At 60.9% G+C, this 41,767-nt stretch carries 38 protein-coding genes, 2 tRNA genes and 2 rRNA genes (1 of these 42 only partly in view); 26 read left to right on the plus strand and 16 right to left on the minus strand.

The window, feature by feature from the left end; translation table 11 throughout:
- From fliM to BI343_RS04520, 14 genes are all read left to right on the plus strand, one after another.
- A protein-coding gene (gene fliM / locus BI343_RS04455) for a flagellar motor switch protein FliM (protein ID WP_043628507.1) crosses the window boundary here: on the plus strand, nt 1–80 show its 3' end. The gene continues 925 nt to the left of window position 1, outside the view; the window shows 80 of its 1,005 coding nt (coding positions 926–1,005); its start codon lies beyond the left edge, outside the window; its stop codon occupies nt 78–80.
- A complete protein-coding gene (fliN, locus tag BI343_RS04460; RefSeq protein WP_071108814.1) occupies nt 77–523 on the plus strand; it encodes a flagellar motor switch protein FliN in 447 nt (148 codons plus the stop codon). The genes fliM and fliN overlap by 4 nt, the downstream gene beginning before the upstream one ends.
- 5 nt (nt 524–528) lie before the next feature.
- Nucleotides 529–978 carry a flagellar biosynthetic protein FliO gene (fliO, locus tag BI343_RS04465; protein ID WP_071108815.1) on the plus strand — a complete coding sequence of 150 codons (450 nt, stop codon included), beginning with the start codon at nt 529–531 and terminating at the stop codon, nt 976–978.
- Nucleotides 975–1,727 carry a flagellar type III secretion system pore protein FliP gene (fliP, locus tag BI343_RS04470; protein WP_043628511.1) on the plus strand — a complete coding sequence of 251 codons (753 nt, stop codon included), beginning with the start codon at nt 975–977 and terminating at the stop codon, nt 1,725–1,727. Before fliO ends, fliP begins: the two co-directional genes overlap by 4 nt.
- Before the next feature lie 2 nt (nt 1,728–1,729).
- Nucleotides 1,730–2,224, plus strand: a complete 495-nt coding sequence (locus tag BI343_RS04475; protein ID WP_169828978.1) for a GNAT family N-acetyltransferase — start codon at nt 1,730–1,732, stop codon at nt 2,222–2,224.
- Nucleotides 2,221–2,490 (plus strand): flagellar biosynthesis protein FliQ, encoded by a 270-nt coding sequence (gene fliQ, locus BI343_RS04480; protein ID WP_043628515.1) that lies wholly within the window; start codon nt 2,221–2,223, stop codon nt 2,488–2,490. The genes BI343_RS04475 and fliQ overlap by 4 nt, the downstream gene beginning before the upstream one ends.
- Complete coding sequence (fliR, locus tag BI343_RS04485) at nt 2,490–3,266, plus strand: flagellar biosynthetic protein FliR (protein WP_071108817.1); 777 nt, start codon at nt 2,490–2,492, stop codon at nt 3,264–3,266. Before fliQ ends, fliR begins: the two co-directional genes overlap by 1 nt.
- 99 nt (nt 3,267–3,365) lie before the next feature.
- Nucleotides 3,366–4,091 carry a YebC/PmpR family DNA-binding transcriptional regulator gene (locus tag BI343_RS04490; RefSeq protein ID WP_043628517.1) on the plus strand — a complete coding sequence of 242 codons (726 nt, stop codon included), beginning with the start codon at nt 3,366–3,368 and terminating at the stop codon, nt 4,089–4,091.
- A gap of 153 nt (nt 4,092–4,244) precedes the next feature.
- On the plus strand, nt 4,245–5,540 hold the full coding sequence (locus tag BI343_RS04495) for an aminopeptidase P N-terminal domain-containing protein (protein ID WP_071108818.1): 1,296 nt from the start codon (nt 4,245–4,247) through the stop codon (nt 5,538–5,540).
- Between the two features lies 1 nt (nt 5,541).
- Complete coding sequence (locus BI343_RS04500; protein ID WP_083340797.1) at nt 5,542–6,711, plus strand: FAD-dependent oxidoreductase; 1,170 nt, start codon at nt 5,542–5,544, stop codon at nt 6,709–6,711.
- Nucleotides 6,712–6,714: 3 nt separating this feature from the next.
- Nucleotides 6,715–7,863: a UbiH/UbiF family hydroxylase gene (locus BI343_RS04505; RefSeq protein ID WP_071108819.1), complete on the plus strand. Its 1,149-nt coding sequence runs from the start codon at nt 6,715–6,717 to the stop codon at nt 7,861–7,863.
- A 24-nt stretch (nt 7,864–7,887) separates the two neighbouring features.
- The gene (locus BI343_RS04510; RefSeq protein ID WP_043628522.1) at nt 7,888–8,622 is read left to right on the plus strand and encodes a DsbC family protein; all 735 of its coding nucleotides are present in this window, start codon (nt 7,888–7,890) and stop codon (nt 8,620–8,622) included.
- Between the two features lie 42 nt (nt 8,623–8,664).
- Nucleotides 8,665–9,288 (plus strand): hypothetical protein, encoded by a 624-nt coding sequence (locus tag BI343_RS04515; protein ID WP_139165643.1) that lies wholly within the window; start codon nt 8,665–8,667, stop codon nt 9,286–9,288.
- 99 nt (nt 9,289–9,387) lie between these two features.
- Nucleotides 9,388–9,648 (plus strand): acyl-CoA-binding protein, encoded by a 261-nt coding sequence (locus BI343_RS04520; RefSeq protein ID WP_043628524.1) that lies wholly within the window; start codon nt 9,388–9,390, stop codon nt 9,646–9,648.
- Between the two features lie 64 nt (nt 9,649–9,712).
- On the opposite strand, the gene BI343_RS04525 is transcribed toward BI343_RS04520, so the two are convergent.
- The 7 genes from BI343_RS04525 to nhaR form a co-directional block, all read right to left on the minus strand.
- On the minus strand, nt 9,713–10,150 hold the full coding sequence (locus BI343_RS04525) for a type IV pilin protein (protein WP_071108821.1): 438 nt from the start codon (nt 10,148–10,150) through the stop codon (nt 9,713–9,715).
- Between the two features lie 23 nt (nt 10,151–10,173).
- On the minus strand, nt 10,174–13,464 hold the full coding sequence (locus BI343_RS04530; RefSeq protein WP_071108822.1) for a pilus assembly protein: 3,291 nt from the start codon (nt 13,462–13,464) through the stop codon (nt 10,174–10,176).
- Between the two features lie 2 nt (nt 13,465–13,466).
- Nucleotides 13,467–14,000 carry a pilus assembly PilX family protein gene (locus tag BI343_RS04535; RefSeq protein ID WP_071108823.1) on the minus strand — a complete coding sequence of 178 codons (534 nt, stop codon included), beginning with the start codon at nt 13,998–14,000 and terminating at the stop codon, nt 13,467–13,469.
- The gene (locus BI343_RS04540; RefSeq protein WP_071108824.1) at nt 13,997–14,695 is read right to left on the minus strand and encodes a PilW family protein; all 699 of its coding nucleotides are present in this window, start codon (nt 14,693–14,695) and stop codon (nt 13,997–13,999) included. The genes BI343_RS04535 and BI343_RS04540 overlap by 4 nt, the downstream gene beginning before the upstream one ends.
- Nucleotides 14,692–15,228: a type IV pilus modification protein PilV gene (pilV, locus tag BI343_RS04545; protein WP_071108825.1), complete on the minus strand. Its 537-nt coding sequence runs from the start codon at nt 15,226–15,228 to the stop codon at nt 14,692–14,694. The genes BI343_RS04540 and pilV overlap by 4 nt, the downstream gene beginning before the upstream one ends.
- Nucleotides 15,225–15,791, minus strand: coding sequence for a GspH/FimT family pseudopilin (locus BI343_RS20250; RefSeq protein WP_083340799.1), 567 nt, complete (start codon nt 15,789–15,791; stop codon nt 15,225–15,227). Before BI343_RS20250 ends, pilV begins: the two co-directional genes overlap by 4 nt.
- A gap of 311 nt (nt 15,792–16,102) precedes the next feature.
- Nucleotides 16,103–16,987: a transcriptional activator NhaR gene (gene nhaR, locus BI343_RS04555; protein ID WP_043626440.1), complete on the minus strand. Its 885-nt coding sequence runs from the start codon at nt 16,985–16,987 to the stop codon at nt 16,103–16,105.
- A 125-nt stretch (nt 16,988–17,112) separates the two neighbouring features.
- Here nhaR and htpX point away from each other — a divergent pair, with 125 nt between their 5' ends.
- The 6 genes from htpX to BI343_RS04585 all read left to right on the plus strand — a co-directional run bounded on the left by htpX (nt 17,113) and on the right by BI343_RS04585 (nt 23,554).
- Nucleotides 17,113–17,994 carry a protease HtpX gene (htpX, locus tag BI343_RS04560; protein WP_071108826.1) on the plus strand — a complete coding sequence of 294 codons (882 nt, stop codon included), beginning with the start codon at nt 17,113–17,115 and terminating at the stop codon, nt 17,992–17,994.
- Nucleotides 17,995–18,056: 62 nt separating this feature from the next.
- Nucleotides 18,057–19,034, plus strand: coding sequence for a TerC family protein (locus BI343_RS04565; RefSeq protein ID WP_223253510.1), 978 nt, complete (start codon nt 18,057–18,059; stop codon nt 19,032–19,034).
- Nucleotides 19,035–19,181: 147 nt separating this feature from the next.
- Entirely contained in the window at nt 19,182–19,895 is a 714-nt protein-coding gene (locus tag BI343_RS04570) for a response regulator (protein WP_071108827.1), read from the plus strand.
- On the plus strand, nt 19,892–21,337 hold the full coding sequence (locus tag BI343_RS04575) for an ATP-binding protein (protein WP_071108828.1): 1,446 nt from the start codon (nt 19,892–19,894) through the stop codon (nt 21,335–21,337). The genes BI343_RS04570 and BI343_RS04575 overlap by 4 nt, the downstream gene beginning before the upstream one ends.
- Before the next feature lie 372 nt (nt 21,338–21,709).
- Nucleotides 21,710–22,783 (plus strand): porin, encoded by a 1,074-nt coding sequence (locus tag BI343_RS04580; RefSeq protein ID WP_071108829.1) that lies wholly within the window; start codon nt 21,710–21,712, stop codon nt 22,781–22,783.
- Nucleotides 22,784–22,936: 153 nt separating this feature from the next.
- Nucleotides 22,937–23,554, plus strand: coding sequence for an LbetaH domain-containing protein (locus tag BI343_RS04585; protein ID WP_071108830.1), 618 nt, complete (start codon nt 22,937–22,939; stop codon nt 23,552–23,554).
- 70 nt (nt 23,555–23,624) lie between these two features.
- Here BI343_RS04585 and BI343_RS04590 read toward each other — a convergent pair whose 3' ends face one another.
- The 9 genes from BI343_RS04590 to BI343_RS04630 form a co-directional block, all read right to left on the minus strand.
- Complete coding sequence (locus BI343_RS04590; protein ID WP_071108831.1) at nt 23,625–25,235, minus strand: flavin monoamine oxidase family protein; 1,611 nt, start codon at nt 25,233–25,235, stop codon at nt 23,625–23,627.
- A 31-nt stretch (nt 25,236–25,266) separates the two neighbouring features.
- Complete coding sequence (locus BI343_RS04595) at nt 25,267–27,174, minus strand: thiamine pyrophosphate-binding protein (RefSeq protein ID WP_223253509.1); 1,908 nt, start codon at nt 27,172–27,174, stop codon at nt 25,267–25,269.
- A gap of 337 nt (nt 27,175–27,511) precedes the next feature.
- Complete coding sequence (gene mgtA, locus BI343_RS04600; RefSeq protein WP_071108833.1) at nt 27,512–30,256, minus strand: magnesium-translocating P-type ATPase; 2,745 nt, start codon at nt 30,254–30,256, stop codon at nt 27,512–27,514.
- Nucleotides 30,257–30,559: 303 nt separating this feature from the next.
- Nucleotides 30,560–30,904, minus strand: a complete 345-nt coding sequence (locus BI343_RS04605) for a hypothetical protein (protein ID WP_071108834.1) — start codon at nt 30,902–30,904, stop codon at nt 30,560–30,562.
- Nucleotides 30,905–31,169: 265 nt separating this feature from the next.
- The gene (locus BI343_RS04610) at nt 31,170–31,544 is read right to left on the minus strand and encodes a hypothetical protein (protein WP_052246848.1); all 375 of its coding nucleotides are present in this window, start codon (nt 31,542–31,544) and stop codon (nt 31,170–31,172) included.
- A gap of 822 nt (nt 31,545–32,366) precedes the next feature.
- Nucleotides 32,367–33,314 carry a lipoyl synthase gene (gene lipA, locus BI343_RS04615; protein ID WP_071108835.1) on the minus strand — a complete coding sequence of 316 codons (948 nt, stop codon included), beginning with the start codon at nt 33,312–33,314 and terminating at the stop codon, nt 32,367–32,369.
- Nucleotides 33,311–33,934: a lipoyl(octanoyl) transferase LipB gene (lipB, locus tag BI343_RS04620; RefSeq protein WP_071108836.1), complete on the minus strand. Its 624-nt coding sequence runs from the start codon at nt 33,932–33,934 to the stop codon at nt 33,311–33,313. The genes lipA and lipB overlap by 4 nt, the downstream gene beginning before the upstream one ends.
- Nucleotides 33,935–33,949: 15 nt before the next feature.
- Nucleotides 33,950–34,219 carry a YbeD family protein gene (locus BI343_RS04625; protein ID WP_043626465.1) on the minus strand — a complete coding sequence of 90 codons (270 nt, stop codon included), beginning with the start codon at nt 34,217–34,219 and terminating at the stop codon, nt 33,950–33,952.
- A 72-nt stretch (nt 34,220–34,291) separates the two neighbouring features.
- Nucleotides 34,292–35,437, minus strand: a complete 1,146-nt coding sequence (locus BI343_RS04630) for a D-alanyl-D-alanine carboxypeptidase family protein (RefSeq protein ID WP_043626467.1) — start codon at nt 35,435–35,437, stop codon at nt 34,292–34,294.
- Between the two features lie 203 nt (nt 35,438–35,640).
- On the opposite strand from BI343_RS04630, the gene ilvA reads away from it, so the two are divergent.
- The 6 genes from ilvA to BI343_RS20140 form a co-directional block, all read left to right on the plus strand.
- Nucleotides 35,641–37,170, plus strand: a complete 1,530-nt coding sequence (ilvA, locus tag BI343_RS04635; RefSeq protein WP_071108837.1) for a threonine ammonia-lyase, biosynthetic — start codon at nt 35,641–35,643, stop codon at nt 37,168–37,170.
- A gap of 42 nt (nt 37,171–37,212) precedes the next feature.
- A complete protein-coding gene (locus BI343_RS04640) occupies nt 37,213–37,860 on the plus strand; it encodes an HAD family hydrolase (RefSeq protein ID WP_043626473.1) in 648 nt (215 codons plus the stop codon).
- A gap of 426 nt (nt 37,861–38,286) precedes the next feature.
- A 16S ribosomal RNA gene (locus BI343_RS04645) occupies nt 38,287–39,824 on the plus strand.
- A gap of 192 nt (nt 39,825–40,016) precedes the next feature.
- Nucleotides 40,017–40,093 (plus strand) — tRNA-Ile (locus BI343_RS04650).
- 118 nt (nt 40,094–40,211) lie between these two features.
- A tRNA-Ala gene (locus tag BI343_RS04655) sits at nt 40,212–40,287 on the plus strand.
- A gap of 256 nt (nt 40,288–40,543) precedes the next feature.
- Nucleotides 40,544–41,767, plus strand: a 23S ribosomal RNA gene (locus BI343_RS20140); the annotation flags it as partial.

A 41,767-nucleotide genomic window follows, 5' to 3' on the forward strand; every position in this document is an offset into this window, starting at 1 on the left:
GCCGCTATGCCTTGAAAGTGGAAAAGATTTTGGCGGGAGCGAACGAGTTCTTGGAGCTGCCGGGAGATAAAGAGCAATGAGCGAAGAAGAGCTGCAGGGCGGCGCGGCAGGCGCCGAGGAAGAAGTCTCGATGGACGACTGGGCCGCTGCGATGGCGGAGCAGGAGGTGGCGGACAGCCAAACGGCGGAAGCGCCGGAGGCCGTCCCGGCGCAAGGTTTGTTCCAGGAGTTGGGCACGGCGGCCGCAGCCGGCGGCACGCAGCAGAATCTGGACATGATTCTGGATATTCCGGTGCAGCTGACTGTGGAGCTGGGCCGCACCAAGATCGCCATCCGCAACCTGCTGCAGCTGGCGCAGGGCTCGGTGGTGGAGCTGGACGGAATGGCCGGCGAGCCGATGGACGTTCTGGTCAATGGCTGCCTGATTGCCCAGGGCGAGGTAGTGGTGGTCAACGACAAGTTCGGTATTCGCCTGACCGACATCATTACGCCGGCCGAGCGCATTCGCCGCTTGCAGAAATGAGGATCATGCCGAATCCAGCGCGCGCCTTGCTTGGCGCATCCGGCTTTGCCTGGCCGGCGTTGGCGCTGGCGGCGCAAGTGCCGGCTCAGCCTGCGCCATCGCCCTTTGCCAGCCTGTTGCAGGTGATTCTGGGCCTGGCGGTGGTGCTGGGCGCCATCGTCGGCGTGGCCTGGCTGTTCAAGCGCTTGTCCGGCGGCATGCTGGGCGGCGCGGGTCGGGTCCGTGTGGTCGGCGGCACCATGATAGGCCAGAAGGAACGGGTGGTGATCGTCGAGTTGGAGGGAGAATGGCTGGTGCTGGGCGTGACGCCGCAGCAGGTCAATCTGCTGAGCAAGATGCCCAGGCCGGAAGGCGCCGATCAGCCCCCGGCCGAACCTGCGGAGCCGTTCGCCCGTTGGTTGAAGGCCGCGTTGGACAAGAGCCGCGGCGGGCAGGGGCAGCGGGACAAATCATGAAGAAAAAGTTGGTGATCGCCCTGCTATCCGGCGGGGCTTTGTTGTTGCCCTTGCTGGCCGACGCGGCGGCTGGGCTGCCGCTGATGACGAGTTCGCCGGCGGCGGGCGGCGGGCAGAACTACTCGCTCAGCCTGCAGATGCTGCTGTTCATGACGGCGCTGACCTTCATCCCGGCCATGCTGCTGATGATGACGGCCTTCACCCGGATCGTGATCGTGCTGTCGCTGCTGCGGCAGGCCTTGGGCACCACCCAGGCGCCGCCAAACCAGGTGATTGTCGGTTTGGCGCTGTTTCTGACGCTGTTCGTCATGGGGCCGACTTTCGATCAGGTCTACAGCAAGGCTTGGGTGCCGTTTTCCGATGACAAAATCAGCTTCAATCAGGCGCTGGATGAAGCCAGCAAGCCGATGAAGGCTTTCATGCTGCGCCAGACCCGGGAGAAGGATCTGTCCTTCTTCATCGAGATTTCGCAGTCGGAAAAGCCGCAGACCAAGGAAGACGTGTCGATGAAGACCCTGGTGCCGGCCTTTGCCATCAGCGAGCTGAAAACCGCGTTCCAGATCGGCTTCATGGTTTTCATTCCCTTCATGATCATCGACCTGGTTGTCGCCAGCATTCTGATGGCGATGGGCATGATGATGGTGTCGCCGGTGACTATCTCCCTACCGTTCAAGATGATGTTGTTCGTGCTGGTGGACGGCTGGACCCTGCTGATGGGCTCGCTGGTGCAGAGTTTTTACACGGGATGAGCATGCGGCTGGAAGCGTTGTCGGCGGCTGATCTGCCGGCGTGCCATGCCTTGTTCCAAGCCTGCGTCCGCGCCTTGGCCGGGACCGTTTACACCGAGGCGCAGTGCGCGGCCTGGGCGTCGGCGCGGGATTGGAGCGAGGAAATCGCTCTCGCCTGGCAAGCCCGGCTGGCCGATGCGTGGTCGTGCAAGGCCTTGGCGCCGGATGGCCGCCTGGCAGGATTCGCCTGGTTGAAGCGGAACGGCGAGTTCGACATGCTGTTTGTCGCGCCATGGGCCGCCCGTGGCGGCTTGGGCGGCCGAATGATTGAAGAGCTGGAGCGCCAGGCCGCGGAGGCGGGCGTAACCGCCTTGCACGTCTGGGCCAGCCATGCGTCGCGCCCGGTGTTCGAGCGGGCGGCTTACCGCCTGCTGCGTCCTAACCGGATCATCCGGCAAGGCGTGGTGATAGACAATTGGCTGCTGGCCAAGGGCGGCTGGCGGGAGGAGGAGTCATGAGTCCTGAATTGGTCATCAGCATCATGCAGAATGCGCTGTACATCCTGATCATCGTCTCGGCCCCGGTCTTGTTGACTTCTCTGCTGGTGGGCCTGCTGATCAGCATTCTGCAGGCCGCCACCCAGATCAATGAAATGACGCTGACTTTCATTCCGAAGCTGCTGGCGATGTTTCTGGTGCTGGTGCTGGCCGGACCGTGGATGCTGAACACCTTGATGGAGTACATCACCCGGCTGTTCCAGAGCATACCGAATGTGATTGGCTGATGCTGGCGCTGAGCGATGTAGAGATCAACGCCTGGGTCAGTGTCTTTGTCTGGCCCTTCGCGCGCATCGTCGGTTTGTTCCTGACGGAGCCCATCTTCGCCTATCGCGGCGTGCCGCGGACGTTCAAGGCGGGCTTCGCATTGATGCTGACCGTTTTGCTGGCGCCCTTGTTGCCGCCATTGCCAGCGGTGCCCTTGGTGTCGGCGGAGGGCATGGCCATTTTGCTGCAGCAGCTGCTGATCGGTCTGGCAATGGGTTTTGTGATGCGCCTCGTGATCACCTCGGTGGAGATAGCCGGTTTCATCATCGGCGCGCAAACCGGCCTGGGCTTCGCCATGTTCTTCGACCCCGTCCACGCGGCCCAGGTGCCTGTAGTGTCGCAGATGTTGTCCTTGTTCACGTTTTTCCTGTTTTTATCGTTCGATGGCCACCATGTGGTGCTGCACACCCTGGTGGAAAGCTTCCGCGTGCTGCCTATCGGGATGGGGATGCCGGCTCAGGGCATCAAGGCCTTGGCGCTGTGGGGCGCCCATATGCTGGAGTGGGGCATCCGCCTGACCATGCCGGTGATCGGCGCGTTGTTGATCACCAACCTGGCCATCGGCGTGATGACCCGCGCCGCGCCGCAGTTCAACATCTTCACCTTCGGCTTCCCGCTGACCATCATGATTGGTTTCGGCACGCTCTATCTGACGCTGCCGATGATGGTGCCGGTGATCGAACAGATGTATCGGGCCGGCTTTGAAATGATGCTCAGGATGCTGCAGGCCAAATAGGCCCCCATCTCGTAGACGACGGCCGCTTCTGTTAAAATAGCGCGATTTTTGATTGACGATTGGGTTCGGCGAGAACCAAACCAACAGACAGAGGCAAATATGGCAGGTCACAGTAAATGGGCTAACATCCAGCACCGCAAGGGTCGCCAGGATGCCAAACGTGGCAAGATCTTCACCCGCCTGATCAAGGAAATCACCGTCGCCGCCAAGATGGGCGGGGGCGACGTCAACATGAACCCGCGCCTGCGCCTGGCCGTGGACAAGGCCAAGGCCGAGTCCATGCCCAAGGACAATATCGAGAACGCGATCAAGCGCGGCACAGGTCAGCTGGAAGGCGTGGACTATGTGGAATGCCGTTATGAAGGCTATGGCATCGCCGGCGCCGCGGTGATGGTGGACTGTCTGACCGACAACAAGACCCGCACCGTGGCCGATGTGCGCCATGCATTCTCCAAATACGGCGGCAATATGGGCACCGACGGCTGCGTGGCGTTCCAGTTCAAGCACTGCGGCTACCTGGTGTTCGCCCCGGGCGTGGATGAGGATGCGCTGATGGAAGCGGCGCTGGAAGCCGGCGCCGAGGACGTGGTCACCAATGACGATGGTTCCATCGAAGTGATCACCGGCCCCTACGAATTCACCGACATCAAGGACGCGCTGGAAGCCAAGGGCTTCAAGTCCGAGATGGGTGAAGTGACGATGCGCGCCGAGAACGAGACCGAGCTGACGGGCGACGAAGCCGTCCGCATGCAAAAGCTGCTGGACGCGCTGGAAGACCTGGACGATGTGCAGGAGGTGTATACCTCCGCCGTCATCGGCGAATAAGCCCGCGCCATCCATACAAACAACCCGGCCATGCCGGGTTTTTTCATGCCGCTGTGCTGCGCGCCGCCCCGGCAGGCTTGGGGCGAGGCCGCCGCAGGTGTAAACTGGCGGCTTGATTCGTTATCGACCACCGCCGCAGGAATCCGACACCCTATGTCCCAGCCGCATGCCGCCCGCCGCCGCCGTTTACTGACGCAGATCGGCGATGGCGTCGTTCTGTTGCCCACCGCGCCGGAAGCCGTGCGCAACGCCGATTGCCACTATCCCTACCGCGCCGATAGCCATTTCCTGTACTTGACCGGCTTTGCCGAGCCGGAGGCGGTGCTGCTGCTCGACGGCCGCAGCGGCAAATCCATTCTGTTTTGCCGCGAACGCAATCCCGAGATGGAGATCTGGGAGGGTTTCCGCCACGGGCCTGATGGCGCGCGCGAGGTTTTCGGCTTCGACGAGGCCTATGCCTTGTCGGAGATGGCGGCGCGGATTCCGGAACTGTTGATCGACCGCAGCCAGCTGTGGTGGCCGCTGGGCGATGACGAGGCATTCGACCGCCGCGTCAATACCTGGCTGGAAGCGGTGCGCGCGCAGGCGCGTTCCGGCGCGCGCCCGCCGTCTCATTATGGCGATCTGCGCGTGCTGCTGGACGAAATGCGCATGGTCAAAGACGAGGACGAGATCGCCTTGCTGCGCCGCGCCGGCGAGATTTCCGCCGCCGGCCACGTCCAGGCGATGCGTGCCGCGCGGCCAGGCATGCATGAATACCAACTGGAAGCCGAGCTGCTGCATGCCTTTGTGAGCCGGGGCGCGCGCTATCAGGCTTATGAATCCATCGTCGCCGCGGGCGCCAATGCCTGCACCCTGCACTACGTGGCCAACGATGCCGGGATAAGCGACGGCGAACTGGTGCTGATCGACGCCGGTTGCGAACTGCAGGGCTACGCCGGCGACATCACCCGCACTTTTCCGGCCAATGGCCGCTTCAGCGGGCCGCAGCGCGATGTGTACGAAGTGGTGCTGGCGGCCGAACTGGCCGGCATCGACGCGGTGAAGCCGGGCGCGGCCTGGCATGCGCCCGGCGACGCCGCGCTGCGCGTGCTGGCGCAAGGCATGCTGGACCTGGGTTTATTGAGCGGCACGCTGGATGGCGTGATCGAATCCGGCGCGTACCGTCGCTTCTACATGCATGGCGTCGGCCACATGATAGGCCTGGACGTGCACGATGTCGGCCAGCGCAAGCTGCATGGCCAATGGCGCAGCTATCAGCCGGGCATGTGCACCACCATCGAACCGGGCCTGTATATTCGGCCGGCTGACGATGTGCCGGCGGCTTTCCACAATATCGGCGTGCGCATCGAGGACGATGTGCTGGTCACCGCGGACGGCAATGAGGTGTATACCGCGGCAGCGCCCAAGACGATAGCCGAGATCGAGGCGCTGATGCGAGGGGAATGATATGAATGCGATGAACAGCGAACACGCCGACGTTCTGATTGTCGGCGGCGGCCCGGTGGGCGCGCTGGCGGCGTTGCGGCTGGCCCGACAAGGCCGGCGCGTGCTGCTGATCGAAGCGCGGGCCAGGGAGGCCGAGGTGCGCGACGCCCGCGCGCTGGCCCTGTCCTGGCACAGCCGCGAGCTGCTGGCCGACGCCGGCGCCTGGCCGGATGACATGCCGTCCACCGTCATCGACACCGTTCATGTGTCGCAGCAGGGCAGTTGCGGCCGTACCCGGCTGGACAAGTCCGACCTCGGCTTGCCGCACCTGGGTGCGGTGGTGGATTACCCGGCGCTGGTGGCTGGCCTGTCCCGCGCCCTGGCGCGCGCAGGCGTGCAGGTGCGGTGGCAGACGCGGGTGACGTCGGTGAAGAGCCTGAGCCAGTATGCCTGCGTCGAGGTGGAGACGCCGCAGGGCAAACGCCTGCTGACGGCCCGGCTGGTGGCGCTGGCCGAAGGCGGCGCGCTGGCGGAAGCGCTGCCGGGCATCCATCGTCGGACCCATGATTATCATCAGTGCGCGGTGCTGGCCGAGGTGGAAACCGAGCGGCCGCCCATGGGCGTGGCCTACGAACGCTTCGCCCACGACGGTCCATTCGCCTTGCTGCCGCATGGCGAGCGCTACATGCTGGTCTGGACGCGCAGCCAAGACGACGCCGAGCGCTTGGTGGCCGCCGACGAGAGCGCGCTGCGCGAGTCGCTGCGGCAGGCTTTCGGCGAGCGCCAGGGCCGCATCCTGTCCATCGGCCCGCGCGCCAGCTTCCCGCTGGCTTTGCGTCAGGCCAACCAGGTGGTAAGCGGCCGCGTGGCCTTGATCGGCAATGCGGCGCAAACCATGCACCCGGTGGCGGCGCAGGGCCTGAACCTGGGCCTGCGCGACGCCGTTGGCTTGTGCCAGACGCTGGAAGGGGCGGGCGATCCCGGCGACGCGCGCGCGCTGAAGCGATATGCCGCCGCGCGCAAGCTGGACAGCCATGCGGTGGTTGGTTTCACCCACGGCCTGATCAAGCTGTTCGACGGCCACCATCCATTGCAGAACGCGCTGCGCGGCATCGGCATGACCACGCTGGACGCGCTGCCTGCGCTCAGGCGCAAATTCGCCGGCCATCTGGTGTTCGGCGTGCAAGGATAAGCCATGCGTTACGACAAACATCAAGTCATCGTCGTCGGCGGCGGCCTGGTCGGCGCCAGTCTGGCATTGGCGTTGGCGCGCGAAGGCAAGCGCGTGGCGCTGCTGGAGCGGCGGCATCCGGATTTTGAGGCGTTGGAGCGGGGCTGGGACGCCCGCGTCTACGCGGTGAGTCCAGCCAACCGGCGTTTTTTGGAAAGCCTGGGCGCCTGGCCCGGCATGGAGCGGGTCGGCACGATCGCGGCGATGGATGTGCGCGGCGACGCCGGCGGGCGCATCGAGTTTTCGGCCGCCGACGCCGATGCCGACGCGCTGGCCTGGATCGTGGAAAACCACTGGCTGCTGGCGGCGCTGTGGCGTAGTCTGCGGGACAGCGATGTGGAACTATTGACCGGCTCGGCGCAGGAACTTGCCACCACGCCGGCCGAGGCGCGCCTGACGCTGGACGATGGCCGAGAGCTGCGCGCCGAGCTGCTGGTTGGCGCCGATGGCGCCAATTCCTGGGTGCGCGGCCAGCTGGGACTCTCGGCCGACGTCAAGCCTTATGGCCAGAGCGGCGTCGTCGCCAACTTCGCCTGCGAAAAGCCGCATGGCGGCGTGGCGCGGCAATGGTTCCTCGGCGATGACATTCTGGCCTGGTTGCCGATGGCCGGGAACCGAATTTCCATGGTGTGGTCCACTTCTGATTCGCCATCGCTGCTGCAGTTGTCGCCTGCCGAACTGGCGCTGCGCGTGGCGGACGCCGGCGGCGGGCTGCTGGGCGCCTTCGAGACATTGACGCCGGCGGCGGCCTTCCCATTGCGGTTGATCCGGCCGGAGGGCGTGGTGGCCGAGCGGGTGGCGCTGGTGGGCGACGCCGCCCATACCGTGCATCCGCTGGCTGGGCAGGGCGTCAACCTGGGTTTCCAGGATGCCGCCCAACTGGCCGCGCTCTTGCAGCGCGCGCCGGACTGCGGCGATTGGATGCTGCTGCGTCGGCACCAACGACAGCGGCGCGAGGCCGTAGCGGCGATGCAACTTGGCTGCGATAGCCTGTACCGTCTGTTCCAGGCCAGGCTGCCGGGCCTGCCCTGGTTGCGCAATGCCGGCCTGTCGCTGACCAATCGTTTGGCGCCGCTGAAGCGCCAGCTGGCGCGGCAGGCGATCGGATACTGAATTCCCACAAGGACACCTTAGCTGATGAAAACCAAATTGAAGTCGCTGGCGCTGGCCAGCTCCATGCTGATGTCCCTGGCGGCCTGCTCGCAGGCTGCCGGCGGCAATCTGGACGATGTGAAGAAGGCTTTCCTCAGCCATTTTCCCAATAAGCAGGTCAAGAGCGTCAGCGCCACCCCGGTCAAGGGCATTTATGAGCTGGTGGTGGAAGGCAAGCAGGTGGTGTACACCAATAGCGACGCCAGCTATCTGTTCGTCGGCGACCTGATCGACACCAAGAACAAGGAAAGCCTGACCGAGAAGAAGATGGCCGAGCTGTCCAAGGTGGACTTCAACTCGCTGCCGCTCGAATACGCCTTCAAGGACGTGCGCGGTAAGGGCGAGCGCAAGATGGCGGTGTTCACCGATCCGGATTGCCCGTTCTGCAAGAAGCTGGAGCGCGAGAGCCTGAAGGATATCGACAACGTCACCATCTACACCTTCCTGTATCCGCTGACCCAATTGCACCCGGACGCGATGCGCAAGTCCAAGCAGATCTGGTGCGCCACCGACAAGGTGGGCGCCTGGACCGCTTTCATGCGAGACGGCAAGCCGCTGACCGGCCCGGACAACTGCGATACTTCGGCGCTGGACAAGATCCAGGCCTTGGGCGAGAAGCTGGGCGTCACCGGCACGCCGGCGCTGATCTTCCCGAACGGCCGCCTGGTGCCGGGCGCAATCGACGGCAGCGATATCGAGCAGCTGCTGAGCGCCAAGTAAGTCTGTTCTGACGGCTGTGTTTTCAGGGGCGGAGCGACGGTTGTGAGAATCAGGCTGCGGCCCTGGAACATGGCGGAAAAGCTGCTGCTGGCGCTGTGGCTGTCCATTCTTGCCCATGCCGCCTTGCTGTGGCTGCCGCTGCGGCCGGGGCAGCCGAATGGCGGCGCGACGGATGCGCTGACCGTGCGGGTGCGCGCCGTGGCCGCGCCGGCGTCGGAGGACGCCGCGGCATTGAGCGAGCGCGCCTCCATTCCCGCCCCTGTATCGGTACCGCCGCCGTCCCCGGCTTCAGCGCCGGCAGGCGCGGCGCAGCAAAAACTGTCCGCGGAAGGGGACCGTTTGCGTTTGGGCGCGGACATTTACTATCCGGCGCGCGAGCTGGAGCGGCTGGCGGAGGAGCGCAGCGCCATCACCTTGCCCGATGTGGCCTGGAGCGGGCCGCAGCAGCCGTTGACGCTGCTGGTCTTTATTAGCGAGACCGGGCAGGTCGACGCTGTGCGCTTCGAGGGCGAGGCGCCCAAACCTTTGGCCGATGCCATCGCGCCGGCTTTCCATGCCGCCTGGTATCAGCCCGGCGTCAAGGATGGCCGTCCGGTCAAAAGCTACAAGCGGATACGGATCGAGCCGCAAGCGGACCCCGCGCCTGCGCCGGCACTGTCGCGCTGAAACGCTTCATGCTAAATTGTCCACCGTCCCGGCGCATGCCGGGGGGCTAACACCACAGGGGCGGACAACCGCCCCGGATTCATCGACAAAGGAAACGCCATGTCTGATCTGCAGACCCTGTTTACCCAGGCCCAGGCCGATGTGAAAACCCTGTCCGAGCGTCCGGACAACCAGACCCTGCTGCAACTGTACGCGCTGTACAAGCAAGCCACCGACGGCGATGCCAGCGGCGAGCGCCCGGGCATGATGGACTTCATCAACCGCGCCAAGTTCGACGCCTGGGAAAAGCTGAAGGGCAAGACTGCCGATGCCGCGATGCAAGAGTATGTGGACGTGGTGAACAAGCTGCTGGCCGACTGAGCGAACTCGCCAGCCAGGAGAAACGGCGCCCATTGGGCGCCGTTTTTGTTGCCTGAGCCGCGGCTTACCAGCAGCCGCTGATGAATTGCGCCGTGCCGCTGCCGATGATATTGAGCTGGTTGCCTTGATTATCCAACTGGAAGGTCTGACAGCTTGTGTCTTTGGCTTGATTGCCTTGCGGCGTGGCAGTCAGAGTGAAGGAAGACGCGGTGGCGCTGCTGATGGCCAGCGCGTACAGATTGTTGCCGCCGCCCGGCACGTAGACCGTGCCGCTGGCGTAGTTCAGCGCAGTGAGCTGGCTGGCGTAGGTATTGTTCAGCGTGTAATAGCTTTCCTGGCGCGTGGCCAGATCCTGCAGCGCAGTTTTGGCCGCGCTGCGGTTGGACTGCTGGATGAAGCTGGTGTAAGCGGGCACGGCGACGCCGACCAGGATGGCCAGCACGGCCATGGCGATGACCAGTTCGATCAGGGAAAAGCCCTTTTGTTTTTGCGGGTGCCGCATATCGCGTGTTTCCTTATGCCGTTTCAGCGCAATTCTATCCAGTTCAGCCGCGTGTGCAGGTCGAAAGCGGCTGGGTTGATTTGCGGGGGAGTGGCCACTGGGCCGCCGCTGCCGCTGCTGCCGATGATGAAGAAATTGTTCTGGTAGCTGACCACGTTGGCGCTGCCGACCATATTCACGGCAACGCCATTGATGACATTGCCGCTGACGCCGGTGAAGTTGCCGGCATCGTTGGCGTAGAACGAGGTGCGGGTGGCGCCGCCGGTGCGGATGTTCGGCGACATGGAAAAACTGGTGGCGGCGCTGACGGTGCAGGAGGCCGGATTGGTATTCGGCGGGATGGTGGTGTTGACCGTCATGGTGCCGAACACATTGACCGGGTTGTAGACCACCTGTTCTCCGCTGCCGGGCAGATTCAGCTTCCAGCCATAGCTGTTGTTGGTGGCGCAGGCGCTGCCGCCCTGCCAGCACACGGTATTGTTTGACAGCGAGCGATAGCCTTGCACGCTGCCCAAGGTCGAGTTGTAAGAGCCGGTGACGGTTTGCGTGGTCAGATTGCTGGGCCTGAGCGTCTGGCCGCCGCTGACTGTGATCGAATTGTAGCTCGGCCAGTTGCTCATATCCCAATCCCACACTCCGTACAGGCTTTGCGTGCCGCTGGCGTAGATGTCGGCGGAGGAGGTGGTGAACGGGATTTTTTGGCCGGTGCCAAAGCTGACCAGCACATTCGGATTGGCGCCGCCGGCGGGGATGGACGATACCAGCAGCTTGCTGGTAATGGGTTGCAGGCTGCGCGCGCAGGTGCCGGCGCTGACCTGGCTGTTGCTGCAATAGGTGTATTGGGTGGTGAACAGCGGCGCGGCGGCGCCGGTGCCGTATTGGGAGACGCTCCAGTTGGATGGGTTGCTGTTGGTGACGTCAAAACGCCAGGCATTGCCGAACAGGTCGCCGGCATAGATGTAATCAGTGATGTTGTCGCCGTCCAGATCCACCGCGGTGGCGTAGTAGATGCCGTTGCTGTTGCCGCCGCCGGAGGGGTCGCTGCTGGGGCCGCTGCTGGTGTCCAATTGATAGAAGGTGCGGTTGCCGCTGCGGTCCACCAGCATGATGAACAGCACGGCGCGGCCATTGGCGCTGCCGTAGCCGTTGCCGAAAATCACGCCCCATGAGCCGTTATGGAAACGGGTGATGACCGGCGTGCCGAAGGTATAGCCCAGGTTTTGCTTGCAGGTGCTGCTGTTCTGGCAGACAAGATTGGTGGAGTCGACCTCGCTGATGACCACGCTCGTCGGGGAGCTCTCAGAGAAGTTGGACGGATTGGTCACATCCAGCATGTACAGCGCCTGCCCGCCGGCGCCCAGGCCGCCCACCAGCCAGGTGTGCCAGCTGTTGTTGTAGTACAGGTCGTCGGCTACGGGCGTGGCGTCCACATAGTATTGGTGGGCATAGGTGGGATTGCTGTATTGCGGGAGATTGGCCAACACGGCATTGGGCACGTAGGCGATCACCTCCTGGCCATCGTTGGGCGTGGTCGTGGTGCTGTAGTTGCCGCTGCTGTCGTTGGCTCCGCTGCGGTAGCCGTGCAGCATGCCGTCGTTGCCGCCGTTGTAGATGATGTTGGCGCGGGTGGCGTTGCTGCTCTTGTAGGCGCTGTAAGCCTGGCCGTTGCTGGCGTTTTCCTGCATGGTGGCGCTGGTGTTGAGCTTGTCCACCCAGGCGTCCGGGTATTTGTTCTGCGGCGCCCCTACCCATATCGGGCTGCTGTTGACGATGTCGCCCAGCACGCTGTCGCGCGCGCGGAACAGACCTTGAGCCTGCGAGTTCACCTCATTGCTGCGGTCGCCGCGCAAATAGGCGATGCGAGCCGAGCCGTTGCTGTCTGCATTGCCATTGCCGTCGGTATTGAGCGCAGTTTTCTGAGCGCTCGATAGATTGGCCCACTGCAGGGCGATGCCGGCCCCCTGGCTGCCTGACAGCCCGTTCCAGCTCAGAATGGCGCGGCTGCTCTGCGCCGTCATATTGTTGATGCCGGTGGCGCTGCAATTGCCGCCAGTCAAGACGCAGGAGGCGTCCCAGGTAGCCGTGCTGGAGACGGTGACCTTGCCGGTCGTGCTATTCGCCAGCAGCGCGTATGAGGCCACCTCGCCCCACCAGTTGTCGGGGTGGTAGCTGGCGACATATTGCTGTGTGCCAGTCTTGACCAGGCTGGTTGGCTGGCTGTTCAGGCCGCTGGAGCTGGCGGACTGGGTAAACGGCTGCACTTGGAAGCAGGCGATTTCGTGCACATTGCGGCTGCCGCCAGTGGAGCCGGCAAAGCCGAAAGTCAGGTTGGTGGGCAGGGCGCCGCTGGTGCCGGTGGTGTTGATGTCGAACCCGGAAATTACATTGACGTAAGCGCCGTTGTTGTAGCTGTAGGACAGGCTCAGCAAGTTGTTAGGCGTGATTTTCAGTTTGTAGCTGATGGGTACCGCCTGGCTGCGCGAGGTCGTGCTCTCTTTGGCCATGGGCTGGCTGCTGGGCAATCGGTAAACGCCGCTGGGCGCGCCGGGAATGCTGATCAAAGGGTAGTTCGGAACGCTCTGGCCATAGTATCTGCCGGTCTGGCATACCGACTGGATCGTGTTTGGGTTAGACACATTGCTGAGCACGCCAGGGGCGTTGGCCGCGACCGAGCCCGAGCCGCGCAGCGAGATGTTTTGCGGAATCTGGCCGGGGCCGGTGGAAGTGTTGTCGCCGGCATTGGGGAAATTGCCGTACTCGTCCATGCCCAGGCCGAGAAAGCCGCCGATGATGCCGTTGTAGGGCGCGTTGTAGCTGTTGTTGGAGCAGCTGTAGCCCAGGCTGCCGCCGAACGATCCCACCGCATTGGGGATGGCGGTGAGCAGAAAGAAGCTCATGCCGTCGGCGCCGTTGCGGGCCGGGCCGCCGGAGTCGCCGCCATAGGTGTAAGTGGTGAAAGTCGCCTGCAGGCCGCTGGTTGACGGGAACAGGCTGTTGTAAATGATGGCGCCGGATTGGGAGTTGGCGCTATTGGTCAGGCGCAACGCGCCATTGCCGCTGCTGTCCGGCATGCTGCCGTTGTAGCCGCCGACTTGGGCATTGCCGCTTGGGTCCTTGGTGCCGCAGGCCGGAATCGAACCGCTGCCGTTGCCTGCCGTCATGCATGCGCCGCCAAACACTTTCCAGCTGAGCTGAGCGCTGCCGCCGGTGAAGTTGTCGCCCACCACGATGGCGTGGGCGTGAATAGGCCATAGCGCGGCCAGCAGCAGACTGAGCGCGGTGCGGGAGGCAGAAAAGCGCGAGGCGTGTTTCATCGTCATTTCCCCAGGTTTTTGACGCCGGAGTACAGCGTGTAGGTGCTTTGCAAGACCACGAGGGAGCTTGTGTTGCCGCCATAGCCCAAGGTGTTGATCTGGTACAGCACCCCATTGCCGGCGCTATTGAGCCCCAGATACTGTATGTAAATCTGCGGTGGCTGGGCAAATGCGGTGCTGATGCTTGGGGCGTTGGCGGTCAGCGCATAGCTGTAGCCAGCATTTGTCCAGGGGGTATTCGTGGCGGCGATCGCGTTGCTGCAAAGGGCGAGCGAGGTTTGCGCCGCGCTGCAATTTGTGGCCTGGGAAGGGTCCGAATTGTTGTTTTGCAGCAGCCACCATTCCGCATAGTCGATGCTGGCCTGCGCGGCTTCAAAGGCGCGGCCTTTCTCGCGGAAGTTGCCGGCCATGCGTCCCTGCAGCCCCACGCCGCGCATCATGGCCAGGCCGATGATGGTGATGACGATCAGGATCATCAGCGCGGCGATCAGCGTGAAGCCGTTTTGTCTTGCTCGTGTGTTAGAACGCTGTTTCATAGTTGATTCATCACCCCGATGACCCAGGATACGGTCAGAGAGCTTGTGCCCTGAGCCGCGACCTGCACCTGGTTGGCCAGCGGGTTGACCATGGTCAGCGTGACCTTGACCGAGCGCACGGCGGCCCCGGGCGGCAGCGTGCTGGCGCTGAAGTACTGGTTGACTGACCCGTTGCCGTTGGTGTCCACGCCATATAGCACGGTCATTTTGCTGACGCCGTCCACCAAGGGCTGGGCTGCGCCGCTGTTCAGCGCGCAGGTCAGCTGGTTGTTATTGACGGCGAACTGATTGATGTAGATGGTGTTGCTGCTGCCAGCGTTTGAGGTGCCGTTGCAGTTGAGTATGCCGTCGCCCGGGGCGGTGGCGAAGCGTACGGTCAGAGTGTCCGATGCGTTGCTGGTGCCCGATGTGCCGGTGATCGATTGGCCGGCGGCGAACACGCCGGACGCCGGTAGCGCATCGGTGGCGCCCTGGGTTTGCGGGCTGGGGTAGTAGCCGGCCGATTGCACGATGGTGTTGATCATCGTCATGGCCGTGCGCTGGTTGTCCTGCAGTTGCGCGAGTCCGCTCTGGTTGCTTTGCGCCAGCTTGGTCGAGGTGAAGATCATCACCAGCACGCTGAGCAGCAGCAGGCCGATGGTGATGGCGACCATGACTTCCACCAGGCCGCTGCCTGTTTGTTTGGGGTGTCTCATGGGATCACCACCATCTGATACGTGGCGCTGGCGGTGGCCGGGGCGGTCATCGTCGCGGCGTTGACCTTGGATTGCTTCTCCTGCCAGGAGACCGTGATGGTGCAAGTGGTCGGCGCCGACGTGGCGCAGGCGATCTGCCCTTTGCCACTCGGCAGCGTGCCCAGCATGCCGCTGCCCCATTGAGTCGTGTCGTAGGCGGCCATGGTGGCGGCGGAGCAGTTGCTGCCCGAAGCGGTGCAGTCCACGGTTTGGGTCAGAGACGGTGTGCCTGTGACGCCGCTGGCGGTGACGGTCCAGCTGTTGCTATTGGCTGACGATAAGTTGCTCCAATATGCATTATTGGCATGCATGGCCGCGGCCATGCTTTCCGCGGCGATGGCGCCGATGCTGCGGCTGCGGGCGATATTGGTGTTGTTGATGGCCGCCGCTTGCATGCCGGCGATGCCGAGCAGGCCCAGCGAAATCACCACCAGCGCCACCAGCACTTCCAGCATGCTGACCCCGCTTTGGCGGCACGAAGCAAACGTATTCATGGACATGTCATTCCCGATGGACTGGTCTGGCCGCCGCGCAGGCTCAGCGGATGGCCTGAGGCCTCAACGATGACGCAGTATGGCGTGGCGCTGGTATTGCTGGTGCTGCGAATCACCACCTTGCCGGTATTGGCCGATGCGGCGTAACCCATCCGGTTGAAGCAGAACGGCGTGGTGCCGGCCACCGGCGGCGAGGCGAGATTGGTGTAATTGGCCGTATCCTTGCTGCTGAAAGCCTTTTGCTTGCGCAACACGGTGCCGTTGCTGCCGTTGGCGCAACTGGCGCCCGTCGTCACGATCCAACCTACCGCCCAATTGGCGCTGCCGCCGGACGCATCACAGGTCTGATTGTCGGTGGACTGGCAGACCAGCACGTACTGGCCTTGGCGCAGCGCTTCATTGCGCGCGTACAGGATGTCGCCGTACAGATTATTGCTTTCCGCCTGGATGCTTTCCGCCGCGATGGTGCTTTGGTAAGCCGGGACGGCAAAGGCCAGCGTGATGGCCAGTATGGCGATGACCATCATTAACTCTAATAAGGTGAAACCATTCTGGTGGCGCATGGCGGTCCGTGGCGGCTCATTTTATCGATTCTTCCCCTAGGGGCTGTTGACGTTTGGTGGGCGGTCGCGCCGGGATGCGTTTTGCGGCGAATCGAGGCGTTTCGCGCGCCGCATAGCATTCTCTGCCAGCGTGGAACAACTAAGAGTCGGCGCGAAAGGCGCCCGGCCCTGCGGGTTTGGCGAAGCGCAAACGCGATCCACTCACCAAACGTCAACAGCCCCTATGCTTGATTATCCAATAATTTGCATCCGGATTGAATGGCGCCAGCCTCCATCGATCCTGCTGTCGGCGCCGTTCGTCGATTTGCAAGTCAGACCCAGGCTTGCAGAATGGCCAGCAAGGAGGGGTGCTGTAGTTTGCGGCGGCTGGCGCTGACATAGTAATGCTCCCAGACGCCATCCAGGGCGCCTATGCCTTCCAGTCCGGGCGGGCCATAGTCCTCTTCGGGCAGGAAGGGCGCGGGGCATAAGCCCAGGCCCTGGCGGGCGAAGGTTTCCATCAGCGCGTAGTCGTCGCATTCTCCCACCACCCGGGGGCGCAGCCCCTGCGATTCGAACCAGTGTTCCAGCTGGCGGCGCAGCATATTGTCGCGGCTGGGCAATAGCAGCGGCGCCTGCCGCAGACTGGCCGGAAAACCCGGCTGATAACGCTCTTTCATCGCCGGATTGGCCAATAACTGCACCGGGCAGCGCAATAGCAGCCAGGACTGGAATTGCTGCTGTTCGCTGCTGGCCACCGGGCGGTCGGCCAGCACCAAATCCAGTTTGTGGCGTCCCAGTTCGCCTATCAGCTCGTCAAAGTCGCCCTCGCTGCAACTGAGCCTGAGTTGTCCGGATTCTGCCGGCAGCGCGGGCTGCAGCAGGCGGCTGGCGATGTGTTTGGGCAAGACGTCTGAGACGCCGGCCGCCAGTCTTTGCATCTGGTCCAGCTGCTCGTCGGCCATGGCTTCTTCCAGCTCCGCGCCCAGCATGAAAATCCGGTCGGCATAGCTCAGCGCCAAGCGGCCGGCTTCAGTCAGCTCCAGGCCGCGGCCCTGCTGGCGGAACAAGGCGCGGCCAAGTTGCCGCTCCAGCTTGGCTATCTGGCCGCTGATGGTCTGCATGCTGACATCCAGCTGCTCGGCGGCGCGGGTCACGCTGCCGGTGCGGGCAACCGCCCAGAAATATTGCAGATGCTTGTAGTTGAGATTTTCCATTTATTCGAAAAATTGGAAGTTTCAATCAGATTTTATATGATTTTTTCGATGTGTTGCATCGCCTACACTACAGCATGGCTATCGTTGCTGGATGGCCATGGATAAACCATTTTGGAGACCAAATAATGAAACGGGTGATTTTGCTGATCGCCACCAATATCGCGGTGATGCTGGTGCTGAGCGTGAGCGTGCGCTTGCTGGGTCTGGACCGCTTCGTCACTGCCGGCGGCTTGAACCTGGGCATGCTGTTGATGTTCTCGGCCGTATTGGGCTTTGGCGGCGCGTTTATTTCCTTGGCGCTGTCCAAGACCATGGCCAAGTGGAGCACCGGGGCGCGGGTGATCACGCAGCCGTCCGGCCAGACCGAAGCCTGGCTGCTGGCCACTGTGCGCAAGTTGGCCGACCGCGCCGGTCTGCCGATGCCGGAGGTGGCGGTGTACGAGGGCGAGCCCAATGCCTTCGCCACCGGTCCCAGCCGCTCGAATTCGCTGGTGGCGGTGTCCACAGGCTTGCTGGCCAATATGAATGAAGAAGAGGTCGAGGCGGTGCTGGCGCATGAAATCGCCCATATCCGCAACGGCGACATGGTGACGCTGACGCTGATCCAGGGCGTGGTCAATACCTTCGTCTATTTCCTGGCCCGCGTGGTTGGCTATCTGGTGGACAGCTGGCTCAAGCGCGATGAGGAAAACAGCGCCGCAGGCACGGGCATCGGCTACTTCGTGACGGTGATCGTCTGTGAAATCGTGTTCGGCATCCTGGCGTCCTTGGTGGTGATGTACTTCTCGCGCCAGCGCGAATTCCGCGCCGACGCCGGCGCCGCCGAGCTGCTGGGCTCGCCGCGGCCGATGGCCAACGCGCTGCGTCGCCTGGGCGGCATTGAAGCGGACGGCCTGCCGCAGAGCATGGCCGCTTCCGGCATCGCCGGCGGGCGCGGCGTGCTGGGCTTGCTGGCCACGCACCCGAGCCTGGAAGAGCGCATCGCCGCCTTGGAAGGCCGCAAGTGATGGCGCGAGCGATAGCCGGCGCATCGATGGATTGAATGGAGCAAGCGGTGATGGATTTTTTGATGTCCCCGACTTTGGGGTACCCGTTGTGGGTGTGGCTGATGTTCATGGGCGGCGTGCTGGCGCTGCTGGCCTTTGATCTGGGCGTTTTGCAGAAGGATGGCCGCGAAATCGGCGTGAGCCAGAGCCTGAAGTTGTCCGCGATGTACATCGGCATTGGTTTGGCCTTTGGCGGCTGGGTGTGGTGGTACCGCGGAGCGGATGCCGGCGTGCAGTATCTGACCGGCTATCTGCTGGAAAAGTCGCTGTCGCTGGATAATGTGTTCGTGATTTCGCTGATCTTCGGCAGCATGGCGGTGCCGCGCGCCTACCAGCACCGGGTATTGTTTTGGGGCATCCTGGGCGCCATCGTGATGCGGGCGCTGATGATAGGCGCCGGCGCGGCGTTGGTGGCGCAATTCCAATGGGTGTTGCTGGTGTTCGGCGCCTTCCTGTTGTTTGCCGGCGTCAAGATGTTGCGTGATGCCGACGAGGAATCGAAACCGCTGGAAGAGCAGCGTTTGTATCAATGGCTGCGCGCCCACTTCCGATTCACGCCGAGTCTGGCAGGCAACGCTTTCCTGGTGCGCGGCGAGAAGCATGGCCTGGCCGCCGGCTGGTGGGCGACGCCGCTGCTGCTGACCTTGATTCTGGTGGAGGCGGCGGACCTGGTGTTCGCGGTGGACAGCATACCGGCCATCTTCGCCGTCACGCAGGACCCGTTCCTGGTCTACACCTCCAATATCTTCGCGATTCTGGGCCTGCGCGCGCTGTATTTCGCGCTGGCGGCGATGGTGCATCGCTTCCATTATCTGAAGTATGCGCTGGCGCTGGTATTGGTGATGATAGGCGTCAAGGTGGGCCTGGTGTATCTGCATGATATCGGCCTGGTGGCGTTCAAGCTGCCGACCGCGCTGTCGCTGCTGTTGACTGTCGGCTTGCTGGGCGGCGGGGTGGCTTATTCCTTGTATCGCACCCGCCAGCCTCAAAGCATTGGCTAAAGCCAGGAACCAATTGCCGTTAGCATGGTTCAAACGGAACGGGCGTCTGCCATATTTATCTCGGCAGACGCCCGTTTGTGCGCCGGCGGACAGGTCTGCCGACGGCAAGCTGGTCTCAATAATCAAAAAACCTTAGGAATAGTCTTGATGTCACAAGCCCCTCGATTGCTTATCGTTGATGATGATCCGGATCTGCGCGGTCTGCTGAGCGACTACCTGAGCGGTCAGGGAGTGACGGTGGCCGCCGTGGGCGATGGGGATGCGATGAATCGCATTCTGGCCGAGCAGTCGTTCGATATCCTGATACTGGACCTGATGCTGCCCGGCACCGATGGCTTGACCCTGTGCCGCGATCTGCGCTCTCGCTCCAGCATGCCCATCCTGATGTTGACCGCGCGCGGCGATGAGCTGGACCGCATCATCGGCCTGGAAATGGGCGCGGATGACTACCTGCCCAAGCCCTTCAACCCGCGCGAGCTGCTGGCCAGGGTGCGCAGCATCCTGCGCCGCGTGGACGAGAAACGCAACAGCAGCTCGCTGCGCGCCTTGCAGTTTGCCGATTGGCGTTTGGAGCTGGGCGCCCAGCATCTGGTGGATGGAGAGGGCGTGGTGACGCCGCTGTCCGGCGGAGAGTTCAAACTGATGCAGGCGCTAGCCGAAAACCCGCAGCGCGTGATGTCGCGCGACCAATTGATGGAAGCGATGAACGGCAAGGAAGCCGGACCGTTTGATCGCACCGTCGACGTGATGATAGGACGTCTGCGCAAGCGTCTGGGCGACGACGCCCGTGAGCCTTTGCTGATCAAGACCATCCGCAGCGGCGGCTATATGTTGGCCTGCGAGGTGGTGCCGGTGAGATGAGGCGGCTGCCGCGAACCTTGTACGGTCAGCTGTTGCTGACCTTGCTGACCAGCGTGCTGTTGGCCAATGTGATCGGCATCGCTCTGGTGCTGACTGATCGCGAGCGGCTGACGCGCACGCTGCGCGCCGAATATGTGGCGCAGCATCTGGCAGACATGATCAATCTGCTGGATGAAACCCCAGTCTCCAATCGGGCCAAGCTGGCTGGCGCGTTGTCTTCTCCTATGGTGCAAGTGGTGCTAGGGCATCCCTGGCTGGACAGCCGGAAGACTGACTGGCCCGAGGCCAACAAGCTGTGCCATCTGATCCGCACCGATCTGAATTTTCCATACCAGATGCAGGTGCTGTCGTTCCGCGAGGACGAGCCCAATGCGCCGGAGGGCTTGTTGGCGCCGTTCATGGAGCCGGGGCAGCATGTGTTCGCCCCGGACAAGAAGTTCTGGGTCAGGGCCTTGCCGAGTGGATTGGAGGATGGAGAGGAGGAGCTGAAAATCCAGATGGCGACGGTGCAAGTCACGTTGCGCGATGGCGAGGTGGCTACCTTTCGCATCGGACAGGTGGTGTCGCCGGAAGAAACGCCATGGCGGGTGACGGCCTGGTTGCTGTTGGTGGCCTTGGTCGTGGCGGCGGTATCGGCCTGGGCGGTCAGGCGGCTGACCCGCCCCTTGGCCTTGTTCTCTACTGCGGCGTCGGGCCTGGCGGCCAATCTGGATCAGCCGCCGTTGCCGGAAACCGGCACCCAGGAGGTGATCAACGCCACGCGGGCCTTCAATCGCATGCAAAAGGAATTGCAGCGCTATCTGCAAACCCGCAGCCAAATGCTGGCCGGCGTATCGCATGATCTGCGTTTGCCGATCACCCGCATACGTTTGCGGCTGGAACAGCTGCAGGAATCGCCGTCGCGGCAGGCGATAGAGCGCGACTTGATCGAAATGGATCAGCTGATCGGCGATACCCTGGCGTATCTGCGCTTGGGGCAAGGCAATGAAAGTTGCGTGTTGCTGAATCTGGACGCCTTGCTGGAGGGCGTCATCGAGGATGTCGAAGCCCTGGGCGCGCAGGTGAGTTACACGTCTTCGCCTGTCAAGCCATTGTTGGCGCGGCCGCAATCCCTGCGCCGCTGCATCGGCAACCTGCTGGAGAATGCCCGGCGCTACGGCGGCGATGGCGTGATAGAAGTGCGTCTGAGCGAGCGCAATGGCAGAGTGGAAGTCATGCTAAGGGACCACGGCCCCGGGATTGCCGATGCAGACCTGGAGCGGGTGTTCGAGCCTTATGTGCGGCTGGAGGATTCGCGGGCCAAGCATACTGGCGGCAGCGGCTTGGGGCTGGCCATCGCCCGCGCGATTGCGCGCGAGCACGATGGCGAAATCCTGTTGTTCAATCATCCGCAAGGTGGTTTGTGCGCTGAGTTGAATTTTCCGGCGCAGCGGCCCGCTTAACATTGATTGACAATTGCAAACATGGATTGGCTTGATGTTTTGATTGGGAGTAAATACAATCTAAATTGAGTTCGCCAGAATTTGTCATCCCCAAGTTCAAGTGGATTCAGGTCAAGTCTATCCTTTACAAGGCCCGCTTCGGCGGGCCTTTTTTTATACGTTTAAATGTAAATGAAAATTTAATAAGCAGTTAATATTCATTAAGCAACATTATTTGCAAATGATTGGTTCGTTTGTGAATTATTTTGCAATGTTGCATTTTTGCTTCAGTGTTGCTTTTTTGATACTTTTTGAGAGTGCATGCTTGCGTTGTTTGGTTTTGGAAATTAGTATGTGATCGCTTTCTAAGACAAATCCAATAGGATGTGCACGATGAAAAAAACTCTGATCGCTCTGGCTGTCGCCACTTTGCCGGCAGCAGCATTCGCTGACGTTACCATCTACGGTACCCTTAAGGCTGGCGTGGAAAACGTTGACGCCGGCGGCATGAACAAGACCAATATCGATGACTTGGGCTCGCGCATCGGCTTCAAGGGCAGCGAAGACCTGGGCAACGGCCTGAAGGCCATCTGGCAGGTTGAAAGCGGCTTCGATGTCGACGGCTCCAACCGTCAGAAATATGGCACCTTCGCCAGCCGCGAATCGTTTGTCGGTCTGGATACCGGTTTCGGCAAGGTCCGTCTGGGTAATCTGTCCACTTTCAGCGATGACAGCATGGGCATGGTGAATACCTGGGAAAGCTCCAGCGCCGCTCTGCAGCTGGATGCGTATGGCCGCGACGATATGCGCGTGAAGAATGCGATTCGCTTCGACACCGCCAATTACAATGGCTTCAAGGCTGCCTTCCTGTATGGCACCAAGGAAGACAAGACCGCTCAGTTTGCCGGCCAGCCGAGCGACAGCTCGCGCGAACTGTACAACCTGGGTCTGTCCTATGAGAACAGCGGCTTCTTCGGCAAGTACCAGTTCATTCACCAGACTCCGGTGAACATCGCTGGCACTCGCACCCAGTCCAACGACAGCCACCGTCTGGAAGCTGGCTATAACGCCAACAACCTGCTGGTGTCCTTCGGCTACCGCAATGATCGCGGCGACAGCTCCATCACGCCGCTGAGTTTCCTGAAGGGTGACAATGCTCCGGCTCTGGATGGCAGCAAGTACAAGTCGCAGGAATACGCGCTGACTGCCGCCTACACCATTGGCGCCTTCACGCCGAAGATCTCCTACGCCCAAGCCAAGGATTACAGCAAGGATGGCGTGAATGTCGATCACACTGGCTACAAGCAGTTCCTAGTGGGCGTGGACTATCAGATGTCCAAGCGCACGACCATGGGCTTGCAGTATGGCGAGGTCAAGGCTGATCAAGCCATCTTCTCCAATGCCGAAGGCGCTTCCGCAGGCAACAAGCTGCGCGGCCTGGGCCTGAACGTGATCCATTCCTTCTAAATAGCGCTTAGCAAGAAGGAATCGCCGAGATGGGCTGACATCAAGGCGAAAAAACAAGCCGCCGCATCCATGAGGGTGCGGCGGTTTTGTTTTAGGCGCTTGTCTGCATCTGCCGAGCGCGATTAAATCGGTTTTTTGCCAGCGGAGAGCCATATGTCGCCTTTTCACCGTCTGTTTTCTTCCGTCCTTGAGTCCTTGCCATGGATGGACGCCGATATGGAGCCTTGGCAGTGGTTGCAGCATTTGCCGGAAACCCTGCGTCGGCAACGTTCGCGGTCTTCGCCGGAGGAGTGGATCATCGATGGCGAAACGATGATTCATCGCAGCGCGGCATTGGAGCAGGGGGTGATCCTGAAGGGGCCGATCTGGATTGGCCCAGGCTGCCGCGTGGCGGCCCACGCTTACTTGCGAGGCGGCGTCGTGCTGTGCGACGGAGCGACGGTCGGTCCGGGCTGCGAGATCAAAACTTCCATCATCGGACCCGGCAGCCGGCTAGCGCATTTCAATTTTGTCGGCGATTCGGTGTTGGGGGCGGATATCAATTTGGAAGCTGGCGCCATTTTGGCCAACCATTGGAATGAGCGCACCGACAAGAGCGTGCGTTTGCGTCTGGATGGGCAGGTGGCTGTGCCGGAGGTGGAGAAGCTGGGTTCGCTGCTGGGCGATCATGTGCGGATCGGCGCCAACGCCGTGTTGTCGCCGGGCACGGTTCTGGCGGCGCATGCGGTGGTGCCGCGGCTGGGGCTGGTGGAGCAAGACCGGCAGAGCTGAAAAACGCTGCTGGCCGGCCCTGTGATGGAGCCGGCCGCGGCGCAGGCTGCCTGGCGGGCAGCCGGAAAGTTCAGTGGAAAGGCAGTACCCCGAATTTTTCCAGCAGGTAGCCTGCGGTCTGCAGCGCGCCTTCCACCCAGCCTTGGGCATCAGAGTAAGCTTCGCCGCAAATGTACAATGGCAGGTCCGTGGGTTGAACGATGCGCCGCTTCACTTCCCAACTCTTGACGCCGATATTCCAGCTGTTCCAGCCGCCGCCGTATGGATCGTCCCCCCAGTCGCGGAAGGCCGCGTTGCGCACCTTGGGCGTATAGTTGAGGCTGTGCATCACGGTGAGTTGGCGGGTGACTTCCTCCGTCATCATCCGCGGCGCCTTGTACTGATGCCAGGTCAGTTCGTTGCGCTGGACATTGTCGTCCTCGCCGATGAAGGGATCGGCCAATGGCGCCACGTCCAGTCCCGCTCCGCGCGGTTGCCGGCGCTTTGCGCGCAGCCCATCCCAGAATCCGGTGTTGTCGCCGTCGTCGTAGCTGGCCAGCAGCATCGCGTGGCCCTGAGTCGCCGGCTGGCCGTTGCTCTTGGGCCAGTAGTAGGTTTGCCGCACCGGCAGGTCGGTGACGGAGCGGCCCGACTGCACCGCGACGTAGGTCGGCTCGCCCTTGGCGTTGGCAGAGGCGTAGCCGGTGTTGCGCCACCATGGGCTGTCATAAGTGGTGAACAGCTTGAACAGCGGCCGCGGCGTCACGCTGCCGATCAACGGCTGGATTTCCTGCAGCACTGGGCAGGTGACGGCCAGCAACTCCAGCGAGCGGCTCGGCATCGCCAGTATCAGCGATTTGGCGGCGATGGTGCGGCCTTTCACCTGAAACTCGAAGCCATCTCCTTTGCTGACAATATTGGAAACGCTGGATTCCAACCGTACTTCGCCGCCCAATTGCTGGAAGAGCTGCGCCAGCGTCAACGGCACCTGCTGGAAGCCGTTGCTGAAGCCCTTGTACTCAGGGCTGACGCCAAAGTCGGACAGATACCAGGGAATGGCGTCGGCGGCGTTCCAGTTGCACAGAGTGGAGTCGTAGCCGCCTACATCCTCGGCATAGTGATAGGCTTCGCCGGTGAGCACCCGCAGCAGCACATTCCAGAAGCCCTGTTTGTATAGCGGCACGCCGCCGAACTCTGCCTGCTGGGCCATTTGGCGGCGCTGTTCTTCGTTTAGGCTTGGATTGGTGATGCCCGGCACGATCTGTTCGATCGCGTTGACGATCACGCTGCCGGCGCTTTGGCCCTGATCGATGAAATTCAGCTGGTAGGGGACTTTGGCCGGATCGTTGGTGAAGTCGGCCAGCCGCAGGTAGACGCCGCGCAGAAAGGCGATGTTCTGCGGTTCGTCCACCGGGAAGTCGTACAGTTTGATCTGCTGGTCTTGAGGCAGTTGCTGGTTGAGGTCGGCAATCAGCCGAGTGATCAGCGGCTGAACGGCGGGCAGGATGCGCATGCCGCCGAGTTCCGCCACCATGTCCGGGATGTCCGGCGGACGCACCGACAGCAGCCGTCCGCCGATATGGTTGCTGGCCTCGAAGACCGCGATCTTGTCATGTGGCCTTTCCTGCTTCAGGCGCCAGGCGCAGTAGACGCCGGAGACCCCCCCGCCGACGATGGCGATGTCGAAATTTTCTTCAGCCATGGTGCTGTTTCCTTCTCTGGGTGGATTGGGTTCAGAAGATCACTGGCACATTGCCCGGCAGACCGTCATCGTCATTGCGCCGCAGCAGCTCCGCGCCGAAGTGGAAGCAGTCCAGGCGGGGCTGCTTTTCGTAGCGGGCATTTGCTTCTTCCGGCGTTGGAGGGGTTTGCTCCAGGCCGATGGTGTGCATGTCCAGCACGTAGGCGTGGCCGCTCAGCGCGCGGTCCATGCCGCGCCTGACCGCTGCGCGCACGTCTTCGGGATGGCGGACAATCTCGCCCTCCATGCCGCCGAAAGCCTTGGCCAGGGTGACGAAGTCCGGCTTGGGCCGGTGGATGCGCAGGTATTCCGGGTCTTGCGTCTTGGCTGCCCATTCGTAGCCGGGCGCTTTGCCGTATATTTTCTCCACCTGCTGCAGGCCCATCTGCAGCGTATGGTATTCGTGGTTGTTGGTGATGATGTAGAGCACGCCCAGCTGGCGATGCTGCGCGGTCCACCAGGTTTGCGGATAAAACAGCGAGGAGCCGTCGCCGGTGGCGGCCACCACGAAGCGGGTGTCGATTCCCTGCCAGCCGTTCTGTTCCAGTTTGATGCCTAGCGTGGCTGGCATGGACCAGCCTAGAGAGCCGCCTCCGACGCAGTAATAGCTGATGGGTTGCGCCGCCTGGTCGGTGAACGGCAGCAGGTATTGAAACGGCGCAGGATCAGACACTGCCTCATGCACGTAGACAAACTGCTTTTCCAGTTTGCGCTCGCGTATCTCCTTGCGCAGCGCGTCGGCGATCACCACCGCCCAGATCTCATTCTGATGCATTGCCTCGCGCAGATAAGCCTCCCAATCGGCGGCGCGCTTCACGGCGCCTTCCTTCATTTTCTGGTTGCGCGCGGCGGCGGCAGGAGACGGCTGGTCGCCGATTAGTTGATTGATCAGAGGCAGCGAGGCTTTGATATCGCCGAACAGGGCGGCTTCGCCGTAGTAGTTTTTGCCGATGTCCCAAGTATTGTTGCTGAGATAAACTTGGGTGACATGCGGCGGAATCAGCGGACCATCGCTGTACTTGTAGACCGTGATCTGGGCCTGGTTGCTGAAACCGCACAGGAAGGCGACGTCATGGCCGGCGAATACCTGCTGCACGCCGGCTTGGCTGCTGGGCAGCTCGCCCTGCCAGTGGTAGTCGTCGTTGGGAAAGTTGGCCAGACTGCTGAAGGTCTGCTGCAGCACTGGCGCACCCAATAGTTCAGCCATCCGCTGCAGTTCCGGCCACGCTTCGGCGTAGCCGACGGCGTCGCCGGTGACGATGAGGGGGTTCTTGGCCTCGCGCAGCAGCTTGGCGGCCTGTTCCATCGCTTGGGTGTCTGCGGTGAAGTGCGGCGAGATTTTCGTGACGCCCTTGATGCGGTCGTCGTCGCCGATGCGCCGCATGGTGAACTCCCACGGAATGGAGACGAATACAGGGCCGTTGGGCGGCGCCATCGCTTCCTTGAAGGCGCGTTGCAGCACCATGGGAAACTCTTGCTCAGTGCGTACCTCATGTGCCCATTTGGTGTATTGGCGCGCAAGATCGACCAGATTGGACGCCAGCAACGGTTCCTGGGTGACTAGCTCGTTTTGCTGCTGGCAGCACAGGATCACCAGTGGAGCCTGCGAACGCCAAGCGTTGAACAGGTTCCCTATGCTGTGGGCGATGCCGGGCGTCACGTGCACCACCAGCACGCCGGGCTTGCCTGTCATCCGCGCGGATCCCATCGCCGCGCCGATGGCGATGTTTTCATGCAGGCATTCGATGTACTCCACTTGGTTTTCCGGGTAGGAAGTGCCATCGATGATGGGAATCTCATTGGTGCCCGGCACGCCGAAAATCCGGTGTATGCCCAGTTGGCTCAGGATGTCGAAAACGTAATCCCGGGCCCAGCGTTTTTGACCAGTTGGCGCGTCCATGCTCATGTTTTCCTTCCGCGTGAAAATGTGAACCGTTATGTGTGTGGTAATGCAGTGGGGAAGGAAATGAAACGAAAGAGGACTTGTCGGATAAATAGGCACAGCGGCAGCGCTGCAGGAAAATCGCGTTTAATTGAGTGATTTTTAATGAGAAATCTACGGAACTGCAGATGAGCTAAGTGTGAATACTCACCGGCTGTGTGGACAGGTGTGATGTGATAACACGATGAATCTACTTGCAGATGGCGTTTTGTGGAACTAACAGCGGAGGCAAATGCACAGAAGCCGGCTTGTTGGCCGGCTTCTGTGCGGGTGGAGAGAGACGCGCGTCAGCGGCTTAGAACCATTGGCCGTAGCGCTTGATGTACAGCGTTTTCACCGTTTGCGTCAGCGCCAGGTAGCCCGCCATGGTCAGCAGCAGCCACCAGAAGTAGCTGGTGTCCAGCTGGATGAAGCCTAGCGAGCTGGCCAGCGGCGAGTACGGCAGGTAGCAGCCGATGGCGATGGCCACGCTGGTGGATAGCATGACCGGCAAGGACGCCGTGCTCTGCAGGAACGGAATCTTGCGGGTGCGCAGCATGTGCACCACCAGCGTTTGCGATACCAGGCCTTCGATGAACCAGCCGGAGTTCATGATCAGCTGGCCGCCGTCGCCGCCATGCAGATGGTAGGCCGCGCCCGCGCCGAACACCGTCCACAGCAGGATGTAGGTGGTGATGTCGAAAACCGAAGAGGTGGGCCCCAGCCACAGCATGAAGCGCTTGATGTTGCCGGCTTCCCACTTGCGCGGCTTCTTCAGGAAGTCCGGGTCCATCTTGTCCCAGGGCAGGAACATCTGCGACAGGTCGTACACCAGATTTTGCAGCAGCAGCTGCATCGCCAGCATCGGCTCCCATGGCAGAAAGGCCGAGGCCACCAGCACCGAGAACACATTGCCGAAGTTCGAGCTGGCAGTCATGTTCAGGTATTTGAGGATGTTGCCGAAAGTCTCGCGGCCGGTGATTACGCCTTCTTCCAGCACCATCAGGCTCTTTTCCAGCAGGATGATGTCTGCGGTCTCCTTGGCGATGTCGGCGCCGCTGTCCACCGAGATGCCGACGTCGGCGTCGCGCAGCGCCGGGGCGTCGTTGATGCCGTCGCCGAGGAAGCCCACAGTATGGCCGTTGGCTTGAAGCGCCTTCACCACGCGGGATTTCTGCAGCGGCGTCAGCTTGGCGAAAATGGTGGTGTGCTTGACGGCGGCGCACAGCGCCACGTCGTCCATGACCTCGATTTCTTGGCCAATCAATGGTTTGCCCGGATTGAGGCCGACGTCGCGGCAGACCTTGGCGGTGACGATGGGGTTGTCGCCGGTCAGCACTTTGACCGTGACGCCGTACTCCTGCAGGGCCTTAATGGCCGGCGCAGCCGAGTCCTTGGGCGGATCGAGGAAGGTCAGGAAGCCGCGCACCACCAGGCCCTGTTCGTCTGCCGTCTGGTAAGCCGCCTTGCGGGCGTTAGTCGGAATGTGGCGGGTGGCGACCAGCAGCACGCGATAGCCTTCCGCGTTGAATTCCTGGCTCAGGCTGAGCAGGCGGGCGCGTTCTTCCGCATTGAGCGCGCGCGCCTCGCTGCCATCCTGTACATGGCTTGAGACGGCCAGCATTTCCTCCACCGCGCCTTTGGACACCATCAGCTGCTGGCCATGGCTATCCTGGACGATGACCGACAGCCGGCGCCGCTCGAAGTCGAACGGCAGCTCGTCGATCTTGCTGTAATGGCGCAGCTTGACGCGTTCTCCCAGCTCGTCGGCGCGGGCGACGATGGCGATGTCCATCAGGTTCTTCATGCCGCTCTGATGGAAGCTGTTGAGCCAGGCCAGCTGCAGCGTGGTTTCGTCCTTGCGGCCGGCCACGTCGTAGTGTTGTTCCAGGATGATCTTATCCTGAGTCAGCGTGCCGGTCTTGTCGGTGCACAGCACATCCATGGCGCCGAAGTTCTGAACCGAGTTCAACCGCTTCACCACCACCTTGCGCCGCGCCATCGCCACCGCGCCCTTGGCTAGGTTGGCCGAGACGATCATCGGCAGCATTTCCGGCGTCAGGCCCACGGCTACCGCCAGGGCGAAGGTGAGGGCGGACATCCAGTCGCCCTTGGTGATGCCGTTGATCATGAAGACAATCGGCACCATCACCAGCATGAAGCGGATCAGCAGCCAGGACACGCTGTTGACGCCCTTGTCGAAGCTGGTTTCGATGCGTTTGTGGCTGACCACATTGCGCGCCAGCGAGCCGAAGTAGGTGTCGGAGCCGGTGGCCACCACCACGGCGCGGGCGGTGCCGGACACCACATTGGTGCCCATGAAGCAGCCGTTGGGCAGGTCGAGCAGGCTGGCGTCGCCATGGGCTTGGTCTGCTGCGGACTTGGCGGCCACGGCGCCCAGCGTGTCGTACTTCTCTACCGGCAAGGCCTCGCCGGTCAGCACGGCCTGGCTGATGAACAGATCGCGCGACTCCAGCAAGCGGATGTCGGCCGGAATCATGTCGCCGGCTTGCAGATGGACGACGTCGCCGACCACCAACTTGCTCATCGGCACTTCCATGCGCAGCGGCGAGGTTTGCGAGGTGGGGCGGCGCTGCACGGTGGCGGTATTGCGCACCAGGGACTTCAGATTTTCCGCGGCCTTGGCGGAACGGAATTCCTGCCAGAAACGCAGCAGGCCGCTGATGCCTATCATGCTGGCAAGAATGATGACTTTGGTCCAGTCCTGATCGTCAGGCGGCGCCATCGCGATATCCATCACATAGCTGATGGCGGCCAGTACGATCAGTACCGCCACAAACGGATTCTTGAAGGCGAGCAGCAGTTGGATCAGCGCATGGGGCGGCTTGTCGTGGGCCACTTCATTGGGGCCGAACTGGTGCAGCCGTTGCGCGGCCTCGGCGGCGGTCAGTCCTTCCGGGTGGCTGCGCAGGCGCTTGAAGGTTTCGTCTGCCGGCAATTGGGCCTCGCTGGCCAGCCGGAAGGTTTCTTTGTCGCGGTTCTTGCCCGGGGTGGCGATGAAGCCGCGGTTCTTGTGGTGAGGATGCGTTTGTTTGGTCATGGCAAATCTCCAGGCGCCGTGGGCGTGACCATCCCTGCCGCGAGGCATCGGCGCCGACAATGTGTCAGCTTTTGAGCCGGTTCAAGATATTTCCGCGCCGCCGATTTGCTTAGGCGGCATGCATGGGAAGGGATCGTGAACAGGCTGAGAAAGCGAGAGAACATTGCCGCCCGCTGGGGAGCTCTATGCGAACTCCCCAGCGGATGGCATCTCATTCAAGGTGCGTTGAATCTATGGCATGCTTGCTCCTGCATGGACGCTGCGGCTCGGCGCAGGCGCCGGGCCTGGGTTGATTAGTATGGTTTAACGGTTGGCGTACCTTCCCATGGCGGGTGTGGACGCCGACAGGCAATCAAGCTTGACGCGGGTCAGCGGCAGCGTCGCCAGCCTTTGCGCGATGCTCTGCAGGAAATGCATGCAGGTTTCCGAACCGCAGCGAAAGTCCGCGCTGATCAGCCAGGGCGCCAATGTATGGCTGGCGCCCTGGCTGGCCGGTTGCGGCTGCTCCAGCCATTGCTGGATGCGCAAACCATGCTTTTGCGCCTGGCTGCGGATTTCGCGTCGGGCAACGCCCAGCGACATCGAGGGGCACAGGATGGACAGCTGATAGATCTGTTGCTGGCGTGGGCTGGTGAACAGGTTTTGCATCGTAAGCTCCTGCGTAGGAACGTGCCGGCAATGCGCCGGCGGGGTTCGCGTGGCAACAGCCAGACCGCGCTGCCGGCAAGGGCGGCGACGGAATGGGCGTGTCGGTGCATGGCCGCTTGCGGCATGTCCCGACGCTTACGAGGAGGGGAGCAGTGCCTTAGCGGATCGTCAGGGGTTGCGGTCCGGGTTCTTCTGGCATGGTTGGGTTTGGGTGGCTTGGGTCAGTCAATAGAAGGCGGTTATCTGCCGCCTTCCCGTTATGGGTTTAGGCCGCCTTGGCGCGATTGGCCGGGAACAGCGAGCGATGCTGAGCGGGGGCGCTGGTAAGTCTGCGACCCCAGTGCACGCGGCGGATTTCCGGCAATTGGCTCAGGCGCAGGGCCATATCGTCCAGGTCCTGGCGGCGGATCAGCGGGCAGCTCAGGATGACGGACAGCTTGCATTGGTTGTCCTGGCTGTCGGGGCCGATGGTGACTTGCGAGGCGCGCAGTCCCAGATCGTGCATTTCCCAGAACAGGCGCTTGCGCAGCGCGGTAATCACGTTATTTTCGCAAACAATGTTAAGGCGGAATTCCGCGCAGTCTACAGCTTGGTTGCGATTAAAGAATTTCAGCAGGTGGAAGAATTTCAGGGTTTGCATGTTGAATCCCCCATTATTATTCAACAGGTAATAGCCGCCCCTTTCGATTTGAATAACCGAAATAAGGGAATGATTGTCCAATATCTAAGCGAGCGTATATGGCGCAACTGCAATCAGGCTATTTCCGGGTTGAGGGAATCAGCCGGCCATGCAGAGATGCGTCGCATCCGCTCGCGGTTCTGGTTCTTCTGGCATGGGAACCTCCTGTGCGAAACGAAAGCTGCGCAAACAATCAATACGGGTGCTGGATCTATCGATGGGGGTGTCGGGCACGACCAAGCAAACAGGCACGGCATAGGGTTGCATGGCATGCTGGCCATCCGGGCTGCGTACTGCGAATCTTGGTCGTTATGCTGTTGTCGATGGGAATCGACTTTGAGACACCACATCCTGTCTTGCAGGATGCGGCAGAGAGAAGAGCGTTCGGTCTGCTGTTTATCCTGCAAGGCTTGCTGCGATCGAAGATCGACTAGAACCGTCGTTGTCCACGGTTTGCCTTTGCAAAATTAATAACAATGCCACTATAAACCGGTTTTGCCGTTTTATCAAATAAAACTGTATTTATATCGGGATAATGTTGGCAATTCAGCAGTCGGGGCAAAATGTTCGTCGACTTAAATCATTCGGCATGCTGTTGCGTGGGGAAGGGATTTCATGGCCACTCGGCGCGGCCATGGCTAAGCAAGCGGGTTTCTCGGCATGCGGGAGATTGGAGATCGCTTTCCCTGGCTGGGGTTGGGAATTGCGAGCAGGAACGACAGCAGAAAGGGGCGTCCATGGACGCCCCTTTGCCTGCGCTGCGTATCGGACTTCTAAAGTCGCTTACACCCCTGCCTCATGCGCCTGAACATCTGCGTGATAGCTGGAGCGCACCATGGCGCCGACTGCGGCATGGACAAAGCCCATTTCGTAGGCTTTTTCCTCGAACATCTTGAAGGTGTCCGGGTGAACGTAGCGTAGCACCGGCAGGTGGCCGTCGGAAGGCTGCAGGTACTGGCCTATGGTCAGCATGTCTACATTGTGGGCGCGCAGGTCGCGCATCACTTCGAGGATTTCCTCGTCGGTCTCGCCCAGGCCCACCATCAGGCCGGACTTGGTCCGGACATTCGGGTTCTTCGCCTTGTAGTCTTTCAACAGCTGCAACGAATGCGCGTAATCGGCGCCAGGGCGGGCCTGCTTGTACAGGCGCGGCACGGTTTCCAGGTTGTGGTTCATCACATCCGGCGCGGTTTGCGTCAGGATGTCGATGGCGATGTCCAGCCGGCCGCGGAAGTCGGGCACCAGGGTTTCAATTTGGGTATTCGGCGACAGCTCGCGCACGGCATTGATGCAGTCGGCGAAATGTTGGGCGCCGCCGTCGCGCAGGTCGTCGCGGTCCACCGAGGTGACCACCACGTACTTCAAGCGCATCGCGGCCACGCTCTCGGCCAAGTGTTTGGGCTCGTTCGGGTCCAGCGGGTTCGGACGGCCGTGGCCGACGTCACAGAACGGGCAGCGACGGGTGCAGATATCGCCCATGATCATGAAGGTGGCGGTGCCCTTGCTGAAGCATTCGCCGATATTGGGGCAGGTGGCTTCTTCGCAGACAGTGTGCAGCTTCTGCTCGCGCAGGATTTGCTTGATTTCGTGGAAGCGCTGTCCGTTGGGCAGTTTGGCGCGGATCCATTCCGGCTTTTTCAGCTTTTCTTCCAGCGGCACGATCTTGATCGGGATGCGGGCGGTCTTTGCCGCGCCCTTGTGCTTCACCCCAGCTTGGTTGTCCGGCTTCATGCGGTCTCCTTGCTTATGCTCAGGTGGCGTTCCAGGTGCGGCAGCAGCTTGTCGGCTACTTCGGCGACCGTGAGATTGACGCCCAGATTCTTCATTTGGGTTACCTTGAGGTTGGCGTAGCCGCAAGGATTGATCCAGCTAAACGGAGTCAGGTCCATGTCCACATTCAGGCTGAGCCCGTGGTAGACGGCGCCGTTTTTGATGCGCAGGCCGAGCGAGGCGATTTTGGCGCCATCGACGTAGACGCCCGGGGCATCGACATCGCCATTGGCGGCGATGCCTTGCTCGGCTAGCATGTCGATGACGGCTTGCTCGATGTGGCGCACCAGGTCGCGCACCCCGATGCGCATGCGCTTGAAATCGATCAGCAGATAGACCACCAACTGGCCGGGGCCATGGTAGGTGATCTGGCCGCCGCGATCGGTCTGCACCACCGGGATGTCGTTCTGCTGAAGCAGATGTTCCGGCTTGCCGGCCAGGCCCTGGGTGAATACCGGCGGGTGTTCCACCACCCACAGCTCGTCGGCGGTGTGCTCTTCGCGCTGGTTGGTGAAGGCCTGCATGGCGCGCCAGGTCGGTTCGTAATCGACCCGGCCCAGATGTTTGATGATGCGTGGCACCTGAACTCCCGGTGTTTAGAGGACCATTTTGACCATCGGGTGGCCGGTCAGAGACAGATAAATATTGTCCAACTGCTGGCGCGAGGTGGCGGTGATGGTGACGGTCAGCGCATAGAAGCGGCCGCCCGAGCTTTCACGCAGCACCACGTCGATCTCGGCGAGATCCGGAGCGTGGACGCGGACCACTTCGGTGATGGTGGAAACGAATGCCTCATGCCGCTCGCCCATGATCTTCAAAGGGAAGCGGCAGGGGAATTCCATCAATTCCTGTTTTTCGTCGGACATGTCTGGCTACTCTTGAATTGCAAAACAGCAGGCCGCGGACAGGCCGCGGCGCTGCAAACTACGGTGCTGCTTTTACTTCCAGCCTAGCAGAAGCTTCAGGCTGTCCCACAGGCGGCTGAAGAAGTTGCCTTCGTCCACTGCCTTCAATGCTACCACCGGACGTTCCAGCAGTGGCTTCCCATCGAGGGAAACCACCAGCTTGCCCACAACCTGGCCGGCCTTGATCGGCGCGATCAGCGGCTGCGTCGTGGTCATGTCGGCTTTCAGTTTGGCGGCCTGGCCCTTGGCGACGGTGGCGTAGACGTCGCTGGAGAAGCCTACCGGCACCACCTTGGCATCGCCCTTGTATACCGATACGTCTGATACGCGGGCGTTTGCAGCATAAAGTTTGGGCGTGTCGAAGAATTGCAAGCCGTAGTTCAGCAGCTTGGAGCTTTCCACCGCGCGCGCCTCCGGGCTGGCCGTGCCGACCACTACGGAAATCACGCGGCGGCCATCGCGGTGGCTGGAGGTCACCATATTGTAACCGGCGGTGTCGGTGTAGCCGGTTTTCATGCCGTCTACGTTCGGGTCGCGGTACAGCAGCAGGTTGCGATTGGGCTGCTGGATATTGTTATAGGTAAACGACTTCATCGAGTAGATCGGATAGTACTCGGGGAAGTCGCGGATCAATGACGCGGCCAGGATGCCCAGGTCGTGCACCGTGGTGTAGTGGCCTTCATGCGGCAGGCCGGTAGCGTTCTTGAACTGGGTATTCTTCATGCCCAGCTTCTGAGCCTGTTGCGTCATCACTTGGGCGAATACGTCCTCGCTGCCGGCGATGGCTTCGGCCAGCGTCACGCAGGCGTCGTTGCCGGATTGCACGATCATGCCCTTGATCAGGTCTTCCACCTTGGCCGGGACTTTCGGATCCAGGAACATGCGCGAGCCTTCGGTTTTCCAGCCGCGCTGCGAAACCGTCAGCGTCTGTTCCAGCGTCAGGCGCTTTTCCTTCAGCGCCTTGAAGGTCAGGTAGGCTGTCATCAGCTTGGTCAGAGAGGCCGGCTCGATGCGGGAGTCGGGATCGCGGGCCGCCAGAACCTGCTGGCTGTTGTAGTCGATCAAGTAATAGGCCTTGCCGGCGATTTCCGGCGCGGGCGGCACAAAAGCGGTGCTGGCAAAACCAAAAGACGGCAGCGCCAGAGCGGCAGCCACCAGGGCAGAAGTGATTGTTTTCATGTTGGAGTGGGCTTGCAAGGGGTCACAAACAGTAGCCGGTGATTATACACGCTGCAGCGAGGGCCGCAGCCCGAAAAAGGCCGTCCGGCATTCTGGGGTTTTGCAATGCAGCAAAGAATGCGCGGCCAGCCTCCCGCAGATTTGGAGTTCCTGATACTCTGGCAGTTCAAATACAAGAAACTACCAGGGACCAAGGCATCACCATGAGCGACAAGCATGATTATCTGGAACGCATTCTGACTTCACGGGTTTACGACGTGGCGGTGGAGACGCCGTTGGAGCTCGCGCCCAATTTGTCCCGCCGTTACGGCAATCGCATTTTGCTCAAGCGCGAGGACCTGCAACCGGTGTTCTCCTTCAAGCTGCGCGGCGCTTACAACAAGATGGCCAAGTTGACGCCGGAGCAGCGCGCGCGCGGGGTGATTACCGCCAGCGCCGGCAATCATGCCCAGGGCGTGGCGCTGTCGGCCAGCAAGCTGGGCTGCGAGGCGGTGATCGTGATGCCGGTGACCACGCCGCAGATCAAGATAGATGCGGTCAAGCAGCGCGGCGGCCAGGTGGTGCTGTCTGGCGACTCCTTCAACGAAGCCTATCTGCACGCGGTGAAATTGGCAGAGGAAAGCGGCCGCACCTATATTCCGCCATTCGACGACCCGGACGTGATCGCCGGCCAGGGCACGGTGGGCATGGAGATACTGCGCCAGCATCCGGACGATCTTGACGCCGTGTTCGTCGCCATCGGCGGCGGCGGCTTGGCGGCCGGCGTGGCCAGCTTCATCAAGCGGCTGAAGCCGGAAGTGAAGATCATAGGCGTGCAGCCGGTGGATTCCGACGCGATGCGCCAGTCTATAGAGAAGGGCGAGCGGGTCGAGCTGAAAGACGTGGGTTTGTTCGCCGACGGCGTGGCAGTCAAGCTGGTGGGCGAGGAAACCTTCCGCATCTGCCGCGAGCTGCTGGACGAGATCATTCTGGTCGATTCAGACGCCATCTGCGCGGCGATCAAGGATATTTTCGAAGATACCCGCTCCATAGTCGAGCCGGCGGGCGCGCTGGCGGTGGCGGGCGCCAAGGCCTATGTCGAACGCGAGGGCTGTCGCGACCAGTCGCTGGTGGCCATCTCCTGCGGCGCCAATATGAATTTCGACCGGCTGCGACATGTGTCGGAGCGCTCCGAGCTGGGCGAGCGGCGCGAGGCCATCATCGCCGTCACCATTCCTGAGAAGCCGGGCAGCTTCAAGCGCTTCTGCTCGGTGATCGGCGGCCGCAACATCACCGAATTCAACTACCGCTTCGCCGACCCCAGCATCGCCCATGTGTTTGTCGGGGTGCAGATCGCCGGTCGCGAGGATGTGGAGAAGTTGCTGAACGACTTGCGGGGTGAGGAGCTAGACGGCATCGATTTGACGGACAATGAACTGGCCAAGCTGCATATCCGCCACTTGGTGGGTGGGCATGCGCCGCAGTTGAAGTATGAGCGCGTGCTGCGCTTCGAGTTTCCGGACAGGCCCGGCGCCTTGATGCGCTTTTTGGACGCGATGCGCATCGACTGGAATATCAGCCTGTTCCACTACCGCAATCACGGCGCCGACTATGGCCGCGTCTTGGTGGGCGTTCAGGTGCCAGCGGGCGACGCCGCTGCTTTCCAGCAGTTCCTCGATACGTTGGGATATCCTTATGCCGAAGAAACCGATAATCCGGCGTACCGGCTGTTTCTTGGCAAGACCATCCGTTGATGGTGCAATACTCCCTTATATATCGATATTGAAGTTGAGATCATGATCAAGGCAGTGTTATTCGATCTGGACGGCACGCTGGCCGATACCGCGCGCGACCTGGGCGCGGCGTTGAATCGTTTGCTGGCGGAGGAGGGCATGCCGCCGCAGCCTTACGAGGCCATAAGGCCGGTTGCGAGCCATGGCGCGCGCGGACTGGTCAAGCTCGGTTTCGGCGCGGATCTGGACGCGGAGCGGATGGAGGCGCTGCGAGTGCGCTTCATGGATCTGTACGATGCCAATCTGGCGGAGCAGACGACGCTATTCGAAGGAGTGAACGAGCTGATCGCGGAATTGGATCGGCGCGGTCTGGCTTGGGGGATCATCACCAACAAGTCGATGCGGTTTACCGACCGCCTGGTGCCCTGGCTGCCTTTTGCCGTCCCGCCAGCCGTAACCGTTAGCGGCGATACGGTCGGCGTGCCCAAGCCGGACCCTCGGCCTATGCTGCATGCCACTGCGCAAATCGGCATCGATCCGCAGCGTTGCATGTATGTCGGCGATGCCGAGCGAGACATCCAGGCGGGGCGCGCGGTCGGCATGAAGACTGTTCTGGTCAACTGGGGCTATTTCTCCGCAGAGGACAAGCCGGAGCAATGGGGGGCGGATGTCGATATCGATCATCCGCTGCAACTGCTGGACCATATATAAGCATCGAAACCATGGCGAAAGACAAGCGGGCCGGCAGCAATGCCGGCCCGTTTTTCATGGTGTGTCGATAGTTTGGGCGGTGCTGCCTAGATGCGCTGCAAAAAGTCTGTCTTCATATGATGTTTTTCATCAATCACTTGCGTGTGTTTTCAGACTGGAAGGTCCGCTCTTGTTCACTTTTTCCCGCAAAAGGTGTTGACGAGGTTCGGGTCCGGGCGTATAGTTCGCCTCCTCAGCTGACGCAGCGAACGAAACAAGCCGAACGAAACAGGTTCCGGCGACGGTTGCAGCGACCAGCACCGCTCTTTAACAGAACGAATAACCGATAGGTGTAAGTGCTTGGCGAAAGCCAAAAACTTGCACTGCAAGAGATAGGAAATACCAGTTATTTCTTTGAACTTGCGTGCCAGAAGTTGCTATGAGATTGAACTGAAGAGTTTGATCCTGGCTCAGATTGAACGCTGGCGGCATGCTTTACACATGCAAGTCGAACGGCAGCACGGGAGCTTGCTCCTGGTGGCGAGTGGCGAACGGGTGAGTAATGCATCGGAATGTACCGTGTAATAGGGGATAGCTCGGCGAAAGCCGGATTAATACCGCATACGCCCTGAGGGGGAAAGCGGGGGACCGAAAGGCCTCGCGTTATACGAGCAGCCGATGTCTGATTAGCTAGTTGGTGAGGTAAGAGCTCACCAAGGCGACGATCAGTAGCGGGTCTGAGAGGATGATCCGCCACACTGGGACTGAGACACGGCCCAGACTCCTACGGGAGGCAGCAGTGGGGAATTTTGGACAATGGGCGCAAGCCTGATCCAGCCATGCCGCGTGTCTGAAGAAGGCCTTCGGGTTGTAAAGGACTTTTGTTCGGGAGGAAATCTCGCTGGTTAATACCTGGCGGGGATGACAGTACCGGAAGAATAAGCACCGGCTAACTACGTGCCAGCAGCCGCGGTAATACGTAGGGTGCAAGCGTTAATCGGAATTACTGGGCGTAAAGCGTGCGCAGGCGGTTGTGCAAGTCTGATGTGAAAGCCCCGGGCTCAACCTGGGAACGGCATTGGAGACTGCACGACTAGAGTGCGTCAGAGGGGGGTAGAATTCCGCGTGTAGCAGTGAAATGCGTAGAGATGCGGAGGAATACCGATGGCGAAGGCAGCCCCCTGGGATGACACTGACGCTCATGCACGAAAGCGTGGGGAGCAAACAGGATTAGATACCCTGGTAGTCCACGCCCTAAACGATGTCAACTAGCTGTTGGGGGTTTGAATCCTTGGTAGCGTAGCTAACGCGTGAAGTTGACCGCCTGGGGAGTACGGCCGCAAGGTTAAAACTCAAAGGAATTGACGGGGACCCGCACAAGCGGTGGATGATGTGGATTAATTCGATGCAACGCGAAAAACCTTACCTGCTCTTGACATGTACGGAACTTGCCAGAGATGGCTTGGTGCCCGAAAGGGAGCCGTAACACAGGTGCTGCATGGCTGTCGTCAGCTCGTGTCGTGAGATGTTGGGTTAAGTCCCGCAACGAGCGCAACCCTTGTCATTAGTTGCCATCATTTGGTTGGGCACTCTAATGAGACTGCCGGTGACAAACCGGAGGAAGGTGGGGATGACGTCAAGTCCTCATGGCCCTTATGAGCAGGGCTTCACACGTCATACAATGGTCGGTACAGAGGGTCGCGAAGCTGCGAGGTGGAGCCAATCTCATAAAACCGATCGTAGTCCGGATCGCACTCTGCAACTCGAGTGCGTGAAGTCGGAATCGCTAGTAATCGCAGATCAGCATGCTGCGGTGAATACGTTCCCGGGTCTTGTACACACCGCCCGTCACACCATGGGAGTGAGTTTCACCAGAAGTGGGTAGGCTAACCGCAAGGAGGCCGCTTACCACGGTGGGATTCATGACTGGGGTGAAGTCGTAACAAGGTAGCCGTAGGGGAACCTGCGGCTGGATCACCTCCTTTCTAGAGAAGGCGATCGTCAAGTACTTACAGCCTATCGGTTATTTGTAGTTAAGGGCATTTTGATGAAAACCGGCGCGACTCTGCGTTGGAAAGCTCCTCGTGTACTGGATGTACACGTCGTCGCCTTCCGCCTGGATTCGCTTGTTTTTGATCAAAATGAAGTTGTGGATGCCACGACTTCATAAGTCAACTGGGTTTGTAGCTCAGCTGGTTAGAGCACTGTGTTGATAACGCAGGGGTCGTAGGTTCGAGTCCTACCAGACCCACCAGTTACACTCTGGGTGTTCTGAATTGGCACCCGGAGATAAAGCCGAAAGACAAGGCGCGCAGGAGCGACGTGTACACCTGTACACGAGCGACTAAGCAACGCAGTATTTCGGATTTAGAGGGGGATTAGCTCAGTTGGGAGAGCACCTGCTTTGCAAGCAGGGGGTCGTCGGTTCGATCCCGTCATCCTCCACCACTTACAGTGCAAACAAAAGCGAACTCGGAAGAGTTGGATTCTGTTTGCGTTGTAAAACGCCCGATCTTTAACAAACTGAAGAAGCCGAATATATAAGACGGCGAAATGAAAGCGTAGAGTTAACTCTTTACGCGGACAAATCGTCATCTTGGGTATTTGATTGTATCTAAGGCTGCGTCGCCAACTCAAAAGGGGCGGTGCAGTCGTCGCACAAACACACTTGTTGTTTTAGTGATCTAGGTTACTGAAATGATAGGGTCAAGCGACTAAGTGCATCTGGTGGATGCCTTGGCGATCACAGGCGATGAAGGACGTGTAAGCCTGCGAAAAGCGCGGGGGAGCTGGCAATAGAGCTTTGATCCCGCGATATCCGAATGGGGAAACCCGGCCCTTAGGGGTCATCCCAGACTGAATACATAGGTCTGAGGAGGCGAACTCAGCGAACTGAAACATCTAAGTAGCTGAAGGAAAAGAAATCAACCGAGATTCCGTAAGTAGTGGCGAGCGAACGCGGAACAGCCTGTATGTGATAGAGATTGCGTTAGTGGAAGGTTATGGAAAGGACCGCCATAGTGGGTGATAGCCCCGTACACGAAAACGCATTCTTGGTACTAAGCATACGAGAAGTAGGGCGGGACACGCGAAATCCTGTCTGAAGATGGGGGGACCATCCTCCAAGGCTAAATACTCGTGATCGACCGATAGTGAACCAGTACCGTGAGGGAAAGGCGAAAAGAACCCCGGGAGGGGAGTGAAATAGAACCTGAAACCGGATGCATACAAACAGTGGGAGCGGACGTGTTCCGTGACTGCGTACCTTTTGTATAATGGGTCAGCGACTTACGTTCAGTAGCGAGCTTAACCGAATAGGGGAGGCGTAGGGAAACCGAGTCCGAATAGGGCGCTTTAGTTGCTGGGCGTAGACCCGAAACCGAGTGATCTATCCATGGCCAGGATGAAGGTGCGGTAACACGCACTGGAGGTCCGAACCCACTAGTGTTGCAAAACTAGGGGATGAGCTGTGGATAGGGGTGAAAGGCTAAACAAACTCGGAGATAGCTGGTTCTCCCCGAAAACTATTTAGGTAGTGCCTCATGTATCACTTCCGGGGGTAAAGCACTGTTATGGCTAGGGGGTCATTGCGATTTACCAAACCATGGCAAACTCTGAATACCGGAAAGTGCGAGCATGGGAGACAGACGGTGGGTGCTAACGTCCATCGTCAAGAGGGAAACAACCCAGACCGCCAGCTAAGGTCCCAAATGATCAGTTAAGTGGTAAACGAAGTGGGAAGGCCTAGACAGCCAGGATGTTGGCTTAGAAGCAGCCATCATTTAAAGAAAGCGTAATAGCTCACTGGTCGAGTCGTCCTGCGCGGAAGATGTAACGGGGCTCAAACTGATAACCGAAGCTGCGGATGCGTCGGCTTCACCTTAGCTTGTTGCAAGCTTGTCATCGCGAAGCGATGACAAAGCCCACC

It is taken from the genome of Chromobacterium amazonense (assembly GCF_001855565.1).
Lineage (GTDB): Bacteria > Pseudomonadota > Gammaproteobacteria > Burkholderiales > Chromobacteriaceae > Chromobacterium > Chromobacterium amazonense.

Coding starts and splice junctions, on each gene's coding strand:
- mgtA (WP_071108833.1), bottom strand. CDS start 30,256: ATGACCAAACAAACGCATCCTCACCACAAGAACCGCGGCTTCATCGCC.
- BI343_RS04580 (WP_071108829.1), top strand. CDS start 21,710: ATGAAAAAAACTCTGATCGCTCTGGCTGTCGCCACTTTGCCGGCAGCA.
- BI343_RS04630 (WP_043626467.1), bottom strand. CDS start 35,437: ATGAAAACAATCACTTCTGCCCTGGTGGCTGCCGCTCTGGCGCTGCCG.
- BI343_RS04575 (WP_071108828.1), top strand. CDS start 19,892: ATGAGGCGGCTGCCGCGAACCTTGTACGGTCAGCTGTTGCTGACCTTG.
- lipA (WP_071108835.1), bottom strand. CDS start 33,314: ATGAAGCCGGACAACCAAGCTGGGGTGAAGCACAAGGGCGCGGCAAAG.
- BI343_RS04585 (WP_071108830.1), top strand. CDS start 22,937: ATGTCGCCTTTTCACCGTCTGTTTTCTTCCGTCCTTGAGTCCTTGCCA.
- fliO (WP_071108815.1), top strand. CDS start 529: ATGCCGAATCCAGCGCGCGCCTTGCTTGGCGCATCCGGCTTTGCCTGG.
- BI343_RS04520 (WP_043628524.1), top strand. CDS start 9,388: ATGTCTGATCTGCAGACCCTGTTTACCCAGGCCCAGGCCGATGTGAAA.
- BI343_RS04475 (WP_169828978.1), top strand. CDS start 1,730: ATGCGGCTGGAAGCGTTGTCGGCGGCTGATCTGCCGGCGTGCCATGCC.
- BI343_RS04490 (WP_043628517.1), top strand. CDS start 3,366: ATGGCAGGTCACAGTAAATGGGCTAACATCCAGCACCGCAAGGGTCGC.
- fliP (WP_043628511.1), top strand. CDS start 975: ATGAAGAAAAAGTTGGTGATCGCCCTGCTATCCGGCGGGGCTTTGTTG.
- BI343_RS04640 (WP_043626473.1), top strand. CDS start 37,213: ATGATCAAGGCAGTGTTATTCGATCTGGACGGCACGCTGGCCGATACC.
- BI343_RS04530 (WP_071108822.1), bottom strand. CDS start 13,464: ATGAAACACGCCTCGCGCTTTTCTGCCTCCCGCACCGCGCTCAGTCTG.
- BI343_RS04500 (WP_083340797.1), top strand. CDS start 5,542: ATGAATGCGATGAACAGCGAACACGCCGACGTTCTGATTGTCGGCGGC.
- BI343_RS04605 (WP_071108834.1), bottom strand. CDS start 30,904: ATGCAAAACCTGTTCACCAGCCCACGCCAGCAACAGATCTATCAGCTG.
- ilvA (WP_071108837.1), top strand. CDS start 35,641: ATGAGCGACAAGCATGATTATCTGGAACGCATTCTGACTTCACGGGTT.
- BI343_RS04540 (WP_071108824.1), bottom strand. CDS start 14,695: ATGAGACACCCCAAACAAACAGGCAGCGGCCTGGTGGAAGTCATGGTC.
- BI343_RS04625 (WP_043626465.1), bottom strand. CDS start 34,219: ATGTCCGACGAAAAACAGGAATTGATGGAATTCCCCTGCCGCTTCCCT.
- BI343_RS04610 (WP_052246848.1), bottom strand. CDS start 31,544: ATGCAAACCCTGAAATTCTTCCACCTGCTGAAATTCTTTAATCGCAAC.
- BI343_RS04505 (WP_071108819.1), top strand. CDS start 6,715: ATGCGTTACGACAAACATCAAGTCATCGTCGTCGGCGGCGGCCTGGTC.
- fliN (WP_071108814.1), top strand. CDS start 77: ATGAGCGAAGAAGAGCTGCAGGGCGGCGCGGCAGGCGCCGAGGAAGAA.
- fliR (WP_071108817.1), top strand. CDS start 2,490: ATGCTGGCGCTGAGCGATGTAGAGATCAACGCCTGGGTCAGTGTCTTT.
- BI343_RS04525 (WP_071108821.1), bottom strand. CDS start 10,150: ATGCGGCACCCGCAAAAACAAAAGGGCTTTTCCCTGATCGAACTGGTC.
- BI343_RS04510 (WP_043628522.1), top strand. CDS start 7,888: ATGAAAACCAAATTGAAGTCGCTGGCGCTGGCCAGCTCCATGCTGATG.
- BI343_RS04590 (WP_071108831.1), bottom strand. CDS start 25,235: ATGGCTGAAGAAAATTTCGACATCGCCATCGTCGGCGGGGGGGTCTCC.
- BI343_RS04570 (WP_071108827.1), top strand. CDS start 19,182: ATGTCACAAGCCCCTCGATTGCTTATCGTTGATGATGATCCGGATCTG.
- pilV (WP_071108825.1), bottom strand. CDS start 15,228: ATGAATACGTTTGCTTCGTGCCGCCAAAGCGGGGTCAGCATGCTGGAA.
- BI343_RS04535 (WP_071108823.1), bottom strand. CDS start 14,000: ATGAAACAGCGTTCTAACACACGAGCAAGACAAAACGGCTTCACGCTG.
- BI343_RS20250 (WP_083340799.1), bottom strand. CDS start 15,791: ATGCGCCACCAGAATGGTTTCACCTTATTAGAGTTAATGATGGTCATC.
- BI343_RS04565 (WP_223253510.1), top strand. CDS start 18,057: ATGTCCCCGACTTTGGGGTACCCGTTGTGGGTGTGGCTGATGTTCATG.
- BI343_RS04595 (WP_223253509.1), bottom strand. CDS start 27,174: ATGGACGCGCCAACTGGTCAAAAACGCTGGGCCCGGGATTACGTTTTC.
- nhaR (WP_043626440.1), bottom strand. CDS start 16,987: ATGGAAAATCTCAACTACAAGCATCTGCAATATTTCTGGGCGGTTGCC.
- BI343_RS04495 (WP_071108818.1), top strand. CDS start 4,245: ATGTCCCAGCCGCATGCCGCCCGCCGCCGCCGTTTACTGACGCAGATC.
- fliQ (WP_043628515.1), top strand. CDS start 2,221: ATGAGTCCTGAATTGGTCATCAGCATCATGCAGAATGCGCTGTACATC.
- htpX (WP_071108826.1), top strand. CDS start 17,113: ATGAAACGGGTGATTTTGCTGATCGCCACCAATATCGCGGTGATGCTG.